This is a genomic window from Paenibacillus sp. 1SOY10 (assembly GCF_056836745.1).
Window position 1 is genome coordinate 173,014 of sequence record NZ_JBXENK010000005.1, and the last position, 57,671, is coordinate 230,684.

The 57,671-nt window shown below is 49.7% G+C and carries 50 protein-coding genes, 1 pseudogene and 1 riboswitch (1 of these 52 running past the window's edge); of the genes and pseudogenes, 43 read left to right on the forward strand and 8 right to left on the reverse strand.

The features are described from left to right. Nucleotides 1–150 precede the first annotated feature (150 nt). From AC1VOR_RS14740 to AC1VOR_RS14780, 9 genes are all read left to right on the forward strand, one after another. Nucleotides 151–1,443: a sugar ABC transporter substrate-binding protein gene (locus AC1VOR_RS14740; protein WP_482618715.1), complete on the forward strand. Its 1,293-nt coding sequence runs from the start codon at nt 151–153 to the stop codon at nt 1,441–1,443. Further along, nucleotides 1,440–2,708 carry a carbohydrate ABC transporter permease gene (locus AC1VOR_RS14745; protein WP_482618717.1) on the forward strand — a complete coding sequence of 423 codons (1,269 nt, stop codon included), beginning with the start codon at nt 1,440–1,442 and terminating at the stop codon, nt 2,706–2,708. Before AC1VOR_RS14740 ends, AC1VOR_RS14745 begins: the two co-directional genes overlap by 4 nt. A 1-nt stretch (nt 2,709) precedes the next feature. After that, a complete protein-coding gene (locus tag AC1VOR_RS14750; protein ID WP_482618719.1) occupies nt 2,710–3,552 on the forward strand; it encodes a sugar ABC transporter permease in 843 nt (280 codons plus the stop codon). Nucleotides 3,553–3,578: 26 nt separating this feature from the next. Beyond that, the gene (locus AC1VOR_RS14755; RefSeq protein WP_482618721.1) at nt 3,579–4,631 is read left to right on the forward strand and encodes a glycoside hydrolase family 53 protein; all 1,053 of its coding nucleotides are present in this window, start codon (nt 3,579–3,581) and stop codon (nt 4,629–4,631) included. A gap of 71 nt (nt 4,632–4,702) precedes the next feature. Continuing rightward, a complete protein-coding gene (locus AC1VOR_RS14760; protein ID WP_482618723.1) occupies nt 4,703–5,563 on the forward strand; it encodes a helix-turn-helix domain-containing protein in 861 nt (286 codons plus the stop codon). Nucleotides 5,564–5,787: 224 nt separating this feature from the next. Beyond that, nucleotides 5,788–6,447 (forward strand): CPBP family intramembrane glutamic endopeptidase, encoded by a 660-nt coding sequence (locus AC1VOR_RS14765; protein WP_482618725.1) that lies wholly within the window; start codon nt 5,788–5,790, stop codon nt 6,445–6,447. A 173-nt stretch (nt 6,448–6,620) separates the two neighbouring features. Next, entirely contained in the window at nt 6,621–7,322 is a 702-nt protein-coding gene (locus tag AC1VOR_RS14770) for a winged helix-turn-helix domain-containing protein (protein ID WP_482618727.1), read from the forward strand. Continuing rightward, entirely contained in the window at nt 7,319–8,380 is a 1,062-nt protein-coding gene (locus AC1VOR_RS14775) for a sensor histidine kinase (RefSeq protein ID WP_482618728.1), read from the forward strand. The genes AC1VOR_RS14770 and AC1VOR_RS14775 overlap by 4 nt, the downstream gene beginning before the upstream one ends. A 26-nt stretch (nt 8,381–8,406) precedes the next feature. Further along, complete coding sequence (locus AC1VOR_RS14780) at nt 8,407–8,622, forward strand: hypothetical protein (protein WP_482618730.1); 216 nt, start codon at nt 8,407–8,409, stop codon at nt 8,620–8,622. Between the two features lies 1 nt (nt 8,623). Here the strand turns inward: AC1VOR_RS14780 and AC1VOR_RS14785 are convergent, their stop codons facing one another. Next, nucleotides 8,624–9,172 carry a hypothetical protein gene (locus AC1VOR_RS14785; protein WP_482618731.1) on the reverse strand — a complete coding sequence of 183 codons (549 nt, stop codon included), beginning with the start codon at nt 9,170–9,172 and terminating at the stop codon, nt 8,624–8,626. Between the two features lie 526 nt (nt 9,173–9,698). Here AC1VOR_RS14785 and AC1VOR_RS14790 point away from each other — a divergent pair. The 20 genes from AC1VOR_RS14790 (at nt 9,699) to AC1VOR_RS14885 (ending at nt 30,744) form a co-directional block, all read left to right on the forward strand. Then, nucleotides 9,699–11,417 (forward strand): restriction endonuclease, encoded by a 1,719-nt coding sequence (locus tag AC1VOR_RS14790; protein WP_482618732.1) that lies wholly within the window; start codon nt 9,699–9,701, stop codon nt 11,415–11,417. A gap of 211 nt (nt 11,418–11,628) precedes the next feature. Continuing rightward, nucleotides 11,629–11,901, forward strand: a complete 273-nt coding sequence (locus AC1VOR_RS14795; protein WP_482618734.1) for a DUF6809 family protein — start codon at nt 11,629–11,631, stop codon at nt 11,899–11,901. A 159-nt stretch (nt 11,902–12,060) separates the two neighbouring features. Further along, nucleotides 12,061–14,049: a flavocytochrome c gene (locus tag AC1VOR_RS14800; RefSeq protein ID WP_482618736.1), complete on the forward strand. Its 1,989-nt coding sequence runs from the start codon at nt 12,061–12,063 to the stop codon at nt 14,047–14,049. A 239-nt stretch (nt 14,050–14,288) separates the two neighbouring features. Further along, nucleotides 14,289–15,413 carry an ABC transporter substrate-binding protein gene (locus tag AC1VOR_RS14805; protein WP_482618738.1) on the forward strand — a complete coding sequence of 375 codons (1,125 nt, stop codon included), beginning with the start codon at nt 14,289–14,291 and terminating at the stop codon, nt 15,411–15,413. A gap of 81 nt (nt 15,414–15,494) precedes the next feature. Beyond that, nucleotides 15,495–16,409, forward strand: coding sequence for an ABC transporter permease (locus AC1VOR_RS14810; protein WP_482618740.1), 915 nt, complete (start codon nt 15,495–15,497; stop codon nt 16,407–16,409). Continuing rightward, nucleotides 16,409–17,221 (forward strand): ABC transporter permease, encoded by an 813-nt coding sequence (locus AC1VOR_RS14815; protein WP_482618742.1) that lies wholly within the window; start codon nt 16,409–16,411, stop codon nt 17,219–17,221. The genes AC1VOR_RS14810 and AC1VOR_RS14815 overlap by 1 nt, the downstream gene beginning before the upstream one ends. Further along, nucleotides 17,218–18,261, forward strand: a complete 1,044-nt coding sequence (locus tag AC1VOR_RS14820; RefSeq protein WP_482618744.1) for an ABC transporter ATP-binding protein — start codon at nt 17,218–17,220, stop codon at nt 18,259–18,261. Before AC1VOR_RS14815 ends, AC1VOR_RS14820 begins: the two co-directional genes overlap by 4 nt. Before the next feature lie 5 nt (nt 18,262–18,266). Then, entirely contained in the window at nt 18,267–19,052 is a 786-nt protein-coding gene (locus AC1VOR_RS14825; protein ID WP_482618745.1) for a DeoR/GlpR family DNA-binding transcription regulator, read from the forward strand. Nucleotides 19,053–19,075: 23 nt separating this feature from the next. Continuing rightward, nucleotides 19,076–19,897: an alkaline phosphatase family protein gene (locus tag AC1VOR_RS14830; RefSeq protein WP_482618747.1), complete on the forward strand. Its 822-nt coding sequence runs from the start codon at nt 19,076–19,078 to the stop codon at nt 19,895–19,897. 16 nt (nt 19,898–19,913) lie between these two features. Further along, nucleotides 19,914–20,921 (forward strand): PHP domain-containing protein, encoded by a 1,008-nt coding sequence (locus tag AC1VOR_RS14835; RefSeq protein WP_482618749.1) that lies wholly within the window; start codon nt 19,914–19,916, stop codon nt 20,919–20,921. A 123-nt stretch (nt 20,922–21,044) separates the two neighbouring features. Further along, nucleotides 21,045–22,076: a VanZ family protein gene (locus AC1VOR_RS14840; RefSeq protein WP_482618750.1), complete on the forward strand. Its 1,032-nt coding sequence runs from the start codon at nt 21,045–21,047 to the stop codon at nt 22,074–22,076. 164 nt (nt 22,077–22,240) lie between these two features. Then, nucleotides 22,241–22,969, forward strand: coding sequence for a PspA/IM30 family protein (locus AC1VOR_RS14845; protein WP_482618752.1), 729 nt, complete (start codon nt 22,241–22,243; stop codon nt 22,967–22,969). Nucleotides 22,970–23,004: 35 nt separating this feature from the next. Then, nucleotides 23,005–24,036: a TFIIB-type zinc ribbon-containing protein gene (locus AC1VOR_RS14850; protein ID WP_482618753.1), complete on the forward strand. Its 1,032-nt coding sequence runs from the start codon at nt 23,005–23,007 to the stop codon at nt 24,034–24,036. Beyond that, nucleotides 24,033–24,863, forward strand: a complete 831-nt coding sequence (locus AC1VOR_RS14855; RefSeq protein WP_482618755.1) for a TPM domain-containing protein — start codon at nt 24,033–24,035, stop codon at nt 24,861–24,863. The genes AC1VOR_RS14850 and AC1VOR_RS14855 overlap by 4 nt, the downstream gene beginning before the upstream one ends. Before the next feature lie 18 nt (nt 24,864–24,881). Then, nucleotides 24,882–25,862, forward strand: a complete 981-nt coding sequence (locus tag AC1VOR_RS14860; protein ID WP_482618757.1) for an SPFH domain-containing protein — start codon at nt 24,882–24,884, stop codon at nt 25,860–25,862. A 149-nt stretch (nt 25,863–26,011) separates the two neighbouring features. Beyond that, complete coding sequence (locus AC1VOR_RS14865) at nt 26,012–26,197, forward strand: hypothetical protein (RefSeq protein WP_482618759.1); 186 nt, start codon at nt 26,012–26,014, stop codon at nt 26,195–26,197. A 197-nt stretch (nt 26,198–26,394) separates the two neighbouring features. Further along, complete coding sequence (murQ, locus tag AC1VOR_RS14870) at nt 26,395–27,288, forward strand: N-acetylmuramic acid 6-phosphate etherase (RefSeq protein WP_482618760.1); 894 nt, start codon at nt 26,395–26,397, stop codon at nt 27,286–27,288. A 14-nt stretch (nt 27,289–27,302) separates the two neighbouring features. Then, on the forward strand, nt 27,303–28,751 hold the full coding sequence (locus AC1VOR_RS14875; RefSeq protein ID WP_482618762.1) for a PTS transporter subunit EIIC: 1,449 nt from the start codon (nt 27,303–27,305) through the stop codon (nt 28,749–28,751). 41 nt (nt 28,752–28,792) lie between these two features. Beyond that, nucleotides 28,793–29,827 (forward strand): DUF871 domain-containing protein, encoded by a 1,035-nt coding sequence (locus tag AC1VOR_RS14880; protein WP_482618764.1) that lies wholly within the window; start codon nt 28,793–28,795, stop codon nt 29,825–29,827. A 50-nt stretch (nt 29,828–29,877) separates the two neighbouring features. Next, complete coding sequence (locus AC1VOR_RS14885) at nt 29,878–30,744, forward strand: MurR/RpiR family transcriptional regulator (protein ID WP_482618766.1); 867 nt, start codon at nt 29,878–29,880, stop codon at nt 30,742–30,744. Between the two features lie 18 nt (nt 30,745–30,762). Here the strand turns inward: AC1VOR_RS14885 and AC1VOR_RS14890 are convergent, their stop codons facing one another. Together AC1VOR_RS14890 and AC1VOR_RS14895 are read right to left on the reverse strand one after the other, a co-directional pair. After that, a complete protein-coding gene (locus tag AC1VOR_RS14890) occupies nt 30,763–31,296 on the reverse strand; it encodes a hypothetical protein (RefSeq protein WP_482618768.1) in 534 nt (177 codons plus the stop codon). Nucleotides 31,297–31,431: 135 nt separating this feature from the next. Then, on the reverse strand, nt 31,432–31,815 hold the full coding sequence (locus AC1VOR_RS14895; RefSeq protein ID WP_482618770.1) for a MerR family transcriptional regulator: 384 nt from the start codon (nt 31,813–31,815) through the stop codon (nt 31,432–31,434). A 243-nt stretch (nt 31,816–32,058) separates the two neighbouring features. On the opposite strand from AC1VOR_RS14895, the gene AC1VOR_RS14900 reads away from it, so the two are divergent. Then, nucleotides 32,059–32,997 (forward strand): aldo/keto reductase, encoded by a 939-nt coding sequence (locus tag AC1VOR_RS14900; protein ID WP_482618772.1) that lies wholly within the window; start codon nt 32,059–32,061, stop codon nt 32,995–32,997. Nucleotides 32,998–33,095: 98 nt separating this feature from the next. Beyond that, on the forward strand, nt 33,096–33,308 hold the full coding sequence (locus AC1VOR_RS14905) for a DUF378 domain-containing protein (protein WP_482618774.1): 213 nt from the start codon (nt 33,096–33,098) through the stop codon (nt 33,306–33,308). 135 nt (nt 33,309–33,443) lie between these two features. On the opposite strand, the gene udk is transcribed toward AC1VOR_RS14905, so the two are convergent. Then, entirely contained in the window at nt 33,444–34,067 is a 624-nt protein-coding gene (udk, locus tag AC1VOR_RS14910) for a uridine kinase (RefSeq protein WP_482618776.1), read from the reverse strand. 245 nt (nt 34,068–34,312) lie between these two features. Here udk and AC1VOR_RS14915 point away from each other — a divergent pair, with 245 nt between their 5' ends. The 6 genes and pseudogenes from AC1VOR_RS14915 (at nt 34,313) to AC1VOR_RS14940 (ending at nt 43,008) form a co-directional block, all read left to right on the forward strand. Continuing rightward, nucleotides 34,313–36,943: a cation-translocating P-type ATPase gene (locus tag AC1VOR_RS14915; protein WP_482618778.1), complete on the forward strand. Its 2,631-nt coding sequence runs from the start codon at nt 34,313–34,315 to the stop codon at nt 36,941–36,943. 165 nt (nt 36,944–37,108) lie between these two features. After that, on the forward strand, nt 37,109–38,233 hold the full coding sequence (locus AC1VOR_RS14920) for a threonine aldolase family protein (protein ID WP_482618779.1): 1,125 nt from the start codon (nt 37,109–37,111) through the stop codon (nt 38,231–38,233). Nucleotides 38,234–38,410: 177 nt separating this feature from the next. Further along, nucleotides 38,411–38,584, forward strand: a riboswitch (cyclic di-AMP (ydaO/yuaA leader). 104 nt (nt 38,585–38,688) lie between these two features. Further along, nucleotides 38,689–40,506: pseudogene (locus AC1VOR_RS14925) on the forward strand (APC family permease). Between the two features lie 89 nt (nt 40,507–40,595). Further along, the gene (locus tag AC1VOR_RS14930) at nt 40,596–41,390 is read left to right on the forward strand and encodes a protein-glutamine gamma-glutamyltransferase (protein ID WP_482618781.1); all 795 of its coding nucleotides are present in this window, start codon (nt 40,596–40,598) and stop codon (nt 41,388–41,390) included. Nucleotides 41,391–41,561: 171 nt separating this feature from the next. Further along, complete coding sequence (locus AC1VOR_RS14935; protein ID WP_482618783.1) at nt 41,562–41,936, forward strand: MmcQ/YjbR family DNA-binding protein; 375 nt, start codon at nt 41,562–41,564, stop codon at nt 41,934–41,936. A gap of 280 nt (nt 41,937–42,216) precedes the next feature. Beyond that, complete coding sequence (locus AC1VOR_RS14940; RefSeq protein WP_482618784.1) at nt 42,217–43,008, forward strand: DsbA family protein; 792 nt, start codon at nt 42,217–42,219, stop codon at nt 43,006–43,008. 416 nt (nt 43,009–43,424) lie between these two features. On the opposite strand, the gene AC1VOR_RS14945 is transcribed toward AC1VOR_RS14940, so the two are convergent. Both AC1VOR_RS14945 and AC1VOR_RS14950 read right to left on the reverse strand, forming a co-directional pair. Further along, nucleotides 43,425–45,071, reverse strand: a complete 1,647-nt coding sequence (locus AC1VOR_RS14945; protein WP_482618786.1) for an ABC transporter ATP-binding protein — start codon at nt 45,069–45,071, stop codon at nt 43,425–43,427. 228 nt (nt 45,072–45,299) lie between these two features. Further along, a complete protein-coding gene (locus AC1VOR_RS14950; protein WP_482618788.1) occupies nt 45,300–47,072 on the reverse strand; it encodes a flavocytochrome c in 1,773 nt (590 codons plus the stop codon). Between the two features lie 327 nt (nt 47,073–47,399). Between AC1VOR_RS14950 and AC1VOR_RS14955 the strand changes: the two genes are divergently transcribed. After that, the gene (locus tag AC1VOR_RS14955) at nt 47,400–47,840 is read left to right on the forward strand and encodes an Hsp20/alpha crystallin family protein (RefSeq protein WP_482618790.1); all 441 of its coding nucleotides are present in this window, start codon (nt 47,400–47,402) and stop codon (nt 47,838–47,840) included. A gap of 116 nt (nt 47,841–47,956) precedes the next feature. On the opposite strand, the gene AC1VOR_RS14960 is transcribed toward AC1VOR_RS14955, so the two are convergent. Both AC1VOR_RS14960 and AC1VOR_RS14965 read right to left on the reverse strand, forming a co-directional pair. Next, nucleotides 47,957–49,579: a helix-turn-helix domain-containing protein gene (locus tag AC1VOR_RS14960; RefSeq protein ID WP_482618792.1), complete on the reverse strand. Its 1,623-nt coding sequence runs from the start codon at nt 49,577–49,579 to the stop codon at nt 47,957–47,959. Beyond that, nucleotides 49,576–51,393, reverse strand: coding sequence for a cache domain-containing sensor histidine kinase (locus AC1VOR_RS14965; protein ID WP_482618794.1), 1,818 nt, complete (start codon nt 51,391–51,393; stop codon nt 49,576–49,578). Before AC1VOR_RS14965 ends, AC1VOR_RS14960 begins: the two co-directional genes overlap by 4 nt. A 115-nt stretch (nt 51,394–51,508) precedes the next feature. On the opposite strand from AC1VOR_RS14965, the gene AC1VOR_RS14970 reads away from it, so the two are divergent. The 5 genes from AC1VOR_RS14970 to AC1VOR_RS14990 all read left to right on the forward strand — a co-directional run. After that, entirely contained in the window at nt 51,509–52,390 is an 882-nt protein-coding gene (locus AC1VOR_RS14970) for a carbohydrate ABC transporter permease (RefSeq protein ID WP_482618796.1), read from the forward strand. After that, on the forward strand, nt 52,390–53,220 hold the full coding sequence (locus AC1VOR_RS14975; protein ID WP_482618798.1) for a carbohydrate ABC transporter permease: 831 nt from the start codon (nt 52,390–52,392) through the stop codon (nt 53,218–53,220). The genes AC1VOR_RS14970 and AC1VOR_RS14975 overlap by 1 nt, the downstream gene beginning before the upstream one ends. 73 nt (nt 53,221–53,293) lie before the next feature. Further along, complete coding sequence (locus AC1VOR_RS14980; protein WP_482618905.1) at nt 53,294–54,592, forward strand: ABC transporter substrate-binding protein; 1,299 nt, start codon at nt 53,294–53,296, stop codon at nt 54,590–54,592. 79 nt (nt 54,593–54,671) lie between these two features. Beyond that, a complete protein-coding gene (yicI, locus tag AC1VOR_RS14985) occupies nt 54,672–56,996 on the forward strand; it encodes an alpha-xylosidase (protein WP_482618800.1) in 2,325 nt (774 codons plus the stop codon). Nucleotides 56,997–57,222: 226 nt separating this feature from the next. Further along, nucleotides 57,223–57,671: the start of a helix-turn-helix domain-containing protein gene (locus AC1VOR_RS14990; protein WP_482618801.1), read on the forward strand. It continues 973 nt past the right edge of the window; the window shows 449 of its 1,422 coding nt (coding positions 1–449); its start codon is at nt 57,223–57,225; the stop codon falls past the right edge of the window.

The window sequence follows — 57,671 nt, forward strand, 5'->3', positions numbered from 1 at the left end:
GGGCTGGCGGGGCTGCTTCTTTGGCCTGCACAGGAGAATTATTATACGCCTGCTAAAGATTTTTTATATTTCAAGCTTGATGAAAGCGTTTTATATTGAGAGTAAGGGCTGATGTATTTTAGAATGGCCAACTAACAAGGGGGGACTTGAATGAAACAGACATGGATATTGGCTTGTCTCTGCATACTGCTCTTTGGAGTGACAGCTTGTGCACCTGACCGATCAGGGCAACTGGGGAGTACTGGGGAAGGGGGCAACGACAGTACTAGCAGTAATAACGGAGCTTCCATGAACTCGGACGGTACCGGGCAACAACAACCTGACAAATTAGTGATCTGGTCTAATGATGACGCGAAGCATTTGAAAGTAGTCGAGCAGCTAGCCGGGGAATTCACCGCTGATACGGGAGTCCAGGTAGAGGTCGTGCCTGTCAGTGGCTCGGAGCAGGTGCAGAAGTTATCCTTGGCCGCTCCTGCGGGCAATGGACCCGACCTGTTCTATCAGCCGCAGGACCGCTTGGGTGATCTGGCTGTCCAAGGATTGGCTGAGCCCGTAGAGCTATCCCAGCAGGAGCGCGCCGAATACAGCGTCGCAGCGTTAGATGCCGTGCAGTATGAAGGACAGACCTATGGCTTCCCGATTTCCATCGAGACCTATGCCCTCTATTACAATAAAGCACTGGTCGACCAAGTGCCGGTGAAGATGGAGGATATCGCGGGAACCTACGCCTCGCTGACGGATGCAGGCCAAGACCGTTATGCCTTCCTGATGGTGCCGGATTTCTATTATGCCATTCCTTTTATCATGAACTACGGCGGGTATATCTTCGGGCAGCAGGACGGCAAATACGATGCTTCTGACCTTGGGCTGAATAATGAGGGAGCCGTTCAGGGGATGAGCGCGTATGCCAGCTTTGTGAAAGAGACGGGAATTCCCGCTACGATGACCACGGACGTGATGGACACCTTATTTCTGGAAGGGAAAGCAGCGATGACCGTGAATGGGCTATGGGCTATGAAGCCTTACGCCGAGAAATTGGGCGATGATCTTGGAACTGCTCCATTGCCAACGGTTAATGGTAAGCCTGCACCATCGTTTGTTGGGGTGAAGTCCTGGTTCATCTCGTCTTACTCCAAGCATCCCGAATGGGCCAAGCGGCTTGCGCTACATCTGACCAATGCGGCAAGCTCCGGGGTCTATTATGAGCAGACGGGAGAAATTCCCGCTCGGCCGGATGCGCAGCAAAGCATTGTCGATCCGCTGTATGACGGGTTCGTGCAGCAGCTCGACAGCGGCGTGCCCATGCCGAATATTCCGGAAATGAGTACCGTTTGGGCGATGGATGATGCGGTGGATTTTATTGTACAGGGAGAGGACCCCAAGTCTGTACTGGATGAGACGACCGAGCAGATCGCGTCTCAGATTAAGGCATCCGGACGATGAAGCACCGCCCCTGGATTGCCGTAGGGCTGTCCCTGCTATTCGCAGGCTTGGGGCAGCTATATAACCGCAGTTATATCAAAGGAATCATCTTGATCATGTTGGAGCTGGCATTTATCATCACCTTTGCCGATTTTATCGGGCTGGGCTTGTGGGGAATTGCCACGCTGGGGACGATTCCCAAGCTGGATCATTCGATTTTCCTGCTGGTGTATGGACTGTTATCCCTGATTATGCTGGCCATCGCCGGTATGATCTATGTCCTGAATGTGCGGGATGCCAAGAAGGAAGCGGAGCAGCTTGCCAGCGGCTGGGAGCGGCCGAAGCTGCGGGAGCGGATGAAGCAGGCATACATGACCAGCATGCCGTACGTGTTGTCCGTGCCAGGGTTTATTTTACTGCTGTTCGTGGTGGTATTCCCGCTGCTCTTTGCCGTATCGCTGGCCTTCACCAACTATGACCTGTATCATTCGCCGCCACGTCAATTGGTGGATTGGGTAGGCTTCGACAACTTTGTCAGTCTGGTTACCGTACCGATCTGGAACCAGTCCTTCATGAAGGTGCTGTCCTGGACACTGGTCTGGACGGTGGTGTCGACCACGCTGCAAATCGGTCTGGGATTAGTACTGGCCGTACTGGTAAATGACAAACGCGTCCGCTTCAAGCGGATCATTCGTACGATCCTGATTCTGCCGTGGGCGATTCCTAATTTCGTGACCATCATGATCTTCTCTGCGTTGTTCAACGATCAATTTGGAGCCATTAACCGAACGCTGAGGGACTGGTTCCAAATGGCCCCCATTCCCTGGCTGACCGATCCGCTGTTCACGAAGCTCGCGCTGATTGGCATACAGGTATGGCTTGGCTTTCCGTTCCTGTTCGCCCTGTTCACCGGGGTACTGCAAAGCATCTCCCATGATGCTTATGAAGCCGCAGATGTGGATGGGGGGACGCGCTGGCAGAAGTTCCGTTACATCACGCTGCCGCATGTGCTCTTTGCCACCGGGCCGCTGCTGATTATCCAATATACGGCGAACTTTAATAATTTCAATATCATCTATTTGTTTAATGGCGGAGGACCCGCAGTTCGCGGACAGACCGCGGGTGGCACGGATATTCTGATCTCCTGGGTGTATCAGCTTACCTTTACGACGAACAACTACAATATGGCTGCGGCGATCTCGCTCATTATCGGGGTGATTGTCATCGCCTTCGCCTTCTTCCAGTTCAGGCGGACCAAGTCGTTCAAAGAGGAGCGTGATCATTAATATGGGAGGACGTATGAAATCAAGACTGGAGGTCACCGGAATCTATCTGATTATCGGACTGATGACGGTTGTGATCTGCTATCCGCTGGCCTGGGCGGTTGGCTTGTCCTTCAACGCGGGAACCAGCCTGTATTCGTCCAGCATGATTCCCAAAGAACCAACGCTGGAGCATTACCGCTGGCTGTTCACCAGTCCGGAGAGTAACTATCTGACATGGTATAGAAATACGCTGTACGTCTCGACGGTCAGCAGTGTGCTGTCCATCGTGTTCACTTCAATGACGGCTTATGCACTGTCGAGATTTCAGTTCGTTGGTCGGAAAAGCGGGATGTACGCCTTCCTGCTGCTACAAATGTTCCCGGTCATGATGGCGATGGTGGCAATTTATATTTTCCTGAACCTGATTGGGCTGCTGAATACCTTAATTGGGCTCATCATGATTTATGTCGGAGGTCAGATTCCTTTTAACGCCTGGCTGGTGAAGGGGTATCTGGATACGATCTCCCGGGAGCTGGACGATGCGGCGAAGATCGATGGGGCAGGGCCGATTCGTTTGTTCATCCGAATTCTGCTGCCGCTAATTACGCCCATTCTGGCCATTGTCGCCCTGACCAACTTTATGTTGCCGATTTTTGATTTTATCTTGCCCTCGATTATCTTGCATGACAAGAGCAAGTACACGCTGGCGGTGGGTTTATATCATTTTGTCACCGAGAAATATTCCAGTAACTTTACGGTGTTTACGGCGGGTGCGATTTTGATCGCGGTTCCCATCGCTGGCATCTATCTATTCTTGCAAAAATACTTCATATCAGGACTTGCAGCCGGAGGCACGAAGGGCTAACGGCTGAGACAAAGGAGTGGATCATCATGATGAATTTGGAGTTTATTAAAGGTACGGATATTTCGTTTGTGGATGAAATCGAAAGTGAGGGCGGGGCTTTTTATGAGCAGGGTCAGACTCGTGATGTACTGGACATTCTGAAGGACAGCGGAGTGAATTCCGCGCGCCTGCGCCTGTGGAACAATCCCACGTTCGACTATTGTAATCCGCAGAAGACGATCAAGATGGCCAAGCGGGTCAAGGAGAAGGGAATGCACTTCCTACTCGATTTCCACTATTCGGATTATTGGGCTGATCCGGCCAAGCAGCATATGCCCAAGGCGTGGGAAGGTCTTGAGTTCCCCAAGCTGGTTGAGGAGGTGGAGGCCTTCACGGCTTCGATCCTGCGAGATTTGGCAGTAGCAGATGCCCTGCCCGATATGGTCCAAGTAGGGAACGAGATTACGAACGGGATGATCTGGGAGGCTGGTCGGGTCGATGGCGACCACAATACGCCCGAGCAGTGGGAGAAGCTGGCTGCGCTGATCGCTGCTGGTGTTCGCGGAGTGCGGAAGGCTACCCCTGAGTCCGGGCAAATCCCGGTGATGATTCATATCGATCGTGGTGGTGATAACGCGGGCAGCCGTTTCTTTTATGATAAGCTAGCAGAGTTTGAACTTGACTATGATATCATCGGTCTCTCCTATTATTCATGGTGGCATGGCACGCTGGAGGAATTTACGGATAATCTTCATGATCTGGCTGTTCGCTATCGCAAGCCCATCGTGGTCGTAGAAGTGGCTTATCCCTGGACGATGACCCCGCCCGATGAGCAGCCGCTGATCTTCAATACGGAGGAGTGGGTGTATCCGGGCTTTCCACCAACGGTGGAGGGGCAACGGCAATGGCTGGCAGAGCTGATGCGGCGCATTCGGGAGGTTCCGGACGGCCTTGGACTTGGGTTATATTACTGGGAGCCGTGCTGGATTCCGTCCAAGCCCGAGTGGTCGGTGGGGCATGAGAATAACTGGTCTAATCTGACGTTATTTGATTATCAAGGCAACAAGCTTGAATCTTTGAATGTATTTTTGGAGAAGTAGGGCTGCCTCATTGATCAGTTGGCAAGCTATCCTTCATAATAGAGCTATTAACACCGAGGTGGTGGTAGCTCATGGACTGGGGAACTGATAATATCCGTTATGTATTCTCTTCAATTGAACGTTCGTTGCCGCTATATTTGGAATCCATCGGTTATAGCGCATGGGAGCGCATCTTCCAGCGGCCTGAAGGTTATCCCTATTATCACTGGCTGCATACGCTGGAGGGAGAGGGACGCTTTGAGCTGCACGGCGAATCCGTCAGGCTGACCAAGGGACAAGGTGTCCTGCTAAAACCCTTCACGCCCCATAGCTATTATCCGGCGTCGGACCGCTGGTCCACCATTTATATTACATTCGGCGGGGCTTCGGCAGCCTCAATTATGGAAGCCTTGAACATGGATGAGACGATCCTCTATGAAGAGGATGATGATCAATCCTTCGGGGCGTTGTTCAATGATCTCTTCCGGCGCATTGATGGGGCCCGGTCTCATAATGATGTCGAAGTGTCCACCGACCTTTATTATTTCCTCATGCAACTTCGCAAGTTCGGCATGCTGAACAACGGCCCATCGTTGTCCCAATATTACCGGAAGCTTCAGCCCATTGTACACTTCATGGAGCAGCATTTGGCTGAAAATATAGGCCTGCCAGAGATTGCCGAGCACGCTCAGATTGGCACGAATGCGCTGCACGAGCTGTTCCAGCAAGCCTTCGACATGAGTCCTTACTCGTATCTGATTCAACTGCGCCTGCGGGAGGCCAAGAAGATCATGCTACAGCATTCGGACCGTGCGCTTCGCGAGGTGGCGGAGCAGACCGGCTTCAATGATGTCAGCCACTTTGTAGCGACCTTCCGTAAGAAGGAAGGCATCACTCCGGGTAAGTACCGGGAGCTCCATGTGACCGCAGAACAGGCGGGAGACGGGGAATAGCTGGTCAGAAGAAGCAAATTAACCTAATAGAATTATATCATCAGCATCGCCCTTTCTTGGGGCGGTGCTTTCTAGTTTGTTCATATTATTTCCTGGAGCCGCTACTGTTTATCGTTTGTTCATATTTATGCTATCATCTGTTTATTTTTATAGAATTGGGGGTTCATGTTCTTCCTTCATACTAAGAAAAATGACTTTGACCAAGACTATGGGGAGGAACCAAAATGAACTCGAATACGCATCAACCACGCTGGAATCTGTATTATCTACTTCTCTATTTATCGTTTGTCCTGCTCGGGAAGCTACCTGTAGTAGGGTCCTGGCTGGCCGGATTTGCTTCAGCCAGATACGCGGTTTACCCGATTTTGTTTCTGGTGGGGCTGTTTGTGTTCAAGGAGCCTCTGCTTTACAGTTGGGGACAGCTTAAGGGGCGCATCTTACGTAGCCTGTTGCTGCTTGCTGGCGTTTACTTAGCCTTCGTATTGATCAGTTCCCTGACTTATATGCTATTCGACTCGCCTGTGAATGAGGGAAGCGTCAACGACCTCAAGGTATATGAGCTGATGCTTACATTGCCGCCTTATCTGACGTTGCCTATACTAGGCGTAATGGGACCTGTTGTTGAGGAGTTTATTTTCCGCTATATTCTGATTCGACGCTTATCCACGCGCTTGTCGGTGTGGCTTTGTGTCTTGTTGTCCAGCACGCTGTTCGGGCTGCTCCATATCCATAATCTTGCCGACCTGGTTCATGTGACTCCCTATATGGTGATGGGGCTTGTTCTGGGAACGCTGTATGTGAAGTCACGCTATAATCTTCTGCTCCCGATCTTGTTCCATGTCTTCAATAATCTTAGCGGGTTAATTCCGGTACTCCTGTACTGACGGGTTGCTGGAACTGCTGACCCTACCAGATACCGATGGGTTCCTCCGTTACGCCGGAGCGTATTTATTTGCTAAGATAGGGAGTAGATAGATACAGTGAAATGTTCCATTCAGGAGCACGGAGAGCGCTGCTGAGGTTAACGGTGACGGAATGAGCAGAGAGGGGTTTGGGATTGCAGAGCATTCGGATTATGGTCGTAGATGATGAGTCGGAAATTGCCGAACTTTTGCAGGATTATTTAGAAAGGGAACACTACGAGGTGCGGATAAGCCATGATGGGCTGTCTTGTCTTGAGTTGTTTCGGGAATATCAGCCGCAACTGGTCATTCTTGACCTGATGTTACCCGGTCTTGACGGTATGGAAGTGTGCAGGATTCTTCGCTCTGAATCGTCAGTCCCCATCATCATGTTAAGTGCCAAGAAGTCTGAGGGGGACAAGATCCTCGGTCTGGGCCTGGGTGCGGATGATTACGTTGTGAAGCCGTTTAGCCCCGGAGAGGTTGTCGCTCGGGTGAAAGCTCAATTAAGGCGGGTAAATCTTCTGTCTGTCCCGGAACGAAAGGAGGATGTGCTGTCCTTTCCACCGTTGAATATCTATCCGAAGGCTTATGCCGTAACGTTAAAGGGAGAGGAAGTGGAGTTGACGACCAAGGAGTTCGAGGTCTTACGGCTGCTTGCCCGTCATCCCAATCAGGTCTTGACGCGTCAGCAAATTTACGAGCAGGTCTGGGGCGCTACCGAATATGGCGATTTGAACACAGTAACGATTCATATCAAGCGAATTCGGGAGAAGATAGAGGACATTCCAGCTTCCCCAAGGTATATCAAAACCGTGTGGGGCGTTGGCTATAAGTTTGGAGGCGGTGAAGGATGAGAATCGGATTGCTTGGGGGTGTGATGGCCGGGTTCTCAGCCATGCTGCTTGTTCCTGCAGGAGTTGTGCTTCTGGCAGGGGTGAGCAGTCCAGAGGGGATATCCTCCGGTCCTGTTCTCTCGCTCATTCTGGCGATGTTTGTCCCCTTTGTCTTATGTGCTCTCTTAGTAGGGCGATTCCTTGCGGTTCGTATTTTAACCCCGTTGCGGGAGCTTAATCATGCCACCGGGCAGATCATCAAGGGGAATTTCGACGCTGCTCTTCATTACAGCAAACGTGATGAAATGGGAGATTTATGCGCAGCCTTCAACGCGATGAGTACACAATTAAAGGCCTCTTTGGAGAAGCAGGCGCTGCTTGAGCGTTCTCGCAAGGAACTGATGGCCAGTATTTCTCATGATCTACGTACGCCGCTGTCCTCCATTCGTGGCTATGTAGAGGGCTTGCAGGATGGCGTCGTTCATGATCAAGCCAAATTCGACCGTTACATTGCGGTGATTAAAAATAAAACGGAGAGTCTGGACCGCTTGATCGACAGCCTCTTCCAATATACCCAACTGGACCTTAAGCCGCTGGACGCTGATTTGCGTACCTGGGACTCGGAGCATCTGCTGGATTCGATCATTCAGCCGATCATGCTTGAACTGGCTGATCAGCCCGTGAGACTACAGGTGGCAAGGCCCTTTCCCGCAGTTCTACTGCTTGCCGATGAACAAGGGCTTGCCCAGGTGTTCGATAATTTGATCAGTAATGCCAGAAGCGTGTTGCGTGAGCAAGGAGGAGTAATCGCTGTGCAGGCCACAGCAGATGCTCAATATTTGCGGGTGAAGGTAGCTGATAACGGGCCAGGAATCTCGCCGGAGGACATGCCTTACATCTTCGATCAGTTCTACCGCGCGGAGAAATCTCGTTCCCGTGCCTACGGCGGAGCCGGACTAGGCCTGGCAATTTGTCGCAAAATCATTCAAAATCATGGTGGTGAGATTACGGCTGAACATACACCAGGTGGTGGTGCGACGTTTTGTTTTACCTTACCGATTGTAGGAATCCAACCCTAATATCAAGACAGGAGGCATTATTGATTATGGGCATCCCCCAAAACGCCGTAGAAATGGACTTTATTCTTGAGCGCGTGCTGGAGAACTTCCCCTGCCGGGTTCTATGGAGCGAAGGCCGTCCCTGCCTGGAGTACCAGCACCTTGACCAATTGGACGCAATTGCTGAATATGTACGCACTCAATTCGGCACGGAGCTGCTGGATGTTGTTTTCACGGCAGTGGAGAGGTTGGAGGAGGAGTAGGTCATTCGTAGATGATTTGTTGCTCCTGATTGTAAATAAGGACGGAGGAGTTGCCCTCGGCTCCTTCATCATAGTTGCCAACCAAGGTATAGGCTCGCTTTCCCTCCTCGATGTCCAGCCGATGCCATGTCTTCTGATTAAAAGTAGCATAGATGTACTTCCCCTCTTGGAGTAGTTGTTTATCATGGATTTGAATCATCAGGTATGGGAAGCCTGTACGAATGCCAAAGACCTGAACGGACTCCTTCCTGTTCTCGTTCAGCATCAGATCAGCGCCGTACTCCATTTCATCATTCTTGATTCTGAGCCAATAAGCCCCGACCTTCACACCCCGTTTGTAGAAGATATAAGCAAAAGGTTTGTCCACCTCGTTGTTAATTTTATAATCCAATACCTCTAGAGATTCAAGTTCGCTAAGCTGCTGAATATGGACATCTGAAATCTTGCTATACGAGTCCCTTTGCAAGAGGGTAATAAGTGCGATAAGCAGAACAATCAACAGCAGTCCCAAGCTTGGAAGCAGATAGCGTTTTTTTGGAAATCGTATCATGGAAGATCAACTCCGGGTTTTGTAATGGTGGGAATTAGTGGATATGGTTTAATTGTACATCTTAAATGCTGGATTTATATAGTTTTAAAGATTATATTTTTGCGTTAGTTCAAAGTTAAGAGCTGTATTAGCGCCACTGATTAGAATATAAATTAAATGACTTAGTAGTTTACTTCAGTTGTGCAGATTAGGGAGGATTTTCCTGAAATTCGTCGAAAACTATCCTTGAGAACTAATGCGATTTTAATTATGGGGGTTGAAAAGTACTATAAATAGAACGTTTATTTCAGTTATTAGAATATCCCTGAACTTAACTTTTTCATAACATAAATCTCTTTCAGAAGGGTGTGCAATTTGGTGCAAGTTCAGGATTTTATAGAAGAATAGTTTGTATTTCCGAAATTTGTTTGAAATAGAAGATTGAATATATATCAAAGAATATAGGAGGAATGAACTACATTCAATTGAATAAAATATAGCATATAGTACTTGCTTTATGATGGATACTTGATTGGAGGAGACAAATATGTGGGATAGGAATGTTACTTTTGGTAATGTTCAAGCTATTTGGAATTCTGCAGGAACTCGTATTTTAAAATACACCATAGAGATTGCACATAATGGTTTACATGACCATAAATTAATTTCAGCACCTGATGAAGATATACTTCAAAGCAAAATTGACATGCAAATGAGGAAATGGCAAGACAAATGGGAAGTCTTTGTTCAGAAGCGTCAAGCTGCTGAAGAAGTAGAAGCTAGTATTGAAGAAGCGAATAGAAGAACAGAAGAAGCCGATATGGAGTTGCAAGATATTGAAAATTTATTAATCTATACTCTAACAACTAATGATGCTGTGGATTGGGATACTTTGAAGAAGAAGGATACATTCCCCAAGAGTTCACCAATTAAGCCGATTCATGGAGAAAAGAGAGAGTATCCAAATTTACCCGAAGAAAAAACTCCTAAATTCACAATATTAGATAAGATTTTTAAATCTAAAAAACAACAAAAGGTAATCCATTATAATGCCATTAATGCTGCTATGATTCTAAAATGGGAAGAAGAAAAACAATTAATAGAGGATCATAATAGTTTGATAGAACGTGAATATGAGGAGAAATTAAAACACTGGGAGGTGGAGGTTCAAGATTGGGAGAATGACAGAAATACATTTATTAGTGAACAAGATGAATATAATAAAAAAATTGATGAGTTGAAACAAATGTATTTTAGCCTTCATCCGGATTCTATTGTTGAATATTGCGATATGGTACTTAATAACTCAATGTATCCAGGGGCTTTTCCCAAAAATTATGAATTGGAATATAATCCTGAAAATAAAATTTTAATCATAGAATATCAATTGCCCTCCATAGAGTGCTTTCCAACTCTAAAAGAAGTTAAGTATATGACTTCGAAGAAAGAATTAAAAGAATTTTATATCTCTGATAGTCAAAAATTAAAAATGTTTGATGAATCTATGTATAAAATTTCCTTGCGAACGATACATGAAATCTTTGAATCAGACGTGGCTAATGCCATTGATGCTGTTTCCTTTAATGGTTGGGTTGAATCAATAAATAAAGCAACAGGTAAAGAAGAGAATAACTGTATCCTCAGCATTCAGACAAATAAAATTGAATTTAATGAAATAGATTTATCAAATGTTGACCCTAAAATATGTTTTAAAAATCTCAAAGGTGTAGCTAGTAGTAAATTAAGTACATTAACCCCGATTCAACCTATATTGCAAATTAGTAGAGATGATAAAAGATTTGTTGAGAGTCATACTGTTGTTGGCTCTCTTGATAATACAACTAACCTTGCTGCAATGGATTGGGAAGAATTTGAACACCTTATTCGTGAATTGTTTGAGAAAGAATTTCAGACTAATGGTGGTGAAGTTAAGGTAACTCAAGCAAGTCGAGATGGTGGAGTCGATGCGATTGCCTTTGATCCTGATCCAATTCGGGGAGGGAAAATAATTATACAAGCTAAGAGGTATACAAATACAGTGAGCGTCTCTGCCGTTAGAGACCTGTACGGTTCGGTAGTCAATGAGGGTGCGACCAAAGGAATTCTTGTTTCCACTGCTGACTATGGACCCGATGCATATGAATTTGCTAAAGCTAAGCCCTTAACTTTACTTAACGGTTCTAACTTACTTCATCTATTGGAAAAGCACGGCCACCATGCAAGAATTGATTTAAGAGAAGCTAAAAAAATCTTAGCTGAAAAGTGAAAGGGTCCTAAGGGTCCCTTTTCATTTATGACAGAACAACTTACAAAGGTAACAGGGGGAAAACTGAAATGAATGAGTACCAACACTTGCTTATATTATTAAAGGCGAGATAAAATAGAAATCTTTTATTTAGTTAGGGATTGATTACGCCTTCACGTACCACCCTCCTTTCCCCATTCTGCTATTCTATAGATAAAAAAGGAGGCCCACCATGTCCCTTCTCGAATCCCTCTACCACGGAAATCTGCTTCCGCATGAACAGATCGTCCCAAATGATCCGCAATATCGTGAGCTGACCCGAGAGCTGTCCAGTGCGATGATTGCTTGGAAAGAGAAGCTAAGCAGAGCTGACTTCGCCGATTTGGAGGCGTTGATTGACTTGCAGCAACAGGTGCAAGGGATAGAAATGGCTGAGTCGTTTACGCAAGGATTCCAGTTAGGGGCCGGGTTGATGATTGAAGTTCTCCATAAAAAATATCTCTGAACGCGCTCCCGCAGTGTGAGTTTGTGAGAAAAAGCACGGGAAAGCGCATACGGGCGCGCGTATAATAGCTACGATAAGCGAATTTGTTTCGGCATAATTCGTGAATTTTTTCACTTATATTGTGAAAAAAAACACAATTACTGAAGGGGAGCAGAGTACATGAGACATCTAAGTAGCAGGTACGCAAGAACAGGTTTTCTGGTAGCACTGGTATTTATCTTGATGATGGGGTTAATCGGTTGCAGCGGTAACAACAATGAAGCCGCACCGGATGGGGCAGCTACCCAAGGCCTGTATACACCAGGGACTTACACCGGGGAAGCCCAAGGCTTGCACAGCGTAATTAAAGTAGAGGTTACGGTTGACGAGAATACGATTCAATCTGTAAAGGTATTGGAGCAGAAGGATACTGAGGGCGTCAGTGATGCGGTATTTACTACGATTCCCGAGAAGGTTGTCGAAGGACAGAGCTTGAAGGTGGACGTGGTATCCGGGGCATCCGTATCCAGTAATGGTCTGATTGATGCGATTGCAGATGCTTTGGCCAAGGCCGGAGCGGACGTTGATGCGTTGAAGAACAAAGAGCCGCTGAAGGCAGCAGCGAAGGAAGCCATTACGAAGGATACTGAAGTAGTGGTTGTCGGCGGGGGCGGAGCAGGTCTTGCCGCGGCAGTATCGGCAGCGGAGAACGGTGCTAAGGTTATTCTGATCGAGAAGTCCCCATCCCTGGGCGGGAACACGCTTCGTGCGGGCGGGGAGTTCAACTCCTATGACCCGGTCAGACAGCCAAAGATCGAAATGACGCAGGCGTTGACGAACGAACTGAAAGAAATTCTGACTTATGACGAGCAAGAGTTTGGAGATTATGCTGACACGCTTAAGACGGTGAAGGCACAAATTAAGGAATATTTGGCGAATGGCGATACAACCAAGTTGTTCGACTCCCCTGAATTGCACATGATTCATACTTATATCGGCGGGAAGAGAACGGACCTGGATGGTAAAGAAATTACAGGTAAATTTGAATTGGTGAAAACACTGACCTCTAACAGCTATGGCACGATCGAATGGCTGGAGAGCAATGGTGTACAGTTCGAAGATGGCATTGGTACCGTGCTTGGCGCTTTGTGGCCTAGAACGCATCATAACGCTGAGCCGCTTGGTACAGGTTACATCAACAACATGGAGAAAAAGGCAACTGATCTTGGAGCAGAGATTATGCTGAATACGAAAGCGACCCAACTGATTGTAGATGGCGGCCGTATCGTGGGCGTAACTGCTGAGCAAGCAGACGGAACTCCAGTGACCTTGAACGCATCCAAGGGTGTAGTTATGGCAACAGGCGGGTTCGGTGCCAATCCGGACATGGTTGTAGAATACAACAACTACTGGCCTGATCTGGATGCTAACATCATGACCACCAATACCGCAAATGCGACTGGTGACGGTATTAAGATGGGTAAGGAAGTTGGAGCAAATCTGTGGGGCATGGGCTTCATTCAATTGATGCCAAGTGGTCAACCGGGAACGGGCGCGTTGTCCGGCGGCGTATGGGGCAGTGCAGAGACGCAAATCTTCGTCAACAAAGAAGGTAAACGGTATGTGAACGAGTATGCTGAACGTGACGTACTGGCTGCCGCAGCTCTGGAACAAACCGACAAGATGTTCTATATCATCAGTGATAACACCTCGCTCGGTAATCCCGACTTGAACGGGAAATCCGGATGGGGTGATAACTATCAAGATTTGATTAAGAATAAAAATATCTTCGTAGCGGATACATTGGAGGATCTAGCCAAGCAAATGGGCGTTCCAGTAGATACCTTCGTAGAAGAAATGAAGAAATACAACACTTATGTAGAGAATCAACTGGACCCTGAGTTTGGCAAGAAGAACTTTGGACAAAAGCTGGAGACGGCTCCATTCTTCGCAACGCCAAGAACTCCATCCGTGCATCACACGATGGGTGGTCTGGAGATTAACGAGAAGGCTGAGGTATTGACCGCAGAGGGTAACGCTATTGAAGGTTTGTTCGCAGCGGGCGAAGTAGCAGGCGGTGTCCATGCCGGTAACCGTCTGGGTGGTAACGCCATCACCGATATCTTCACCTTTGGTCGGATTGCTGGTGCTAGCGCAGCAAGTAACTAATTTCGTAGTCTCAAATCACGAATTCCCCGTTCCTCTACCGCTCTGATGCGGAGAGGAACGGGGAATTTTTTTTGTAACACTATTATTAAATCTCCTTAACGACAACTCCTTGCGGATTTAATAAATTTAGGCAACTCTCTTAATCTAGCGGAAATAGTCAAAATTTATACTCTACTTGGGTTGAAAACAACATAAATACATGATGAACCCACAATAATCCACAGGGAGTGCGAGAGAACATGAAATATGGAGTAAAGAAAACGTTGGCGCTTGGCCTTGTTCTGTGTTTGTTTATGTTGGCATTGGTAGCTTGTGGAGACGCATCGGGCGATACGTCGGCTGCAAGCGCGGACGGCAACGCTGGTGCCCCTGCAGTGGAATTAACGCTGGCTGAATTGGAGGATAAGGCCAAGGAGGAAGGTTCCGTCGTTAGCGTAGGGATGCCTGATACTTGGGCGAACTGGAAGGACACCTGGGAGGACCTGAAGAGCAAGTATGGCTTGGAGCACTCGGACACGGATATGTCGAGCGCGGACGAGATTAATAAGTTTGAAGCGGAGAAGAACAAGCCGACAGCCGATATCGGCGACGTAGGGATTGCCTTCGGCCCGGTAGCCGTGGATCGGGGCGTGACGCAGCCATACAAAACCTCCTATTGGGAAGAGATTCCCGAGTGGGCCAAGGATGCGGATGGACATTGGATTGTAGGCTATCAAGGCTCGATTTCTATTTTTACCAATACCGATCTGGTGAAGTCTCCACCACAAAGCTGGGAAGACATGAAGAACGGCGACTATAAAATTATCGTTGGCGACGTGACTAAGGCAGCCCAGGCTCAAATGGCCGTGCTCGCAGCAGCCATCGCCTTTGGCGGAGATGAAAGCAACCTGGAGCCGGGAATTGCTTACTTTGAAGAACTGGCTAAGCAAGGTCGTCTGTCGAATGCAGAAGCTTCGTTGGCGAATATGGAGAAGGGTGAAGTCGAAGTTACCTTATTGTGGGACTTCAATGCGCTTAACTTCAAGGACCAACTGGGTCCAGATAAATTCAACGTAGCCATTCCACAGGAAGGCAGCGTCGTAAGCGGATATGCCACCATTATTAATAAATATGCGCCTCATCCCCATGCAGCGAAGTTGGCGCGGGAGTACATCTTGAGTGATGAAGGTCAGATTAATCTGGCGAAGGGCTATGCCAGACCGATTCGCGATAGCGTTGAACTTCCCGAAGATGTAGCTGCCAAGCTGTTGCCTGCCGAGGCTTACACAAGCGTCAAGCCTGTGGGCGATTATCAGGCGTGGGAAGAAGCCGCGAAGAAGTTGCCTCAATTGTGGCAGGAGCGTGTGCTGGTACACATGAACTAACGATACTGTAGGTCTTTAAGCGGTGCGTCAGTCGTCCAAGGCAATGGCGCACCTTTTGCTCAAAGCAGAGGAGTGGGAAAGGTGAAGCGTAAAAATCGCTGGTTCTGGCTGGGGCTGCTGCCCTTTATAGCTATGGTAGCCTTGTTCCAACTGGTTCCCATCGTCTCGATGGTGACTGGGAGCGTCAGTTCAGGGGCAGGCCTGACATTGGAATATTATGGACGTGTCTTTCAAAGCGAATATTATCTTAAGGCAATTCAAAATAGTCTGTTAATTTCGATGTTTTCCAGTGTGATCGGGCTGGTGGCGGGGCTGATATTTGCGTATTCCATTACACGGTTCTCCCCCAAAATGCGGGATCGCTTGATCATGCTGTCCAATATGACTTCTAACTTTGCCGGTGTACCGTTGGCCTTCGCTTATATTATCCTGCTAGGCAGTAATGGAGTATTTACGTTGCTGTTCAAGCAGTGGGGCTGGGACGTCTTTGCCAGCTTTGATCTGTATAGCTGGTCCGGACTGGTGCTTGTCTATGTCTATTTCCAGGTGCCCCTCGCCTTGCTTCTGCTGTATCCTTCCTTTTACGGCATTCGGGAGCAGTGGAAGGAGGCGGCATCCTTGTTAGGGGCAAGCACGTGGCAATTCTGGAGAACGATTGGTATTCCGGTGCTGCTTCCGGCTGTTTTCGGCACGCTGGGCATTCTGTTCGCTAACAGTATGGGGGCTTACGCCACGGCATATGCCTTGGTAGGCAGCAACTTCAATCTGCTTGCCGTACGAATCGGCAATCTGGTCTCGGGTGACGTCGTGAGCGAGCCGCAGCTTGGCAATGTACTCGCCGTAATTCTGGCGTTATCCACCTTGCTCGCCGTCTATCTGAATCACAAGATGACAGAGCGGGCGCAGCGGTTCCAGCCAGGAGCGGCAGACCCAAGAGCTTCTATTCGCCGCAAGGGCTTCCGGCTAAAGTCGCCTACATTGAAGGAGGAATTATAATGCAGGCATCCGGAGAGCGTCAGGCAGGCTGGGGACATCGTACCTTAATGCTGGTGCTGCTCGTCTACTTGTTCCTTCCACTGCTGGCCACTTTTATCTACGCCTTTGCCAAGGACTGGCAGACCACGATTCTCCCGGAACGCTGGACGCTGGAATGGTTCAGCGAAATGTTCACGGACGTCCGATTTATGGACGCCTTATGGAAATCCCTTTATTTGTGCCTGATCAGTGTGGCGTTGAGTCTCGTGGTCATGCTTCCTGCGGTATTCATTATCACGGTGTATCTGCCAAGGCTGGAGAGCTTCATGAAGGGCGTCGTGGTGCTGCCCTATGCGGTGCCTGGCGTAGTCGCAGCCGTTGGATTAATTCGTGCCTATTCATCGGGGCCAATCAACATTTCCGGGACGGCCTATATTTTGATCGGAGCCTATTTCGTCATTATTCTGCCTTACATGTATCAGGGAATTCGCAATAGCTTGCTGACTGTATCGGCCGTGGAGCTGCTTGGGGCTGCGGAAATGCTTGGTGCAAGCCGGATCAAGGCCTTCATCACGGTGATTCTGCCGAATATTTGGCCCGGAGTGATGACCTCGACCTTGCTGTCCTTCTCCGTATTGTTTGGCGAATTCGTGCTGACCAATATGCTGGTCGGTGGACATATTCAGACGATTCAGGTGTATCTGATGCGTAGAATGAACGAAAGCGGACACTTGGCCAGCGCGATTGCGATCTCTTATTTCTTGTTCATTCTAATGTTGTCTATGGTGTTGATGCAGCTTGGCAAAAAAGTAAACAAGGGGATGTCCAAATGAAGCCATATCTGAGGCTGGAAGGGATTAGCAAGCAATTTGGAGGAAATACGGTGCTGAGCCAAGTGAATCTCGATATTCGTGAGGGGGAACTGGTCACGTTGTTAGGACCCTCCGGATGCGGTAAAAGCACGTTGCTTCGCTGCATCGCCGGCTTGACGGAGATGGATGGTGGACAGATTTGGCTGGATAATCAGTCCATTGCAGAGCTGCCGCCCCGTAGTCGGGAGATCGGCATGGTATTCCAATCTTATGCTCTATTCCCCAATCTGACGGTCAGCGAGAATATTGAGTACGGGATGCGAATGCGCAAGGCATCGAAGGAGGCTCGGCGGCAGCGTTCGACGGAACTGCTTGAGCTAATTGATCTTGTGGACAAGCGCGATGCCTATCCGCAGCAGTTGTCAGGCGGCCAGCAGCAACGTGTCGCCTTGGCCCGATCTTTAGCTGTGCGGCCTAAGGTGCTTCTGTTAGACGAGCCGCTTAGTGCGCTGGATGCCAAAATTCGCAAAAATTTAAGGAGCGAGATTCGGGAAATTCAGAAAAAGTTTAATATGACGACCATCTTTGTCACCCATGATCAGGAGGAAGCGTTAACCTTATCGGACCGGGTGTGCCTGATGAACCAAGGCAATATTGTGCAGCAAGGAGCACCTGAAGAAATATATTCTGCTCCAAGAACGGAGTTTGTAGCCCGATTCATGGGTAGCTACAACGTGTTATCCCGGGCCGAAGCATTGCGCTTATTTGGAATGGTAGGGGGAGAAGCGGAGAGCTTTGCTATACGGCCGGAGGCGCTGGCTCTTCTCAATCAGGAGCGAGAGGGCACGGGGTTAGAAGCAGGCAAGCAGATCGTGCAGGGGACCGTGCATTCTGCGTCCATTCTGGGCAATGTGATTCGTTATACTGTGGATGTTGCGGGACTTCGGCTGACCGTTGATCAACTTAACGATGGGCGGTCCTTACGCAGGGAAGAGAGCAGCACGGTGAAGCTGGTCTTGGATCATACGCAATTGCTGCATTTGGAGAAGGAAGGGGCTTAGGGAAGTTGTCAATTTCATCCGAGGAACGTAAGCGTGTCATTATGGAACAGTTAAAACTGGAGGGACAAGTGAAGGTCCCTGACTTATCCCAGCTATTCACGGTGTCGGAAGAGACGGTTCGCCGTGATCTGGTATTGCTGGAGAAGGACGGGCTGGCCAAGAGGGTGTACGGAGGTGCGGTACTCACGAAGCTGACCAGCTATGAGCCCCCCTATTTACAGCGGCAACAGGTGAAGACCGAGGAGAAGGAGCGCATTGGTCGGGCGGCCGCGGAATTGGTTGAGTCGGGGGATACGATTGCCGTCGATATCGGCACAACCACGCTGGAGATGGCGAAGGCCATTGCTGGCCGGGAACGGCTGACCATTCTGACGAATTCGCTGGCCGTAGCCTATCATCTGATGGAATCGCTCAACAGCGGGAAATTTTCCGGGAAGATTGTTGTGGTTGGCGGGGAACTGAACCCGGAGCAGCAATCGATGTCCGGACCCATGGGAGAGAGCATGCTGTCGCAATTCCGCGTAGATAAGGCGTTCATCTCCGTGGGAGGTATTTCTCCCGAGCGTGGCATCAGTGACTATGATATCAATGAGACGGGAATGTCGCGAAGAATGATCGAGGCGGCTTCCCGAACCATCGTGTTGGCGGACGAATCGAAGCTGGGCAAGGAAGCCTTCGTGGAGATCGCTCCGCTTGATAAATTGCACGTAATTGTCAGCAATACGGCCGTTCCGAAGGAATGGGTACAGCCCCTCCGCAGCCAGCATATTCAATGGATTGAAGCTAAATAAGAGGATAAAGGGAGGAATCATAGATGTCGTCGACCGAAGCTAAGCTGATTGTTGTTGTGTTGGATGGACTCAGATATGATGCGGCTCGCAAATATTTGGGCTATATGGAGCATTTAGTTGAACAAGGAGAGGTGTCTTGCTACCGCGTAGAGTCTCAGCTTCCTAGTCTATCTCGTCCGCTCTACGAGGTGCTGCTGACTGGAACGCCAGTCGCACGAAATGGAATCACCGCTAATCATATTGCGCGCCTGAGCCGGGAGGAGAGCGTGTTCCATCTGGCTACCAAGGCAGGCTTGAGAACGGCAGCAGCAGCCTATCATTGGGTAAGCGAGCTATATAACCGAGCTCCCTTTAACTTAATAGAGGACCGTCACCAGCACGATGAGAGCCGGCCAATTCAGCATGGCATGTTCTACTTTGAGGATCATTACCCGGACAGCCATTTGTTCTTGGATGCTGAATATTTACGCACGACCTATGACCCCAACCTCCTCTATATCCATTCCATGAATATTGACGATATGGGCCATAAGTACGGAGGGGAGAGCAAGGAATACGCGGGGGCTGTACGTATGGCCGACGGCTTGCTGGCCTCCCTGGTGCCGTTATGGAGATCGCAAGGGTATCAGGTTATTGTAACCTCTGATCACGGCATGAATGGAGAGGGGCAGCATGGCGGCACGGAACCGGAGGAACGGCAAGTTTCGCTGTATGTCTTCGGCGAATTGCCGCTTCCCTCTTCCTCATTGGAGCGCAAGCCGGGGATATCCCAGCTTTATTTTGCGCCGCTAATGTGTCATTACTTGGGGATAAAGCCTTCCGGGGCGATGGTGAGCTGGACATAGACAGGAGGATTAACCGGTGAAGGTTGATATGCATTTTCATTTAGAGGAAGGACCCTATTCATTGCGCTGGCTCATGCGCACCATGCAGGCTCTCTCTGCGACTGAGCCCACGTATACTAACGCTTCGGTAATGGATAAGGATCACACGCTTGACTTTGCAGAGCATCTGTCCGGGCTGTTGTCCGGGCGAATGCAGCAGGGGTGCTACAGTGAAGAATGGCTGGACCGGTATCTGACGACAGGCCGCAGCCGGGGAATTCAGCAGTTTGGCGTTGTGGATCATCTGTACCGCTTTCGCGAATGCCGCCCGTATTATGAGAAGCATATGCTGCTTGATGATAGTGCGGTAGGCAAGCTGCAACGCGCCTGGCTGGATCAGGTGTGCGTGGCCTCGATTTCAGAATTTGCCGATTTCATTACGGAAGCCAAGAAAACAAGGCCCGATCTGGCGCTAGGGGTTGAAGCGGACTTCTTCCCTGGTGGAGAGGTGGAGCTTGGAGAGCTGCTAGCTCAGCATCCATGGGATTACGTCATTGGCTCGGTTCACTTTCTGGAGGGGTGGGGTTTTGATAATCCCGAGGCAAAGGAAGGCTTTGACGGACGTGACCCTGTAGCCACCTATGCCGCTTATTACGACCTTTTGGGGCAAGCTTGCGAGTCGGGGTTGTTCCAGATCATTGCGCACCCGGACAATTTGAAGTTATTTGGCTTTCGCCCCCACGATGAACGGGAACTTCTTCCACTATACAGACAAATTGCCGAGAAGATGACTCGTAGCAGAGTAATTACGGAGATCAATACAGGCTTGGCTTATCGCTATCCTGTGGCCGAAAGCTGTCCAAGTCCTTTGTTCCTGTCCGTGTTAGCTGAATATGGTGTGCCACTAACCTTGTCTTCAGACGCGCATTTTCCCGACGATATCGGTATGTTACTGGATGGCGCTTTGGCCGATGCTGTAGAGCAGGGCTATGCAGAGCTTACGATATTCAGGAACCGGGAACGCCAAATGGTGCCCATTGCCTAAATCACGGAAAGCTGAATAGCACCTGGTAACAATTCTCCACCTCCATCCGTCCTTTTTTAAAATGATTAATTTATAGGGCGAACTGCTCTTGAAATGAGTGTTCAAGGCTAGGAGGTTGGTGTGATGTTACTGCGGAAATCGGGCTACAGTAGAAGCGGAAAGCAAGTCAGCCGGGGCTGGTACGGGCTGCTGTATCTACTGTTTGGCGTATATGTGATGCTGATGGCACAGATCATTCTGTTCAAGACGATGCCTATTGATTCAATGTTTCACGAACGGCTTAATACGTTAAGAGGCGTGAATATCATTCCCTTTCGCACAATTGGGCAATTTCTGGTTCAAGGGGCGATGGACCCGGGGCGATTGATGGAGAATATCGGAGGAAATATTTTAATCTTCATTCCGATGGGGTTATTTGTGGCCTTCGTAGCGAGACGCTGGTTGTTCTGGGGACAAATTGCTGTCGTGCTTGGTGTTTCTGTATTCTTTGAGGTCAGTCAATACGTATTTGCCCTTGGCAGCAGCGACATCGATGATGTTCTCTTGAACATTACGGGCGGGGTACTGGGGATCGGTGCTTATCTATGGGTGGAGAACCGGGCTCGCACGCCAAGGAAACTGGTGATGATGCTTACGGGAATTTACCTCCTGGTAGGAGCGGGTGGAGTTGCTTCCATTACCGCCTACGATGCAAGCCTGCTCCCTTTTGTGGATGCCAAGGTCGTATACGCAGATGAGAATAAGGAAGTCATGGCTGGCTGGGAGGAGTCATCACGTGATCTGTTGGGGGACTTAACCGCTGTCGAAGAAGAAGCCGTCACCGTGCGTATCAATCCTTCTTACGTGGTCATGACCAGAGAGACAGCGAAGGAAGAGCTTAAGTCGGAGACAGAGACTAAGCTGGAGACGGAACCCAAGAAGGTTACACTGAAGGTGGATGAGCAGACGAAGATTTTTGTTCGCTACATCCATGAGCAAGGCAAGCAGGTAGTTAGTCGTTATGAGGAGGTTAGCTGGTCGCAAGTTAAGCAGTCACTGGAGCAAGAGGGCGTGGAACACGGAGGTAGTATGGTTCATCCCCTTACGGTGAGCGCATGGTACTCAGATGAACGTCCCGGTGTAGCGGGAGCGCTGCTGATCAGCATGATGGAGTAATTTGGAAGCGCAGGAAGCTGGTGAAGCGTCGTTCGTACCGCATATAGCGGATGGAGGACGCTTTTTTTGTATTTATCACCTTCTTTTCTTGCCTCGATGAAACCAATTGGTTCATTGTCATGTATTATTAAGTAAATACACAACCATCGAAGGAGGAACGGGACGTGGGAATCTTATCGAGGTTTCGGGATGTTATGCGGGCGAATATCGGCGCCATGCTGGAGGGATCCAAGGAACCGGCGGCAGCGGTAGATCAATATATGAAGCAAGTTCAGTTGGATTTGGGCCAGATACGGGCCGAATCAGCTTCACTTCTGGCGGCTGAGGGCCGGGCAAAGCGGGCACTGGAGGAATGCGATGCAGAGATCAGAAAGCTGCAGCGTTATGCGGAGAAGGCCACTGAGTCTGGTGATGATGAGGGAGCGTTGAAGTTCTTGCAGCGCAAAGCTGCCCAAGCGGAGGAACGCAAGAAGCGGCAAGCCGCTTACGAAGAGGCGGCGGACCAGACCGTCAAGCTTGCGCAGATGCAAGAGAAGCTTACCGCAGATGTGAACGAGCTTGAAGCAAGGCGGGCCACGCTCAAGGGCAAGCTGGCGGAGGCCGAAGCCCAGCAACGTAGGAACGCAGCTACCGGTGAGCGGTCAGCGTTCCGGGAATTGGAGGAGAAGGCCGACCTCGCGCTGAACGAAGCGTTGGCGCTCGCTGAGCTTCGGGGAGGTACCCGCAAGGATGATCTTGATGAGCTGATGGCTCAGCTAGAGCGAGACACCCAGGCGGCGAAGCAAGCTCCGTCCAATCCTGACGGAGACAATGGAAGCTCAGGGCAAGCGGAGCCTGAAAAGCTCTCGCCCGAGGATGAGCTTGCGGCTCTGAAGGCCAAATTGAATCAGTAATCTTGAGCATGATATATATAGATTGAGGTGAGTAAATGCCGGTCATTGAGTACAAATGCCCCAATTGCGGCAGTGGCATGCGATTTGATAGCGTGACAGGGAAGCTAAGCTGCCCAAGCTGCGGACGGCAAGACAATATTGAGCAAATCCCTGACCCGCTCAAGCAGCAGGTCTATACCGACAACGAGGTCAAGGAATATCATTGTGAAAGTTGTGGGGCAGTCATCGTGACCGAACCGGAAACGAGCGCGACCACCTGTACCTTTTGCGGCTCGGCCGTGGTGCTGAGCGATCGTTTGAGTGGAACACTCGCACCGGTACAGGTCATTCCTTTTGCAATTAGTAAGGAAGAAGCCAAGGAAGCGTTCAGGAAGTGGTGTAGAAGAGGCTTATTGACCCCACGGGCCTTCATGGCGGCGAATCGCATTAAGGGCATTACCGGGATTTATGTCCCGTTCTGGCTATACGATTTGCATAACCGCGTAGAGGCGCAAGGTCATGCGACCAAGGTGAGAAGCTATACCCGGGGCGATTACCGTTATACGGAGACGGATCACTTCGCCATCTATCGGAAGCTCAACGTCGACTACGTGCGGGTGCCGATTGATGCATCGGAGAAGATGAATGACAAGCTGATGGATCGGCTGGAGCCGTTCCCTTACGATAAGCTCAAAGAATTCAGAACCCCGTATCTTGCCGGATATATTGCGGAAAAATACAGCTATACCGGAGAGCAATTGTTCCCCCGGGTCAAGGAGAAGGTTAGGCCTTATATCGAATCCTTTCTGTCTTCCACCGTATCGGGATATGCCAGCGTGAGCTTCACCGATAAGCGAATTGATACCGACGTGAAGCGCAATGATTATGTGCTACTTCCCGTCTGGATGTTCACCTATGATTTCAACCGCTCGGAGTACACCTTCGCCATGAACGGGCAGACGGGCAAGGTAGTAGGTAAGCCTCCACTAAGTAAGGGGAAAATGGTCGCCTGGTTTGCCGGTATTTCAGGCGTATCCCTCTTGTCGCTTAAAATTGCCTCTTGGCTGATGGGAGGTGGCTTCCTGTGATAGTACGGAATTATAATTCAGCCTGGAGTAAGCGTCTGGTGGCCATCGCAGTGTTCCTGCTGCTCTTGGTCAGCTTCAGCGGCGGGTTCTTAGGGACTGCAGGGATAGCCAGTGCGGCTGGTGGGGCTGAGAAGCCGCTCATTTACGACGAGGCTGGACTACTTAGTGAAGCGGATATTGTTGCCCTGACGCAGATAGCTCGTAGCTATGGAGCTGAGCGGGAGACAGATATTATCGTGTATACCACCAATAACCCCGAGGGCGAAGATGTGGTCAAGCTGACCGAGGACTTCTATGACGAGCGGGCACCAGGGTATGATAAAGCCCACGGCAACACGGTTATGCTGACACTGGATATGATGAATCGGGACATTTACCTGGCGGGATTTTATAAGGCAGAGGATTATTTAGATGATGGACGGCTGGATAAAATTCGTAATCATATTACCCCCATGCTATCATCGGGCGATTACAGACAGGCGTTCGAGGAATATATTCTGACAGCACATCGTTATATGGGATTCAAGCCGGGCGTTAATCCGGATAATATCCTGTTTGATGGGTGGTTCCAATTTGGTGCGGCCTTGGTTGTCGGCGGAATTGCTGTTGGGGTTATGGCCTATCGCTCCGGTGGGCGTGTGACGGTCAGCGGAGCGACGTACGAGGATCGAGGCAAGTCGGGGATATTGGGCCGTCAGGATCAGTATTTGCGGACGACGGTCACCAAGACGAAGATTCAGAAGAGCAGCAGCGGCGGCTCCGGTGGGGGCGGTGGTGGAAGAACCGGAGGCGGGCATTCACATAGCGGCAGCCGGGGGTCATTTTAACAGAAGGGTGTGGGTAGCATGAGCTTTTTTAAAAACCAGTTTGCCAACGTAGTCGAATGGGAAGAATTCCGGGACGATATGATCTTCTGGAAATGGAACAATCGCGAGATTAAGAAGGGCAGTAAGCTGATTATCCGCGCAGGGCAAGATGCGATTTTCATTAACAATGGCAAGATTGAAGGGATCTTCAAGGATGATGGCGAGTTCAACGTCGAATCAGAAATTGTGCCGTTCCTGTCCACGCTGAAGGGCTTCAAGTTCGGCTTTAACAGCGGGATGCGAGTGGAGGTCCTGTTCGTTAATACGAAGGAATTCACCGTCCGTTGGGGGACGCAAAATCCGGTACTGATTCCGACGCCGCAGTTGCCCGGAGGGATGCCGATTCGGGCCAACGGAACGTTCAACTTCAAGGTGAACGATTATGTAACGCTGATCGATAAGGTGGCCGGGATCAAGCAAAGTTATCTGGTGGAGGACGTGAAGATTCGGATTACGTCTGTGCTGGACCAATTGCTGATGAAGTGGATTAGCCGGGAAGGCAAGGATATGTTCAATCTGCAAGCCAACAGCGCGGAGATTGCCCGAGGGATCCGGGAGGACCTGGATATGCAGGTGATGGATGATGGTCTGGCCATTACAGGCTTCCAGGTCATGAGCTTCAACTATCCGAAGGAAATTCAGGACATGATCAACAAGACAGCTTCCCATGAGATGATCGGTAACTTGTCCAAATACCAGCAGGTCAGCATGACCGACGGTATGGCTTCCGGTAAGGTGCAAGGCGCCGGGGCTGCCTCCGATATGGCTGGCATGATGATGGGGATGAACATCGCCAAGGAAATGATGAAGAACATGGAGGAGGGACAGTCCTCTTCTTCGTCTGCATCCGGTGGTGGGAACAGTGGGGACAGTGCCAAGAAGCCGAACTTCTGTCCCAATTGTGGAGCGAAAAATCAAGGGGCGAATTTCTGCTCCAATTGCGGACAGAAGCTGGCATAGAGCAGGGTAGATTCAGGTGGGCGTGAGCCTGCCTGGGTCGTCAGGCTTCGATCAGGAGCTTGTTTTATGCTATGATGCTATATAAGCGAACGAAAAGAAAGCGCATAACAAGCAAGCGATTCTACCAGATCGGGGAGTGGCGTGGGGAAATGAGATTTAATTTTTGGCGGCCGATTTTTTTGATACTAATTGCTATTTTAACCAATAACTTGGTAACCAATCTTTGTATGCTGCTAGGAATGGCTCAAGAACCGGCGACCAATGTCGGCTTCTTGGCGATGATTATTGCGGCGATTCTGGTGTATGTTCGGTTCAACAGGAACCGACAAAGGTAGCAGCATCAGAAGCGCGGTGAGCTACTCTGTAGTCATGGGCAACTGAAACAAGAAATGAAAAAGGGGAACTTACGGGGTTAGTACCGGGAGTTCTTTTTTTACGCCGTTTTGAAATAATGTTACAAATATATTTATTTATATTGAAATTTTATTACGTATGATATACACTGAGGGCAGATAGAAGAGGAGATGATAGGGTGCTGAATCATTTAAATACAGAGAAGAGGAATCCGAACACGATGGATTTAGATCGGCTGTCGGCAGGTAAGATTCTGGAGCTCATGCAGGAGGAGGATGCCAAGGTCTCTCTGGCAGTGAAGGAGAAGCTGCCTGAGATTGAGCGCGTTGCTAGGTGCGTCATTCGTAGCTTCAAGCAGGGAGGACGGCTCATTTATATAGGAGCAGGGACCAGCGGCCGGATGGGCATTCTGGATGCGGTGGAGTGTGTACCGACCTTCGGGACGAGCCCGGAGATGGTACAGGGTGTCATTGCTGGCGGCGAAACGGCTATTCATACGGCGGTAGAAGGAGCTGAAGATTCACCGGAACTGGCTATGGAGGATTTGGCAAGACTAGGCTTAAGTGAGAAAGATACCGTTATCGGTATTGCAGCTAGTGGACGCACACCTTACGTCATCGGTGGATTGCAATATGCGGCCCAGGTTGGAGCAGCTACCGCCAGTCTGGCCTGCAATCCGGATGCGGTTATTAGTAAGTATGCTCAGTACCCGATCGAGATTGTCACCGGACCTGAGGTATTAACAGGTTCTACCCGACTTAAGGCCGGAACGGCGCAGAAGATGGTACTGAACATGATTTCTACTACGGCCATGATCGGGATTGGTAAGGCGTTCAGCAATCTCATGGTCGATGTGCAGCCTACCAATGAGAAGCTGGTAACCCGGGCGAAGTCCATGATTAGCGAAATCACGGGCTGCGATCTTGCAACCGCCTCCAATTACTATGAGATGAGCGGTCATCAAGTCAAAGTTGCGGTGACGATGCTGCTTGCAGGATTGAGTAATGAGGAAGCCATACAGCGGCTTGAACAGTCAGATGGCTTTATCAGAAGGGCCATAGAACAAGCGTAAAGGGGGAGTTGAACATGAGTAAAGAGAAGGACATGGCTTTAGAAATTCTAAATACGGTAGGCGGTATAGAGAACATTGAATTGGTAACCCACTGCATGACGCGTGTGCGCCTTACTTTAAGAGATGAAGATGTGGCTGACATTGAACGACTGAAGAAAATTCCCGGTGTGTTAGGCGTCATTGTTGAATCTACACTTCAAATCATTGTGGGACCCGGTGTCGTGGGCAAGGTGGCGAAGGAAATTGCCGATATCAGCGGTGTGGAGATGGGAGAAGTCATTCCACGGGGCGCGGCAGTCTCCGGCCAGTCATCAAATAATAAGGCAGAAGCCGCCCGCATCGCGGCAGAGAACAAGGAGAAGTATAAGCAGCGGAACAACACGCCGATCAAGAATTTTTTGAAATCGATTTCACATATTTTCATTCCATTAGCTCCCGCTTTCGTAGCGGCAGGCTTGCTGGCAGGGATCACCTCGGTTATTGCCAACTTCATCACGTCTGGACATTTGTCAGGAGACGGCTGGCAGCAATTCAACCTTATTATGGGCGTGATCAAGAACGGAATTTTCTCTTATATGGCTATCTTCGTAGGGATTAACTCGGCCAGAGAATTTGGAGCAAGTCCATCGCTCGGCGGTGTAATCGGCGGGGCTACGCTGCTGACCGGGATGAAGCCGGACTTTCCGATTATCAACTTATTTACGGGTGATCCACTCATCGCCGGTCAAGGCGGGATTATTGGTGTCGTGCTCGCCGTGTGGATTCTATCGGTTATAGAGAAAAAAATGCATAAGATCGTGCCCAACTCCATCGACTTGATCGTGACTTCTTTCCTTAGCGTTGTGATTACGGGGTTGCTAACCATCTTCCTGATCATGCCTTTTGCCGGATTTGTGGCCAGTAACCTGCTCTATGCGGTCAACTGGATTTTGTCTGTCGGGGGAGCCTTGTCCGGCTTCATTCTGGGAGGTATCTGGCTGGTGATGGTTATGTTGGGACTTCATCATATTATGACACCTATCCATATTGAGCTTATCAATCAGACCGGCGTGACCATTCTGTTGCCAATTCTGGCTATGGCAGGAGCAGGACAAGTTGGAGCTGCATTGGCCTTATGGATACGTTGTTACAAGAACAAGCCGCTCACTAACATTATCAAAGGCGCTTTGCCCGTTGGCGTGTTGGGCATTGGTGAACCGCTGATTTATGGGGTTACTCTACCGCTGGGCAAGCCGTTTGTAACAGCCTGTATAGGTGCCGGGTTTGGCGGAGCCGTAATTGCTTATTTCGGAAATGTTGGAGCCATTGCTATTGGGGCTACCGGTATTGAGATGTTACTGCTGATCGCGGACGGTAAATGGTGGATTTATCTGATCGGTCTGGTTACTGCCTATTTCTTTGGCTTCCTGTTCACCTGGCTGTTTGGAGTACCGAAGGAAGCAAGACAACCTCAAGAGGTATAGCAACATGAATACTAAAAGGGTAAAAGGAGTGGATATAGAACATGGGAGGCTTCCTGGTATCACTAACGGAACAAAGTATTGATCATACCCTGAGTTATATGGATCGGATGAGAAATCACGGATTTCTGACCATCTTCACCTCTTTGCAGATCCCTGAAGAAGCACCGGAAGATTTACTGGAGCCGCTAGGCAGGATCGGGAAATTTGCCGAGGAGCACCACATGCAGCTCATGGTCGATGTGTCTCCCCGGACATTTCGTAATTTTTCCTTGGCCCAGTTGAAGGAGCAGGGGGTAACTGGCTTAAGAATTGATAACGGCATGGATAATACCGAGATTGCGGCGCTGACCCGGGATTGGCAGGTTGCGCTGAATGCCAGCACCATTGATCCAGCCTTGCTGGATGATCTTCGCACGAAGGGGGCCGACTTCACCGCCTTGGAAGCCTGGCATAATTATTATCCACGCCCGGAGACGGGTCTGGAGTGGCATACGTTCCGTGCTCAGAATGAATGGCTGCAATCGCAAGGGCTGAAGGTCGGTGCTTTTATCCCTGGGGATGGACGGCTACGGGGGCCTTTGCATGAAGGACTTCCCACGCTTGAACAGCATCGGCATCAAACGCCGTTCGCCAGCTATTTAGAGCTGATTACGGAGGGTGCTGTGGATTTGGTCGTCATTGGAGACTTATCGCTCAGTGATTGGACGCTGTCACAATTTGTAGCCTGGCAGGAGGGGGTTGTCTTGCTTGGCGTAGACGATCAACTGCCATCCCATGTGTGGGACGACCTCCACCACAACCGCCCCGACATCGCGCGGGATGTAATTCGTTCGGAGGACGCACGCAGGCACTTTAAGGGAACGATTGCCCCGCAGCGATGCATCTCACGTCCTCGCGGCGCAATTACCTTGGACAATGAACATTACAAGCGTTATCAAGGTGAGCTTCAAATTGTACTTCATCCCTTGCCCGCCGACGAGCGTGTCAATGTTATCGGATACGTGGCAGAGAAGGACCTTCCCCTGCTGCCGTATTTGCAGAAGAAACGCCACCCTTTCCGTTTTCTTGCCAGATAGCTGACCGTTCATTAATATAATAGTATTGAGTAAAGATAGGGGGCGTGGAGATGGCAGGGGGTCAAATTTTATCGCGGATTGAGAATGTGATGCCTAAATTGACGCAATCTGAACAAAAGGTAGCACGGTTTGTCCTGTCCGCACCTGAGGATGTTGTGTTCATGTCGGTGCAGGAGATGGCCAGTCGCTCCCTGTCCAGCAGCGCCTCCGTCATTCGGTTCTGTCGTTCCATGGGATTGAAGGGCTTTCCGGAATTGAAGGTAGCCCTGTCGGCGGATCTGGCCCAGGATCAGAAGGCCGGGTATTATGATTTGAACAAAAATGAAAATACGAGTGATTTGATCGACAAGATTCTATCCAATGCGGTGCAGTCCTTGCGGGATACCGTCGGTCTCATTCAAATTGATACCATAGAGAAAGCGGCGCATAGCTTATATCATGCGCCGTCCATATTTGCTTATGGGGTGGGAGCTTCGGGTCTGGTGGCCGAGGATATTGCGCAAAAGTGGCTGCGGTTAGGGAAAAATGCCTATGCCTTCTCGGATATGCACGTCTTAACGATGAGCTTGGCGAATGCCCCCAAAGGCAGCGTCTTTATTGGAGTATCTTATAGTGCAACAACCAAGGAAGTCCTGCAGATGATGAAGTTCGCGCAAAAGGCCGGGCTTGTGACGATCAGCTTCACCGGCTTCGGACGAAGCGAGCTATCAGAGCTAAGTGACATCAGCTTGTTCACCTCTCTCGCACCTGAAGCGAAGGTGCGGAGTGCGGCGACCGGGTCCAAGCATAGCCAGTTCTTCATCATTGACGTTCTGTATTATACCTATGCTTCCCTGGACACAGAAGCCTCTCTGGATAAGGTCTACAAGACCAGGGAAGCGATTCAAGAGTTGAAACGCATTGAATCTGAAGACTAAGGACAATCGCCGTCCTGATCAGACCATGAGCGCCTTGATGCCATTGAAGAACGGGATGATGGATCGGATGGCATTATAGCCCAACTTCATGACCGGCATATATTTCCGGGCGGTGTCAATCCATTCCCGCATACGCGGTCGTCCAGGAGTTCCGGCGGTAGGGATCAGGCTAACCGGGTTCCCCGCTCCGCTCCCGTAACCATAGCCTCCACCGTTCCATCCCATACCCATGTACGGGTTAGCAAAGGTAGCGGGGGAGGGACCTTCCGGGGGCACTGGCCGTGAACCCGTCGTCGTATCCCAAGGAGGGGCTGAGCCTCCATTGAACGAGGGGGACAAGGCTCTGACTTGGGCTTTTTTGCGACGAGATGAGGATTTTTTGGCTGTTTTTTTGTGAGATTTCTTTGCTTTTGGCTTACCGGAGAAGGTCACCCCGTTCTCATCAAATCCACTAATCCATCCTACATAAGTTTGCCCGTTATGCAACGTGATACAGACTGGCTGATCTTTTAATTGTATGGCACGTTGGCGGATTTTTGCCGAATTTGCCATATAGGAATCACCTCATTTGTGGATTTTCACAAACTTACATACTAACCTACATACCTGATTCTATTGTACGTAGCCGCCTGGGAAATGCCTGTGCTTGTTCACCGGTTACGGAAGATAATTCATAATTCTGCTCCCTTAGAACTTGAGTTCCTGACGATGAATTTGTGTCTCCATGACATCGTACAACGCCAATTTGTAGTTAATTTTATCCAGATTCAAGTACAATTCCTTCATGCTGCGCTCAATATCCTTTTTGTGCTCCAGCATCATGCTCTTTCGTTCAGCGATGGTATCATCGCCTTCTTTGTACAAATATACATACTTCTGAATTTGTACCACCGGCATGCCGGTAGCCCGAAGGGCGGTAACGAACTGCACCCAACTCAAATCCTCCTTATCGTAAATCCGTTTGCCACCTCCGTCCCTTTTGACATGGGGAAGCAGCCCCTCCTTCTCATAGTAACGAAGTGTAGATGCGGCTAGTCCGGTGATCTCTGTGACTTCCTTAATGGTCATCATTCTTCTTCACTCCTTTTTATTTATTAAAGTTCACTTTAATTAAACTCCTTCTCATATTTTCTCTACTACCTAGTGGAAATCCATTGTTAATTGCTGAATTTCGAGATAAAACGTTGCTTATATCCTTTAATTATGTACTTGATTATACAACACATTTAATTTTAGAAAAGTAGTTGACTTAAAGTGAACTTCATATTTTATGCTAAGTGAGATCAAAAATCATGCATGAGGGGATGGATGGAAATGAATACGAGAACATTAGGGCACAGTAATTTGGAGGCTTCTGTTATCGGACTTGGACTGATGGGCATGTCTGAGCTGTATGGCAAGGCAGATGACAGAACATCAGAGCAGACTATTCATCGCGCTCTGGAGTTGGGCATGACGATGCTGGATACCGCGGATTGTTATGGGAATGGACATAATGAAGAGTTGCTGGGCAGAGCATTGAAGGGTCGCCGCGAGCAGGCGGTACTGGCTTCCAAATTTGCAGTGGGTCCCAACTTTCAAGGTGTTAATGGCCGCCCGGAATATGTGAAGGCTGCGATTGATAAAAGTCTGGCCCGCCTTGGCGTGGACTATATAGACCTATACTATTACCACCGGATTGACCCGGAGGTGCCTATTGAGGAGACGGTTGGCGCGATGTCCGATTTGGTACAGGCCGGCAAAGTTCGTTATATCGGTTTGTCCGAAGCATCGGCGGAGCTTATTCGCCGGGCCCATGCCGTACACCCTATTACTGCCTTGCAGACCGAATATTCATTGTGGAGCAGGGAAGTGGAGGCCGATATTTTGCCTGCTGTGAATGAACTGGGGATTACTTTTGTGGCCTACAGTCCTTTAAGCCGAGGGTTTCTGTCCGGAACCGTACGTTCCTTCGAGGATTTTGACGCTAATGATTATCGCCGTGTACTGCCACGCTTCCAAGGAGATAACTTCCATAAGAATTTGGAACTGGTAGACACAGTACAAGAAATTGCCACACAGAAGAACTGCACGCCTTCTCAGTTGGCGATTGCTTGGACCATGGCGCAAGGGGCATTGCCGATCCCCGGAACGAAGCACATTTCTCATCTGGAGGAGAATGCTGGCGCCGCCCAAGTTAAGCTGACATCAGAGGATTTACAGCGTATTGAAGCGAAGATGCCCGAAGGTGCCGTGCAAGGAGAGAGATACTAAGCAAGCACAATTTATTGCCGTACATGCATAAACCTCGGCTAATGTGGGAAATTAACTAATAAATAACCACATTTCCAATTGAGGAGTTGGCATAACGAATGAAGACGTTAAATATTGTAGCTTTGACTTTACTGATTGTAGGGGGATTGAACTGGCTGCTGGTGGGACTGTTCCAATATGATTTAGTTGCCGGTATTTTTGGGGGACAAGATGCTACCCTCGCCCGAATCATTTACGTCATAGTAGGGATTTGCGCGATTTATGCGTTCAAATTCTTTGGTGACGTGACCGAAGACGAAGTGGCCAGATAAGGCAAGCACAAGCAAGAGGCTCCTCCAGGTAGAAATGATCTACTTGGAAGGAGCCTCTTTTTTCATGTCAGCTTATGATAAGGAACGGTTCTATTTTAGATCAAGTGGTGAATGACATAGTAAGATAACAAGCCGCTACAGACTGATTCCCCCGGTCAAATGCTTTTCGGTCAGAATGGTCAACATCTGAATGCCCACTTCATTATGTCCGCCCTCAGGGATGATCAGATCGGCATATTTCTTGGAGGGTTCGATGAATGCTTCATGCATCGGCTTCACGGTTGCCAAATACTGCTGGTAGATGGATTGAATGGACCGCCCGCGTTCCTCCATATCTCGCAACACACGTCGCAGGATGCGCACATCGGAATCCGTATCGACGAATACCTTGATATCAAGCAGCTCTCTTAACTTCTCGTCGTACAGCACAAATAGCCCCTCCACGATCACAATGCGATTGGGCAGTAGCTTGATGGTCTTGTCCGAGCGGGTATGATTCGGGAAGTCGTATACGGGAGCGTAGGCGTCTTCACCATTCTTGAGCAAAGTGAGGTGCTCCACCAGCAACTCATTATCAAAGGCGAAGGGATGGTCGTAATTGTTCTTCTCCCGTTCGCTCATCACAAGATGGGACTGGTCCTTATAATAATTATCCTGGGAAATGAAAGTTACTTTATCGGTTGCGAGCTGGCTGATAACCGAACGGGCTACGGTGGTCTTCCCTGAGCCGGTGCCGCCAGCGATACCTATAATTAACATGTAAATTGATACCCTCCTAGACAAGATCCCGTTAACATTTCAGTATTGTAGCATAGGGATTGTTTTTTTTCATCTTGTCCGTGAGAGGTGGGGCATAAATTTATAAATTGCGGACACCCTTTGTACAATTATTCGTATAAAAAAGAGGGGCTGCATTTCTGATAATTTGCGCCCGATTAGGTTTACAATACAAATAGCGAAATTGGTATGGCTTTCTCTAATTTGAAGGAAGAGGTGTTAAATGCATGTGGTATACCCAAACCCGGGAAGCCGTCTTGGAAGAACAGAAGGTAAATGCTGCAACTGGCTTATCCTCTGAAGAGGTGAAGGCGAGGCTGGAGCGATACGGCCCCAACCAATTGAAGGGCAAGCCCAAGCCTAGTATCTGGGCACTCTTCTTCGCTCAACTTAAGGATATGCTGATTTATGTACTGCTTGGTGCAGTCGTCGTCACGCTGATTGTCGGAGAATATGTAGATGCCATTATTATTCTTGCCGTTGTTATCCTTAATGCGGCGATCGGGGTTATTCAGGAGCGGAAAGCGGAGAAGGCGATTGAAGCCCTTCAGCAAATGACGGCCAATAAATCCTTGGTGCGGCGTGATGGTGAAGTGAGGGAGATTGATTCCATTGACATCGTGCCGGGAGATATTGTCATTCTCGATGCCGGGCGTTACATTCCGGCGGACTTGCGGTTGCTTGCGAGCGCTAATCTGCAAATTGAGGAATCTGCGCTTACCGGGGAGTCCGTTCCTTCGGATAAGCAAGCTGAAGACCTTTATGAGGATCCTAAGACACCGATTGGGGATCTTGGCAATATGGCCTTTATGTCTACGCTAGTGACCTACGGACGTGGTGAAGGTATCGTTGTGGCTACGGCGATGGATACGGAAATGGGTAAAATTGCGAAGATTCTCGATGAAGATATTCAGGAGTTAACCCCGCTTCAGAAGAAGCTGGAAGAGCTGGGCAAAATGCTTGGATATATTGCCATCGGCATTTGTGTAGTGATCTTCGTGATTGGCTTGCTTCAAGGCCGTGATTTGTTCGAGCTGTTCCTGACAGCGATCAGCCTTGCGGTAGCTGCTATTCCGGAAGGACTCCCAGCTATCGTAGCCATCGTGTTGGCCCTGGGCGTGACGCGCATGTCGCGTATCAACGCGATTGTGAAGAAGCTTCCAGCCGTGGAAACCTTGGGTTCCGTCAATATCATCTGTTCCGACAAGACCGGAACGCTGACGCAGAACAAGATGACGGTGGTGAAGCACTTTACGGCTGAGCCGCTCGAAGATGAAGTGCCCGTTGAAATGATCAAGGCCTTTGTGCTCTGTTCCGATGCTACCTATGAGAATGGGGAGGGTACGGGAGATCCGACGGAGATTGCGCTTGTCGTCTACGGGGAGCAGCATAATATTCTGAAAAGGTCGCTGGAAGCTGAATACAAGCGGGTGGGGGAGAAGCCCTTTGACTCTGACCGCAAGCTGATGTCCACGCTGAACCAGACCCGTGAGGGGTACCGTGTACATACGAAGGGAGCTATCGACCAACTGCTGCAAATCTCCAGTTCCGCCGTGGTGAACGGTGAGGTTGTCCCGTTGACGGAGGAACTCAAGCAACGTTATTTGCAGGCAGCCGAAGCCATGTCGGACGATGCTCTTCGTGTGCTGGGAGCGGCATACAAGGACACCGACCGTATTCTGCCACCGGAGGAGATGGAGCAGGATTTGACCGTGCTGGGCTTCGTTGGCATGATTGATCCGCCACGGATCGAAGTTAAGGATTCCATCCGGGAAGCGAAGATGGCCGGTATTACCCCGATCATGATTACGGGGGATCACCGGAATACGGCAGTCGCGATCGCCAAGGAACTGGACATCGCTCATTCCCTGGAGCAGAGCATGACCGGGGCAGAGATTGATACCTTGTCTGACAAGGAATTTGCCGAGAAGATTCGCAACATTCGCGTATTTGCCCGTGTCTCGCCAGAACATAAGGTGAAGATCGTCAAGGCCTTCAAGGCCCAGGGCAACATTGTCTCCATGACGGGAGACGGTGTGAACGACGCACCTTCACTTAAGAATGCCGATATCGGCGTCGCCATGGGGATTACCGGGACGGATGTGTCGAAGGGTGCCAGTGACATGATCTTGACCGATGATAACTTTACGACGATTGTCCAGGCCATTCGGGAAGGACGGAACATTTACGCCAACATTCGCAAGACCGTTACCTTCCTGTTAGCCTGTAACTTTGGGGAAATCGTGGCGATTCTGGCTTCGATCCTGTTCTTCTGGCCGCTGCCACTACTGGCTACCCAAATTCTCTGGATTAACCTGGTGACAGACACGCTGCCGGCAATTGCCTTGGGCGTTGACCCTGGTGAGAAGGATGTCATGAAGCGCAAGCCACGGAACCCCAAGGAGAGCTTCTTTGCTGGAGGTGCGGCGCTGCAAGCGGTACTTGGCGGATTGCTGATCGGGGCATTAACGTTGGTTGCCTTCTACGTCGGGTTGGCTGAGCACGGATATGGCCTGCGTTCTCCGAATATCTCGGAAGAGGCTATGACCTACGCCCGGACGATGGCCTTTGTCGTATTGGCCGCGTCCCAGTTGTTCTACTCGTTCTCCAAACGCAGTGCTACAAAGTCCATCTTCGCCGTCGGCCTGTTCTCTAACAAGCTGCTGGTTGGTGCGGTTATCGCAGGTCTGGTGCTGCAATACGCTTCGATCTCCATTCCGTTCCTGGCCGCTGCCTTCAAGGTACAGAACCTGAGCCTGCCGGACTGGGGCCTGGTATTCGTCCTTGCCTTGATTCCGTTAATTCTTAACGAAATCATTAAGGTGTTTGTACGGATGAGAAGAGGAGCGTCAGCGTAATCGTGTTGCGGGTAAGTGGATGCAAGTGCGCGGGTGAAAAGGCCTGCGCACTTTTTGTCATTATTTCTAAATCGATTTATTCCATCTTCCTCGGAGTTCGCTATAATAAAGCTTAAATTAAACATAAATGATTAGTGGATAGGAATAGGAGAGGAGTAACAAGTGATGGCTGACAATCAGGGAAAGCTGGATAAGAAGTCCTTGGCGGACGCATTCAAACGCACGGTATATCAAGTGCCGGGGCATGGGAAGCGGAATGTGGATGTGTTGAAGCAAGCCTTGGAGAAGGTGAGCGGTGGACTGGACAGCGATATGTATGGGAAAGGACAGGCCATCGAGGACTTCGAAGCGAAGATGGCGGGCGTATTGGGCAAGGAAGCGGCCGTATTTTTTCCTAGTGGTACGATGGCGCAGCAAATCGCGCTTAGAATGTGGTGCGACCAGAAAGGGACAAAGCGGGTGGCCTACCATCCTCTCTGTCACCTGGAGATTCATGAAGAGGACGGATTGAAGGAGTTGCATGGAATACAGCCTGTGCTGCTTGCGGACGCGAATCGTCTCATTCGTCTGGCTGATGTCCGGAATATGGACGAAGATATCGCTTGTCTACTGTTGGAACTACCACAGCGCGAAATCGGCGGGCAGTTGCCTGCATTTGCCGAATTGGAAGCCATCTCTTCCTACTGCCGGCAGCGTGGAATCAAGCTGCACCTGGATGGTGCACGCCTCTTTGAGGTTCTTCCCTACTATGAGAAAACAGCAGAGGAGGTATGCGCTCTGTTCGACAGTGTGTATATCTCGTTCTATAAGGGCCTTGGCGGAATTGCCGGAGCCATTCTGGCCGGGGACCGTGAATGGGTGGATGAATCCAAGGTATGGAAACGGCGTCACGGTGGGGATTTGATCAGCCTGTATCCTTATTTTCTTAGTGCAGATTATTATTACGAATTAAGAGTGGGCAAGATGGAACAATATTACCGACAGGCGCGGGAGCTAGCTCAGCTCTATAATCGTTGCCGTCATTTCAGCACCCTGCCGGAGGTTCCTGTGTCCAATATGTTCCATGTTCATGTAGATCTGCCCAAGGAGCAACTGGAGCAGCTTCTGCTTGAGGTATACCGGGAGACAGGCGTCGGCTTGACGCCTATGGTCAAGGAACGGATGAGCGGCGGCTGTGGCTTTGAGGTGAGCGTGGGTGATCGGTATGCCGAGGTTCCCAAGGATAAGCTGCAATTGGCGTTCCGGCTGCTGAATCAGAAGTTGGAACGGGAAGACCATGAATTGCATTAACACAGAATGGCGTAAGAACGTGATTTTCGTTGATTGTGCGAAATAATCGACGAGGGAAGAGCGTGTAAACGCTTATCTGAATCCAGTTGATACAAATCCTTCTTCTTTTGACCTTTAACCTGCCTTTACACCCTCCTGGCGGAGGGAGTATGATTCAGCAGTAGTAATTAAATGACAAATACCTGATCGCTGAATTCTGTGAAATTCAGAAACGGGGGAACCATCGGAAGGGGCCGTGCTTGGCCCGTTTCAGGGGTGAATCGCTGGGCTGGCTTGTTTGCCATCCCGGGGTAGGGCTGCTTTCGTGCCCGAATCCGTCAGCTAACTCCGTAAGCGTCCGAAAGAGGGAATTGTCGTGGCTATACGCCGCGGGAAAGTCCAACTTTCCTGCGGCTTTTTTCTGCTGTCATTGGGGCGGGAGATTGGCAACTTGGAGCTAGAAGAGGGGATATAAGATGGTAAACAAAGTCAAACGGGTGCTCATTGGACGGCCGATGAAAAGTAGGGAGATTGAGGGGGAAAAGCTGGGCAAGCTGAAGGCGCTGGCCATCCTGTCTTCGGATGCACTGTCATCTGTAGCCTACGGAACTGAGCAAATCCTGCTGGTCCTGATGGCGGCGGGGTTCTCCGCCCTATGGTATTCGATTCCGATTTCCTTTGCCGTACTTGGGCTATTATTCATACTGATCCTGTCTTATCGGCAGACGATCTTCTCTTATCCCTCCGGGGGTGGGGCTTACATCGTGGCCATGGATAATCTGGGACGGTCTACCGGACTGCTTGCCGGGGGTTCGTTGCTCGTTGACTATATCTTGACCGTAGCGGTGAGCTCGTCTGCCGGGACGGATGCGATTATATCGGCCTTTCCGGTACTACAGGATCACCGGGTTCTGATTGCCCTGATCATGATTACACTGCTTACGCTGATGAATCTGCGCGGTGTGACGGAATCGGCCTCTGTGCTGGCCGTGCCGGTATATCTGTTTGTTATTGCGATCTTCGTGTTAATCGGTTCTGGAGTGGTCAAGTATGCCATGGGTGGGATTCATGCCGCCACGCCGGAGGTGGAGGCTACCGTATCCAACATCAGCCTGTTCCTGCTATTGAAGGCCTTTAGCTCAGGTTGTTCGGCCTTGACTGGAGTAGAGGCGGTGTCCAACGCCATCCCGAACTTCAAGAAGCCAGCAGCCCATAATGCAGCGGCTACCCTGGCAATGATGGGTATCATTCTGTGCACGATGTTTATCGGCATTAGCCTGCTGGCATATTGGTATGGAATCAAGCCTGATCCGCAGGCTACTGTGGTGTCGCAGATCGCGGAGTCTACTTTTGGTCGGGGCACGCTTTACTATGTCATCCAGGGCATTACCGCATTGATCTTGTTCCTGGCAGCCAACACGGCATACTCGGCGTTTCCGCTGCTGGCGTTCATGCTGGCCAAAGACAAATATATGCCGCATGCCTTTATGGTGCGCGGAGATCGACTTGGCTTCTCTAACGGCATTATTTTCCTGGGCGTGACTTCTGCTCTGCTGGTCATTGGCTTTGGCGGGAATACGGAGAGCTTGATTCCTCTCTATGCTGTGGGGGTGTTTATCCCGTTCACCTTGTCCCAACTGGGAATGATGATCCGCTGACTGAAGCTCAAGCCCAAGGGCTGGGTTCTCCGGTTTGCAATCAATACAGTGGGTATGCTCACGACGCTCGGGATTACGCTGATTTTTATCATCACCAAATTTTCGCATGTGTGGGTAGTCTTCATTTTCCTGCCGCTGGTGATGTTTCTGTTCTACCAGATTCACCGTCATTATCTGAACATTGCTCAGCAGCTACGGATTTCCATGGATGTGGAGAAGCCCGTCATGAAGGGCAGCACGATCGTGGTGCCGGTAGCCGGAATTACGCGGGTCGTGATGAATTCCCTGAGTTATGCCAAATCCTTGACCGATAATGTGGTCGCTGTATATGTGGGCTTCGATGATGATGAGATTAAGCGGATGGAGCAGAAATGGGCAGAGTGGAATCCCGGAGTACGGCTGATTACGCTGAGATCGAGCTTTAGAAGTATTGTCCGGCCCATCATGAAATTTATCGACACGGTGGAGTGGAAGACCTCCGAGACCGATCACATCACGGTGCTGATTCCGCAATTCATTACACGCCATTGGTGGCAGAATATGCTGCACAACCAGTCCAGCCTGGTATTAAGAGCTTACCTGTACAATCATAAGGACGTTGTTATCGCTACCGTACCTTTCCATTTGCAAAAGTAGGCCTTGGGTATCCGGGCGAATGATCACCAAACCGGGCGATCGCACGTACAATAACCTGAATACCCTAACACGACAAGGAGGGGAATGGGTTGATTGTTCTACCACCGAGCGACAAGAGCCAGCTCTCGCAGATGAGCTTGCCTCCGTTCCAACAGGAAATTGTGCAGGCTATGGAGAGGAGTCCGGTGCCCCATCGTTATAGCTCGCTGGATGAGCTTCTCTTCGAATTGAACTTACGGGGGGCGATTGTAGGATCGGCTTTGGCGCTCAACCAGAGTGGAGCCAAGTTCGCCGTATACCGCAGATCGCATTGTAACGAGATGTATTGGTCGCGCACGGACGAAGGGGGCTTCCGGCTAAGAAGCGGCGTAGCGCCTTCCGATGCCATACAAGACATTTACCTGAACGGGCCGTTGTATGGCTTCGAATGCTCCATGGCCATGATGATTGTGATGTACAAGGCTGTGCTGGATCAGATTGGAAGCCGCGCATTCAATACGTATTTCACAGATCTGTATCTGTTCGATTGGCACTACGATAGTGATCTTGGTTTTGCCCAAGGCAACCGTAGGCTGGGCGTGTATCCCGGGGATATTCTGTACTTTAAGAACCCGGATCATAACCCTGAGACGCCAGAATGGCAAGGAGAGAATGTCATCGTGCTGGGCGACGACCTGTTCTACGGTCATGGAATCGGCGTTCGCAACTCATCCGAGATTATTGGTGCACTTAATCAGCGACGGAAGCCAGGCGCACGAAGATCAGCCTACCTGCTCGATCTGATCATTCATCCCGATTATAATCACATCCGCGGGCTCCGGGGTGTGTATGCACGTATCGGTACTTCGGTGTATCGCTACTCGGGAGCGGAGCAGCAGGCTTAAGACAAGTTTTTTGATGAAATAGAGAGCAAAAAAAAGACGGCAGGGGACGGATGTCCCCGATGCCGTCTTTTTTTGTTTGAATCCCTTCACGAAATTGTGCAGAATGTCAGAACAAATGGTATAGTTACACCAGAATAAAACCAAGACAAGATCAGGTAAGGAGAGGTGTCCGTGCACAAGCAATTAGAAAAATACTGTTTGTCCAAAAAAGGAGCGACCCAGGAATATCCCTTCGGACCCGATCCTGCGGTGATGAAGGTAGGGGGCAAAATGTTTGCGTTGCTGCCTGTTCCAGGAAATTCCGGGGAATCCTCTACTATATCCATCTCGCTGAAATGTGATCCGGTCATTGCGGAAAATCTTCGAGAGCAGCATGCTTGTGTGACCGCTGGGTATCACCTGAACAAGAAGCATTGGAATACCGTCGTTGTTGACGGCAGCCTGCCTATGGACGACCTGCGGGCCATGATCGATCACTCCTATGATCTGGTGCTGAAGGGGCTAAGCAAAGCTGCCCGGGAAGCGGTACTGATGCGCTTAAGCTAGACTTAATATAAATGTGTGTTCAAAAAGTCGGGTTAGCAGGACCAAGAAGGTTGGATGAAGCCAGGGACTGAGTAGCGGAGCGTAGACCGATCTACGTGAGCAACGGAAGGCCCGGCTGAATTCAAGATTCGACGCCGAATCTACTCCTTGATTAACTCCGTCCCGGGAAGACGACTTTTTGAACAACCTCTATAAGTATGTTGTGACTAACATTACGTCCCTGGCCGGGGACCATGCGCTAGAATGAGGACAAAGCCAATATTTGGAGGTATGAGCGCGCATGGCCCAAGGCAAGGGTAGATATCAAGGCGGCAAACCAGCCGCTAAAGGCAAGGCAGCGAAGTATCAAGGCAAGAACGGAGGAAAGTCCAACTTTCTATTCGTGTTATCACTAATTGTGTTAGGCGTGTTGGTGATTGTGCTGTCCTTCTTCTTCTTGAAGGATTCGAAGGAATCGGAAGCGTCCTCGCTGAAGGACCTGCCGAACTACACCGAGATTAAGGGCAATTATGAGGCCAAGGGATTAAAATACGAGAAGCAACCCCATCTGGGTAACCCTGAGGCCAAGGTTAAGGTGATGGAATTCGCCGACTTCAAATGCCCGGCCTGTATGAAGTGGGAAGCAGCCTATATGGATCAGCTCCAGCAGGATTTTATGGATACCGGGAAAGTGGAGTTCTTCTTCACTAACTATGCTTTTATCGACCGGGATTCCATCATGGCGGCTAGCGCAGGTGAAGCAATCGCGGCGCAAAACAACGAGAAATTCTGGGAATTCAAGAAGAAGCTATACGCGAACCAAGGCGACGAGACAAAGATTTGGGCTACACCTGAATTCCTGCTCGACTTCGTCAAGAAGAATATCGACGGGATTGACTACGAACGGTTCGCCAAGGATTTGCAAGACCGTACCTATATGCTGGCCGTGAAGGAAGACTTCAAGACGGCCGGGTACTATGGCGTCAACGGTACACCGCAGTTCATGGTGAACGGCGAGCTGCTACCAACCTCTTCTTACGACGATTTGGCTGCTGCTATTGAGGCAGCGCTGGCGGCTGAAGGCGGACAGTAAGCGTCTCATTTCGTAGGGAAGATCGCTAATTACTGTATAATTTGCACCTAACTGTACCCTACTGCACCATCTCATCTGCATCCACCTGCACCCTACTGTTACATACTGCTGGGGGCGCGCATTAGTAGGAAATTCTCCCGCTAATTTGTGGAAAAACGCTGATTTTAGAGATTTAACTGGAAAAACTCCCTATAAATCCTCATATCAAACCTATAATGGGCAATTTAGCCCGAATTATATGGAGAATTTCCCTATAATAGCTGGTTATTACTCTAAAAGTAACTTTTATATGGAGGATTTCCCGTTAAATCTGGCAGATGGATGGATAGTCGGAGTATAAACGAACACAAGCCTTCGATTCGTACAACAGAATCGAAGGCTTGCTCATTTTGCTGGTATCAAGTCACCCGACAGCTCTAGGAGTGAGCCATTTCCACGGCTGGCTTGGTTAACTGCAAGGACTTGTTACAAAGAATATCAAAGGAATGGCTGTGGTCGATGAAGATACAAATACGGTCATTGAGCGCAGTTTGCAAGAGCTCGTTCATCAGCCTTTTGGTCTCGTCATCCAAATGAGCGGCAATTTCGTCGAATAGCAGGACGCTGGATTCTCTCAGCAGGGCTCGGGCAATGGCAATACGCTGAATTTCCCCACCCGAGAGCCGACTCCCGTTCTCCCCGATAGTTTGTCCCCCAAGCCTGTCCATCACTTTGCCGAGCTCGGTTAATTCCACCACTTCCTTGTACCTGGCTTCATCGACATGATCTACCCCATATTTTACGTTGTTCTCAATCGTATCATTAAATAGATAGATTTTTTGCGAGACGATGCCGATATTTTTACGTAAAGATTTCCGGGAGATGGCTGTAATATCGGTGCCATTCAGCAGAATTTGCCCTTCCGTGCAATTATATAGACCCATGAGCAAGCGGAAAAAGGTGGTCTTTCCCGAGCCATTCTCGCCATAGATCATCAATTTATCCTTCCGTTCCAAGTTGAATTCAAGATTTTGAAACAGGAAGGGAGCGTTCTTGTAATGAAAATCAACCTGACGGACCTGAATATCGTGGATATCCTTCAGCTCCAGCTTATGATCATCCTCAGCATCCTCCAACGTTTCTTCCAGGAACAAGCTAAGTCTTTGCAAGCTTACCAATGCTGGTTGCAGGGTTAACGTTGCACCCGTGATGCTCTGAATCGGGGTGTACAGCTTGGGCACATAGCTCAGGAAAATCATGTATACACCGATAGAGAGCTGCTGATCGATGAACAATCTGCCCCCGGATAACATGAGAATTACGGTAGCCATGGCGCCCAGGAAAATAATCATTTCCATCCCCAGCGAATAGCTCAAAGTTTGCTTGACGTTAGCTTTCATTAATTTGCGAGTCATGTCATTAATTTTCTCTGATTCTATCTCTTCCAGCGATAAATTCTTGACCTCTTCAATACCGCCTACGGACTGCTGAATTTTACTGTTGAGTTGCGCGCTTTTCTCAGCAATTTCTTTTGAAAATTTAGCAACGGAGCCCATCAGCCGGGTAGAGATCAGATAATAGCAAGGAATCAGCAGGCACATAATCAGGGTTAACGGCACACTTTGAAGCAACAAAATGATGAGCACGCCTACAAATTCGAAAAAACCAAGCACCATTTTAAAAGTATTGGCCGAGAACAGTCCGCTCAAATTATTTACTTCATTAAGCCGGGCCGTAATATACCCGCTCTCCTTGAAATTGTAGAAGTCCAGTGGATATTTGAGCAGCTTCTTGGAAATTTCTTCTCTAATCTTGAAAATGATGTTCTGATTCATGTGCGTAAATAGATAAGTTGATATGTAGCTCAGGACGCTCTTCACGAGATAGACGGCAGAAAGTGCCAAGCTATAGATCAGAACGATGCGATATTGCCCCTTCATTAGCCCCTCATCAAATACCTTCTGGATCAGAAAGGCAGGGATGAGTCCAATCCCCGTAATGACAATGAGCAGCAGAAAGGACTGCATGATTTTATTCTGAAAATGCTTGCTATAGCTCCATACCAACTTTAGATTTTTCCCCATGATTGTTCTCCTCTAAAAATACACCTGGTTACTCTTTAATACATAATATTCTGTACGATATCTTCCCAATCCTCTAAAGTATACACTCACCCATTTCTTGTAGCTGCATGGCCGATAGATATATGATGGGATGTATAGAATTAGTAATTTGTAATACACAAAAAAGCCCCTCCTCACAAAATGATAGCAACCATTTTGGCAAGGAGGGACTTGATGATATCTTGTTGATTATTTCAATTCTGCTGCTGCTGTTTGGCCTGCGATACGTCCGAAGACGATGATGTCGGCTACGGCATTACCGCCGATACGGTTACCGCCGTGCACGCCGCCAGCAATTTCACCGGCTGCATACAGACCGGAAATCGCTTGTCCTTCAGGATTCAGGACATGGGTTTGGGTATCAATCTTCACGCCGCCCATCGTATGGTGGACACCTGGTGTTACAGGGATGGCGTAGTAAGGGCCTGCTTCAAGGGTTTGCGTCAAGTGAGCTCTCTCGAATTCAGTATCCTTACCGTCCTTAACAAATTGCGTATAAGTCTTCAAGGTAGCTTCCAGAGTGGCAGCATCGAGGTTCAGCTCGCCAGCCAGCAGGGCAAGATCATCACCCTTGGTTGCGTACCCTTCTTTGATATATTTGGCCAATGAAGCATTCTCATCAACCATTTCCTGATTTGTGATCAAGTAAGCCATTTTGTCGGTTTGCTTCAAAATATTTTGCGATACCACATCACGTGTAAGCAGTTCGTTGGTAAAGCGTTTGGCTTCTTTGTTTACCAGAATTGCACCATCACCACGAAGTCCTTCAGTGAACATATAACCAGATTCAGGATCGGTGGTAGGGTGGATTTGGATTTGTTCAATTTGCATCAGATCAGCGCCAGCTTCTTGAGCCATGACGATCCCTGAACCGGTTGCTCCGGCATGGTTCGTTGTGGAGAAGCCTTCTAGCTCAGGACGATATTGCACGACCATTTCGCTGTTGGCTCCAAAACCACCAGTAGCGAGAATAACCGCTTTGGCATTGACCTTAAATGGATTTTCATTTTTGTCGACAGCTTCAACGCCTACAACTGCACCGTCTTGCTGGATAAGCTTCACAGCTTTGGAGTTGAGCAGGATATCAACCTCAAGCTCTTTTAATTTCTCTGACAGAACATTTACCACGACTGGACCAATAGCAGATCCATCCGCCGGAGTATGAATTCTTGGATTCGTTGCTCCACCCGACAAGGACACTCGGGAAATGCCTGCGCCCATATCGTTCAACCAATAGATTGCTTCCGGTGCATTATCGACCAAAGTGCGAAGCAATTCCGGATCGTTAATGTTATGACCGCCTTTTAACGTGTCATCGTAGAACGTTTGCTTCGAATCCTTGATGCCGTTCTCTTCCTGAATCGTTGTTTCTGCGGCGTTAAGACCGCCGGTAGCGCGGTTGGTGTTACCGCCGATGATTGGCATTTGTTCCAGGATAACAACGGATTTGCCGGCTTCCTTGGCTTCAATAGCCGCCGAGAGACCTGCTCCGCCTGAGCCAACGATGACTACATCGACGTTAAGATCCTCTTGCTTGGCTTCTTCAACAGCCAGTTTGTTCGCTGGGTCCTTCAAGTCGTTAATGTTGGCTCCGGCTTTTTCCAGGGCCAGGGTAACTGCTTCGATAATGCCTGCACTGGATTCGCTGGCACCTGACACAGCATCGACCGCCAAGCTTTGGGTGTTGATGATGTCACCTGTCAACTGTGCGATAGCTCCGTCTCCAATACTGCCTGTCTCACCATCGGCTGTAATCTCGATGGATTCAATTTTGTCTGCGGACACGGTTACCGTGGCCTTAATCTCACCGCCATGTCCCTTCGACACGCCTTCGTACGTACCTGGCGTAAATTTGCCGCCTGCGGCCGCAGCGCCTTCATTCGCTGGCTTCTCTTGATTGCAACCAACGACGAGTAGCATGATAAGTCCAACCATAAGAATTGCAAATAAACTCTTTTTCACTATGCAACGCCCCTTTGTGTATTATTTCACAATGTTGTGTTGCCCCATATTAGCATGATTCGTTAGACAGGCATTATAATAATTGTCACACCGTCTATTAGAAAGGTCATAACATCAGGCTGGCAATCTGCATTTCAAACCCGTGAAAAGAATAGAAAAGATCAAAAAAGGTCAAACAAATAGAAAAACTATTTTCGATTATACAAAATGGCCAGAAATGCATGATAATCGCTTATTTTGGCCGCAGATCCTTTTTGTCAATATGAAGGGTCGCGCACTATAATAAAGGCGTAAGGTCAAATAAAGTCAAAGAAAGGGGAATGTGTGATGTTTGATTTGGTTCCATTCGGAAGACGCAGAGAGGATGCATGGGGTCAATTGGCGAAGGCATTTAACGATGTCTTCAGCGATGATTTCTTCACCTCGATGAGACCTCAGGCGATATCCTTCAAGACGGATGTGCGCGAGACGGATCAGGCCTACTTGCTGGAAGCCGAGTTGCCCGGTTTTCGGAAAGAGGACATCGATATCGGCTATGCCGCTCCTTACTTGACGATTAAGGCGGTTCACCAGGAAGATGGCAGCGTTGAGGATAACCATCAGCAAGTGGTTCGGAAGGAACGGCGTTATGGCGAGTATGTACGCAGATTTTATGTACAGGACATCGACGAGGACGGCATTCGGGCGTCCCTGAAGGATGGGTTGTTGAAGCTGGAGGTGCCGAAACGGCAACCGACACAGTCGAAGCGAATTGAGATTCAGGATTAAAATTAAAATATATCGTTCGTGATCGTCGTGAGAACCCCCGGGAATGCCGTAAATCAGCATTACCGGGGTTCTTTGTTGTACTTAGGCTAGCCCCCCATACTGCGGGCAGGCAGCCCTTATTTTTTATGCTGTTTTCGGAATTCGCCGGGTGATATCCCTTCTTGCTTCTTGAAGACCTGGCTGAAATATTTCTCGTTCTTGAATCCGACCATCTCGGCAATGGCCGCCAGCTTCATCTGCGGGTTGCGTAGCAATTGCTTGGCATGATCGATGCGAATTTTCGTCAAATAATCGGACATATTGGTTCCGTAGGTTTGCTTGAATTTACGCGAGATGTATTCTCTGCTAACGAAGAATCGCTTGGCAATATCATACAAAGAGAGGTCCTGGTTATAATTCTGCTGCATATAAGCGACAACGTCGTTCATCAGATTCTGCCCTGAGGTTTGCGTGGACAGCAGGCTAGTGGATAACCGCAATAGGGACTGCTGCCAATACGCCTTCCAGTCTGCCATGGAGAAGATATCTTTATCGGGGTTCGGTGCCTCCTCTATGGGGAGGGCTGCTAATAATTCTCCGGCCGCACTACCTACCGTATCATAAGCGACCCGGGTCTGAAACCGCTCGATATCCCGATTCCACTGTTCAAGATGGCGGGGAGTAATTTGTCCGTTCTGCTGCAATCGGATCATCCATTTCGAGACTGCCTCTTCAATGACGTCAGGCTGGCCGCTCAGTAAGGCGATCTTCCAGCGTTCTTCCACCTCCCCGAAGCGAACAGGCTCCTGCTCTTCATCGTTTACGGCTACGGAACTGACGGGAGCCACATGAATATGTTGTCCCAGTAATAGCAGATTGCGGGAGCGCAATGCCCTCATTCCGGCTTCGTAGGCGGCTGGAAGCTCGGCATAGTCGTGAATAATCGGACCAACGCCAAAGTGCATATTTCTCTGTAAAATTTGGGCGAAGGCCTGGTTAATTTCCTGAATTAGCGTTGTATATGCCTCCGGCTGGCGCCATAGCAGCAGAACGATAATATGCTGCGTACCCCAATTTTTGAAGGCGATGCCTGCCCCTCTCTCCCGAAGCAGCTCGTTGCAAATATTAAGCAAGGTGAAGATCAGCAGCTCCTTCTCCTGTCCGAACTTCGCAGATAAGGCTTGATCGCTATCATCCATTTGCAGCAGCGCGGGCCTGAAGGTAGTAATCTGCTCGGGTAAAACGCCGAGATCCCGAAGGCGCCGAAGCGCCTGAGTCTGCGAACGGGGGTCCTCAATCAAGCTGGTTAACAGCTTCTCGGAGTAGACAGGGCGGTATTCGTTGACAGATACGTCCTTGCTCAGCAGTGTGGTGCGTTCCTGCTGTTCCTCCTTCCAGGCGGCGACGGCCTTCTGCACCGCAATGTTCACCATCTTCTCATCGATGGGCTTGAGAATATAATCAATGCCGCTGTACCAGATGGTATTCCTCATAAACTCAAAATCATTATGCCCGCTGATGACGATGAATTTCGTATCGGGAACGTTGGTATGGAGCCATTCCATCAGGTCCAGTCCGTTCTTCAAGGGCATGTGAATATCCATCAGGACGATTTGGGGCTGCTCTTCCTGAATAATCTGCATGGCTTCCAGGCCGTTGGTGGCCTCATCAACCTGGCAGATACCATAGGCCTCCCAATCCACAATTAACCGAATTGATTTGCGTACAGGCTTCTCATCGTCAACAATCAAGGCCTTCACTCGGGTTCACCTTCCACTCTCATCGTTAGTATGGCCCTGAATCCATGGGGCTGGAGATTCTCAACCTCAAAATGGCTATCCTCTCCGTAGAACAGCTTCAGTCGGGTCATCACGTTCACTAACCCGATACCGCCTTCGTCCTCCCCTGATCGAGAGGGATCGGACAGACCTTCCACCGGATTTTGTGCAGCTTGTTCCAGTCGTTGTTGAAGGCGCTGCCAAACTTCCTCAGGCATGCCGTTTCCGTTATCTTCCACCGTCAATTGCAAGGTGCTGGCGTCGATCCACAGGCTGGTTAGAATGATCTGGCTGGATTCCTCCATCGGGTCCCGACCGTGCTTGAAGTAGTTCTCGACCAGTGGTTGCAGAATCATTTTGGGAACCAGGACATCGAGTGTCGTTTTATCCACATCGTAGCGGACTTTGAAGCCTTGGTCAAACCTTTCGGCTTGCAACTCCATGTAATCCTGAACATGCTGTAGCTCCTTATCCAGAGCGACCGGCTCGTCCGTATTGTACATGCTGTAACGCATCATTCGCGACAGCGTGGAGATCAACGAATATACCCGCTTGACCCCATGCTCCAAGGCCAGCGAGCCGATGGATTGCAATGAATTATTCAGAAAATGGGGATTCACCTGCGCTTGCAGTGCCCGTAACTGGTTCGTGGTATTGGCTAGCTTAAGCTTATATTCGCGAAGAATTAAATTGTTGATCGTATCCATCATGCTGCTCAAGCGGCGGTATACTACCCCGATTTCATCCTTGCGGTTCGTGTCGATGGCTACGGTTAAATGTCCGGTCTGAATTTGATTCATGTACCATACCAGCCGCTTAATCGGTTTGGTCAGACTCACCGAGATGAGAATAATCATGGCAATGATTAAGAGCAAGGAAGCGGCCAGCAGCAGGACATTGATCGCTGCTGCCTGCTGGGTATCCCGGGTTAGATAAGAGGCAGGAATCTGCTTGACGAGCCGCCACTGGCTGAAGGCGGTATCAACGGTGTCGTATACGAAGATTTGCTTGTCCTCTTCAAAGCTGCCCCGGGGAGATCCGTTCATCACCTGTGCCTCGTACCAGGGAGCGCTGAACTTCTGACCGATCCGTTCCGGTTCACCCGAATAAATGACATACCCGTCTTCGTCCAGAAGGTAGAGCTTCTCGTGCTCCGCCTGGAACAATTGGTTGCTGATCCGAGAGATCGCATCCAGCCGGATGTCCATGGCTAACAGCCCCAACTGGTTGTCCGAAGGAATCTGTCTGATGGAACGGTACAGGGTGATTACCTTCTGATCCCCACTGCCAACAGGCGGAACGTCGAAGCCATAGTTATAAGGGGCATGGGGAGAGCTCAGGGTTAGTGCCAACTCGTTGTTCCAGTTGCCCGGAATGAAGCTGTCGATATCGCTCATTCGTTTTAACGAGCTGGGAGTCAGCAGCGTCGCTTGCCGCTTCTTGTCTACGTAGAGGTAGATTTGCAGCACGTCCTTGGAGGCCGCAGCCATCGATTGCAGGGTGGCCACTTGCTGCCCCCGAGCCGAGATATTCTCGAATCCGTAGGGCAGGCTCCGATAGAAGAAGTCATCGGAATAGACGGATAGGGAGTTGCGGTTAAGCTCCTCCAGGTAGTTCTTGATATTCTCGCTGCCCTGGAAGAGCAGGCTCCCGTTATCCTGCACGGCTCGCTCTTTCAGGGAGTGGGTAGTATAGGAATAGCTGATAATCATCGTCGCTACACTGGGAACAAGCGCGGCAATAATCAGCCCGACAATCAGCTTGGTACGGATGCTGCTCCAGTTCAAAGAGGCCACCTGCCTATGATCAATATTTTATACCTTATAGTTCACATTATCAGGTATTCCCAGATTCCTTGTATAGAGATAATTAAAGCGTGCACAAGTTTTGGAGAGGAATGGGGGAAATCAAATGAGTAGAAAGAAAAGGGGGGCTTTCCTACAGCAACTGGTCTATACCGGTCCTGTATCCATATTTTTCATACTTGTTATTCTGGTGCCGTTTGCGATGGGGATGTATTATTCCTTCACCAATTGGAACGGCATATCGGGCGAGGTTGATTGGGTAGGCTTTGAGAACTTCAGAACGATCTTTATGCAGGACAATGCGTTTCGGACAGCCTTTTGGTTCACGGTACGGTTCACCGTTGCCAGTGTCATTTTGACGAACCTGGTGGGCTTCAGCTTGGCTTATGTGCTGACCCGGCCGTTGAAGGGACGGAACGTACTGCGGACGCTGTTCTTCATGCCTAATGTCATTGGCGGTCTGCTGCTCGGTTTTATCTGGCAGTTCATCTTCGTCAAGGGATTTGCTACACTGGGCGAAATAACCGGACTAGCCTTCTTTCAGCTACCCTGGCTGGGGGACGAACCCACCGGGTTTTGGGCAATCGTCATCGTGTTCGTCTGGCAATCGGCCGGTTATTTGATGGTGATTTACATCGCTTCGATTAATAACGTATCCAGGGAAGTGCTGGAGGCGGCAAGTATCGACGGAGCGAGTCGGTGGCAGGTGTTGCGCAGCATCATCATGCCTTTGATCATGCCAGCGGTTACGGTATGCTTGTTCTTGACGATCTCCTGGTCCTTCAAGATGTTCGATCTGAATCTGTCCCTGACCAAGGGCGGACCGTTCCGTTCCACGGAATCACTGGCTCTGAACATCTATGTGGAATCGTTCCAAAATAACAAATACGGTTTGGGCACGGCGAAGGCGTTGTTATTCTTCATCGTCGTGGCTACGGTCACCTTGTTCCAGGTCCGCTTAACGAAGAGCAAGGAGGTGGAGGCCTGATGAAGACGTCTTCCGCTTTCCCACGTGTCATACTGCAAATCGTTATGATTGTCATCGCGGTGCTCTTTATGGCTCCCTTTTACTTCTTATTGGTCAACTCCGTCAAATCGTTGGGGGACATTCTGACCAATGCCGCATCCTGGCCGGAGACCTGGGTATGGAGCAACTATGCTAACGCCTGGAGAATCACCCGATTCACCGAAGCCTTCGGCAATTCGCTGATCATCACCATAGCAGGCATCCTGCTGATTGCCTTGTTCAGCGCCATGGCTGCGTACCGGATGGTACGATCCAATAGCCTATTGAACCGAATTCAATTCACGCTGTTCGTTGCCGCGATGGTCGTGCCTTTCCAATCGATCATGATTCCGCTGCTTCAAGTCATTAAGGGCTTGGGCATTAACAACAGCATCCCCGGGCTAATCCTGTGTTATCTCGGGTTAGGTGTACCCCTCGCCATCTTCTTACTCCATGGCTTCGTCAAATCGATTCCACTGGAAATGGAAGAGGCGGCTCTGGTCGACGGCGCCAAGCCCTTTGTCGTCTTCTGGAGAATCGTGATTCCGTTGCTGCAACCGATGCTGGTGACGGTAATTATCTTGAATTGCTTGTGGATATGGAATGATTATTTATTACCTTCACTCGTCTTGCAGAGCCAACATCTGCGGACGATTCCGATCGCGACCTTCGCGTTCTTCGGCCAGTACACCAAGCAGTGGGACCTTGCATTACCTACACTGGTTCTAGGCATTACGCCGATATTACTGTTCTTTCTCAGCTTGCAGAAATACATCGTGGAAGGAATTACTTCGGGCTCGGTCAAGGGCTGAGCCTATCAAGCGAAATGAACGTACACCCGGCTTCTCTTAAAACAACTACAGGGGGAATTTATTCATGAAGAAGATGAAACGGCTTATGTTCTTGCTGACTTCTGTGCTAGCGCTTTCACTTGTCCTGAGCGCTTGCGGGGGCGGAAATAAAGCAGCTGATGGCGGTAACACCGGGGGCAACGCCTCCCAGGGTGGAGATGCGCCAGCAGAGATCAAGACGGTTAAAATTTTGCAGCTCAAAACGGAAATCGTGGAAGGGCTAAATGAGCTTAAGGTGGAGTTTGAGAAGGAGCATCCGAACATCAAGCTGGAGATTCAAACGGTGGGCGGCGATTATGGTACCTTCCTGAAGACGAAGTTTGCTTCCGGCGAGGAGCCGGACATCTTTACTAACGGTGGGTTTAAGGATATGGAAACATGGCTGGACCGCATGGAGGACCTGTCGGATCAGCCTTGGGTGAATGACTTGCTCCCCTTGGCCAAAGAGCCAATGACGCTGGACGGCAAAGTGTATGGCATGGCCATGAACCTGGAAGGCTTCGGCTTTATTTACAACAAGGATTTGTTCGAACAAGCCGGAATCACGGAGTTGCCGAAGACTTACTCTCAACTGGAGGAAGCTGCGCAAAAGCTGGAAGCTAGCGGTGTAACCCCATTCTCCAACGGTTATCAGGAATGGTGGATCATCGGTAACCAGGGGATTAACCCGGCCTTTGCCCAACAACCGGACCCGGATGCATTTATCAAAGGCTTGAACGAAGGAACGGAATTGTTCACGGACAATGCGAAGTTCCAGGAATGGGTGAAATTGATTGATCTGACGGTCAAATATGGCAATAAAAACTCTTTGACAACGGACTATAACACCCAGGTTGCGGAATTTGCCAACGGCAAGGCAGCTATGATGCAGCAGGGCAACTGGGCCCAATTGCAAATCGACCAGATCAATCCTGATCTGAATTTGGGTGTCCTGCCAATGCCATTGGGCGAGGACGCTGAATTGAACGATAAGCTGAATGTTGGTGTACCGGCGAACCTGGTCGTGAACAAGAATTCCCCGGTGAAGGAAGAGGCGAAAATCTTCTTGAACTGGTATGTGACTTCGGATATCGGCAAGGAATATATCGTTAAGAAATTTAAATTCATTCCTGCCTTCTCCACCATGGAAGCTACGGCAGAAGATATGGGCGATATTGGAGCAGAGGTATGGAATTATGCGCAAGCCGGGAAGGTCAATACGTTGAATGCACCGAAATTCCCGGATGGTCTTGCTCATGAATTTGCCTCCGCTACGCAAGCACATATCGCTGGCAAATACGACATGAACCAGATGCTGGATGAATTCAAAGTCGGCTGGGATACCTTGAAATAAACTAGATCAGACAGCGGACGGGCCCGCATTGGGAAATGGGGGACTCGTCCGTTTTTCTTACAGAGGAAGGAGTACCATTATGAAATTTAGTGACGGTAACTGGTTGATTTCCAAGGAATATGACATCATTAGCCCGCTGTACCTCCATGCGGCCGAGCAGAAGGGGAATACCCTCGTCGTCTACGCCGCGCCGAAGCCGGTAGAGAATCGCAGGGCTCAGCTTGATGTTCCCTTGATTACGTTATATTTCCATTCTCCCAAAGAGCATATCATCGGGGTGAAGATCGAACATCATCGCGGCGTGCGGGTGACGCACCCGCAATTCGAACTGTCGCAGGATGCGGATGTTCCCGTGAACATTTGTGTCGGCGAGCCTGAGGTTTCACTGACGAGTGGCCGTATGAAGGTGGTCATTCAGCAAGGCGCCAATTGGTCCGTCGACTTCTACTTCGACGGGCAACGTATTACCGGCAGCGTGAAGAAATCCATGGGGTATATTGAGGCCAGGTCGGGAGCGACCTATGTCAGAGAACAGTTAGACCTGGGCGTTGGCGAATATGTGTATGGACTTGGCGAACGCTTCACACCGTTCGTGAAGAATGGACAAAGTGTGGATATGTGGAATAATGACGGGGGAACGGGCTCGCAGCAGGCGTATAAGAATGTTCCTTTTTATATCAGCAACAAGGGGTATGGGGTATTTGTGAATCAGCCTGAGCTCGTATCCTATGAGATTGCTTCTGAGAAGGTATCAAAGGTACAGTTCAGCGTGCCCGGTCAGTCGCTGGAGTATTATGTCATCGGCGGGCCAACCATGAAGCATACGCTGGAGCGTTATACCGCATTAACCGGCAAGCCTGCGTTGCCGCCAGCCTGGTCCTTTGGCCTCTGGCTGACGACTTCATTTACGACCAATTATGATGAAGCCACGGTCAATTCCTTCGTGGACGGGATGAAGGAACGAGACATTCCACTGCACGTGTTCCATTTCGACTGCTTCTGGATGAAGGCGTTCCGCTGGACTGATTTTGTATGGGATGAAGAGGTGTTCCCGGAGCCAAAGGAAATGATTCATCGCCTGAAGGAGAAGGGTCTGCATATTTGTGTGTGGATTAATCCCTATATCAGCCAGCAATCTATTTTGTTTGATGAAGCGATGGAAAAGGGGTACCTGCTGTGTAAGCCGGGCGGTGACGTGTGGCAATGTGACAAATGGCAGCCCGGAATGGGCGTTGTCGACTTTACGAATCCGGAGGCCTGCGAGTGGTTCCAAGGCTACTTAAGAGAACTGGTGGATATGGGCGTTGATTCGTTCAAGACGGATTTTGGTGAGCGGATTCCGACAGATGTGGTCTTCCATGACGGCTCTGATCCGCAGAAGATGCATAACTATTACACGTATTTATACAATAAAGTGGTATTCGAAGTGCTGGAACAGGAATTGGGCAAGGGAGAGGCTTTGGTCTTTGCTCGCTCGGCAACGGCCGGGAGCCAGAAGTTCCCTGTGCATTGGGGCGGCGATTGCTACGCCAACTATGATTCCATGGCAGAAAGCCTGCGCGGGGGATTGTCGCTCAGCTTGTCTGGCTTCGGCTTCTGGAGCCACGATATCGGCGGTTTTGAAGAAACCTCCTCAGCCGATGTCTACAAGCGCTGGACAGCGTTTGGGCTACTCTCCAGTCATAGTCGGCTGCATGGCAACACCTCCTACCGCGTTCCCTGGCTCTTCGACGAGGAAGCGGTGGACGTCATGCGCTTTTTCACGCAGTGGAAATGTCGGTTGATGCCGTATATTTTTGCCGAGGCGGTGCAAACGGCCGAGGTAGGAATTCCCACGATGAGAGCTATGGTCATGGAGTTTGCTGATGACCCTACCTGCATTATGCTTGACCGGCAATACATGCTGGGCGAATCGCTCCTGGTAGCACCTGTCTTCCATCCGGAAGGCAAGGTTTCTTACTATTTGCCGAAGGGGACCTGGACGCATCTCTTCACAGGCGAGCGGGTTCAAGGAGGGCTGTGGCGCGAAGAACAGCATGACTACATGAGCCTGCCGCTATATGTCCGTCCGGGAACACTATTGCCGCTTGGCGTAGACGAATCTCGTCCGGACTATGACTATGCCGATGGTGTGACCTTGCATTTGTTCGAGCTGGAGGAAGGGGCCGAAGCGGCAGCGATGGTGCCGACTGTTAAGGGAGAAGTTGCGCTGGAAGTTACGGCCAACCGCTCTGGAAGTACGATTACTATTCAAGGCAGCGCGGCGGGTCATTGGAGTGTCGTACTGCGCGGAATCAACCAATATGCGGCCGTTTCGGGTGCAGAGGTTACTGTCACAGAGCAGGGGCTTTCGTTGGTTCCTGATGCAGGAGCTACTCTTATTACGTTGGACCTGGCTGATTAATCCTATAACTATTTTATTACGAGACTCAAGAGGGCTTAAAACTGTCCTATGAGTCTCGTTTTTGCGTTGACGAATGTAAAAATAAGGATTATTATGTAAATATATATCGTAAAACTAGCAAAAGATGGTGTTATTTGGTGTCGTTGGGTGTCGTTAATGGCTCTGCCGAGAAGAACAGGCTTGGCTTTGCAGAAGCAAGCTGAACGGGTTTGGGGGTGATAATTATTTGATATCCACTACCACGATTCGCGCAGAACTGGAAGACTACATTAAGAATAATGGGACAACCCTGCAGCGTTTTGCCGAAAGTTCTGGAGTCAATGTCGGAACATTAAGCGGAATTATCAACGGCAACCGTCTGATTGCGATCAGTCAGCTTGACCGGGTAACCAAAGCGATGGGTCTTCCGGAGGGACACTTTTACAATTTGTACGCCGAGGAATGCTCTACTCCGAACGCTCCGCATTGGCGGAGGATACGTCCCTTCTTGCTACGTTGCGCCGAGTTGCAGCAGCACGACTGCATCAAGCAGGTGTTATGCCGGTTGCTTGAAGACTTGAAGCAGGTTGCCAGCATCTTCGAAACCGCTGAAATGATGTATGAGCAAGGCTGGAAGGAAGCGGCTGTCATTCTCTATGAGAGTGTAATCGAGAGTGAGCGATTCAGTCACTCTGA

Bases quoted from the DNA above. Each gene is read 5' to 3' on its own strand.
- AC1VOR_RS14860 (WP_482618757.1), top strand. From the start codon at position 24,882: ATGAGCTTTTTTAAAAACCAGTTTGCCAACGTAGTCGAATGGGAAGAA.
- AC1VOR_RS14840 (WP_482618750.1), top strand. From the start codon at position 21,045: ATGTTACTGCGGAAATCGGGCTACAGTAGAAGCGGAAAGCAAGTCAGC.
- AC1VOR_RS14915 (WP_482618778.1), top strand. From the start codon at position 34,313: ATGTGGTATACCCAAACCCGGGAAGCCGTCTTGGAAGAACAGAAGGTA.
- AC1VOR_RS14955 (WP_482618790.1), top strand. From the start codon at position 47,400: ATGTTTGATTTGGTTCCATTCGGAAGACGCAGAGAGGATGCATGGGGT.
- yicI (WP_482618800.1), top strand. From the start codon at position 54,672: ATGAAATTTAGTGACGGTAACTGGTTGATTTCCAAGGAATATGACATC.
- AC1VOR_RS14880 (WP_482618764.1), top strand. From the start codon at position 28,793: ATGGGAGGCTTCCTGGTATCACTAACGGAACAAAGTATTGATCATACC.
- AC1VOR_RS14800 (WP_482618736.1), top strand. From the start codon at position 12,061: ATGAGACATCTAAGTAGCAGGTACGCAAGAACAGGTTTTCTGGTAGCA.
- AC1VOR_RS14755 (WP_482618721.1), top strand. From the start codon at position 3,579: ATGATGAATTTGGAGTTTATTAAAGGTACGGATATTTCGTTTGTGGAT.
- AC1VOR_RS14920 (WP_482618779.1), top strand. From the start codon at position 37,109: ATGGCTGACAATCAGGGAAAGCTGGATAAGAAGTCCTTGGCGGACGCA.
- udk (WP_482618776.1), bottom strand. From the start codon at position 34,067: ATGTTAATTATAGGTATCGCTGGCGGCACCGGCTCAGGGAAGACCACC.
- AC1VOR_RS14745 (WP_482618717.1), top strand. From the start codon at position 1,440: ATGAAGCACCGCCCCTGGATTGCCGTAGGGCTGTCCCTGCTATTCGCA.
- AC1VOR_RS14850 (WP_482618753.1), top strand. From the start codon at position 23,005: ATGCCGGTCATTGAGTACAAATGCCCCAATTGCGGCAGTGGCATGCGA.
- AC1VOR_RS14785 (WP_482618731.1), bottom strand. From the start codon at position 9,172: ATGATACGATTTCCAAAAAAACGCTATCTGCTTCCAAGCTTGGGACTG.
- AC1VOR_RS14750 (WP_482618719.1), top strand. From the start codon at position 2,710: ATGGGAGGACGTATGAAATCAAGACTGGAGGTCACCGGAATCTATCTG.
- AC1VOR_RS14940 (WP_482618784.1), top strand. From the start codon at position 42,217: ATGGCCCAAGGCAAGGGTAGATATCAAGGCGGCAAACCAGCCGCTAAA.
- AC1VOR_RS14780 (WP_482618730.1), top strand. From the start codon at position 8,407: ATGGGCATCCCCCAAAACGCCGTAGAAATGGACTTTATTCTTGAGCGC.
- AC1VOR_RS14885 (WP_482618766.1), top strand. From the start codon at position 29,878: ATGGCAGGGGGTCAAATTTTATCGCGGATTGAGAATGTGATGCCTAAA.
- AC1VOR_RS14820 (WP_482618744.1), top strand. From the start codon at position 17,218: ATGAAGCCATATCTGAGGCTGGAAGGGATTAGCAAGCAATTTGGAGGA.
- AC1VOR_RS14790 (WP_482618732.1), top strand. From the start codon at position 9,699: ATGTGGGATAGGAATGTTACTTTTGGTAATGTTCAAGCTATTTGGAAT.
- AC1VOR_RS14895 (WP_482618770.1), bottom strand. From the start codon at position 31,815: ATGATGACCATTAAGGAAGTCACAGAGATCACCGGACTAGCCGCATCT.
- AC1VOR_RS14795 (WP_482618734.1), top strand. From the start codon at position 11,629: ATGTCCCTTCTCGAATCCCTCTACCACGGAAATCTGCTTCCGCATGAA.
- AC1VOR_RS14875 (WP_482618762.1), top strand. From the start codon at position 27,303: ATGAGTAAAGAGAAGGACATGGCTTTAGAAATTCTAAATACGGTAGGC.
- AC1VOR_RS14830 (WP_482618747.1), top strand. From the start codon at position 19,076: ATGTCGTCGACCGAAGCTAAGCTGATTGTTGTTGTGTTGGATGGACTC.
- AC1VOR_RS14775 (WP_482618728.1), top strand. From the start codon at position 7,319: ATGAGAATCGGATTGCTTGGGGGTGTGATGGCCGGGTTCTCAGCCATG.
- AC1VOR_RS14815 (WP_482618742.1), top strand. From the start codon at position 16,409: ATGCAGGCATCCGGAGAGCGTCAGGCAGGCTGGGGACATCGTACCTTA.
- AC1VOR_RS14865 (WP_482618759.1), top strand. From the start codon at position 26,012: ATGAGATTTAATTTTTGGCGGCCGATTTTTTTGATACTAATTGCTATT.
- AC1VOR_RS14890 (WP_482618768.1), bottom strand. From the start codon at position 31,296: ATGGCAAATTCGGCAAAAATCCGCCAACGTGCCATACAATTAAAAGAT.
- AC1VOR_RS14805 (WP_482618738.1), top strand. From the start codon at position 14,289: ATGAAATATGGAGTAAAGAAAACGTTGGCGCTTGGCCTTGTTCTGTGT.
- AC1VOR_RS14740 (WP_482618715.1), top strand. From the start codon at position 151: ATGAAACAGACATGGATATTGGCTTGTCTCTGCATACTGCTCTTTGGA.
- AC1VOR_RS14760 (WP_482618723.1), top strand. From the start codon at position 4,703: ATGGACTGGGGAACTGATAATATCCGTTATGTATTCTCTTCAATTGAA.
- AC1VOR_RS14980 (WP_482618905.1), top strand. From the start codon at position 53,294: ATGAAACGGCTTATGTTCTTGCTGACTTCTGTGCTAGCGCTTTCACTT.
- AC1VOR_RS14905 (WP_482618774.1), top strand. From the start codon at position 33,096: ATGAAGACGTTAAATATTGTAGCTTTGACTTTACTGATTGTAGGGGGA.
- AC1VOR_RS14945 (WP_482618786.1), bottom strand. From the start codon at position 45,071: ATGGGGAAAAATCTAAAGTTGGTATGGAGCTATAGCAAGCATTTTCAG.
- AC1VOR_RS14975 (WP_482618798.1), top strand. From the start codon at position 52,390: ATGAAGACGTCTTCCGCTTTCCCACGTGTCATACTGCAAATCGTTATG.
- AC1VOR_RS14970 (WP_482618796.1), top strand. From the start codon at position 51,509: ATGAGTAGAAAGAAAAGGGGGGCTTTCCTACAGCAACTGGTCTATACC.
- AC1VOR_RS14900 (WP_482618772.1), top strand. From the start codon at position 32,059: ATGAATACGAGAACATTAGGGCACAGTAATTTGGAGGCTTCTGTTATC.
- AC1VOR_RS14765 (WP_482618725.1), top strand. From the start codon at position 5,788: ATGAACTCGAATACGCATCAACCACGCTGGAATCTGTATTATCTACTT.